The organism is Flavihumibacter profundi (genome assembly GCF_020076305.1).
Classification (GTDB): domain Bacteria; phylum Bacteroidota; class Bacteroidia; order Chitinophagales; family Chitinophagaceae; genus Flavihumibacter; species Flavihumibacter profundi.
On record NZ_JAIQXE010000001.1, the window covers coordinates 2,017,433 to 2,075,103 of the forward strand.

At 44.6% G+C, this 57,671-nt stretch carries 58 protein-coding genes (2 of these 58 running past the window's edge); 27 read left to right on the forward strand and 31 right to left on the reverse strand.

Annotated features, from left to right (window positions below):
• Together LAQ65_RS08670 and LAQ65_RS08675 are read right to left on the reverse strand one after the other, a co-directional pair.
• On the reverse strand, positions 1–226 hold the 5' portion of the coding sequence (locus tag LAQ65_RS08670) for an acyltransferase family protein (protein ID WP_224116558.1). It extends 896 nt beyond the left edge of the window; the window shows 226 of its 1,122 coding nt (coding positions 1–226); its start codon is at positions 224–226; its stop codon lies off the left edge, out of view.
• A gap of 31 nt (positions 227–257) precedes the next feature.
• Positions 258–1,517, reverse strand: a complete 1,260-nt coding sequence (locus LAQ65_RS08675) for a hypothetical protein (protein ID WP_224116559.1) — start codon at positions 1,515–1,517, stop codon at positions 258–260.
• 159 nt (positions 1,518–1,676) lie between these two features.
• Between LAQ65_RS08675 and LAQ65_RS08680 the strand changes: the two genes are divergently transcribed.
• The 4 genes from LAQ65_RS08680 to LAQ65_RS08695 all read left to right on the forward strand — a co-directional run bounded on the left by LAQ65_RS08680 (position 1,677) and on the right by LAQ65_RS08695 (position 4,885).
• Positions 1,677–1,919, forward strand: coding sequence for a hypothetical protein (locus LAQ65_RS08680; protein WP_224116560.1), 243 nt, complete (start codon positions 1,677–1,679; stop codon positions 1,917–1,919).
• A 429-nt stretch (positions 1,920–2,348) separates the two neighbouring features.
• A complete protein-coding gene (locus LAQ65_RS08685) occupies positions 2,349–2,516 on the forward strand; it encodes a hypothetical protein (protein ID WP_224116561.1) in 168 nt (55 codons plus the stop codon).
• 308 nt (positions 2,517–2,824) lie between these two features.
• Entirely contained in the window at positions 2,825–4,099 is a 1,275-nt protein-coding gene (locus LAQ65_RS08690) for an NfeD family protein (RefSeq protein WP_224116562.1), read from the forward strand.
• Positions 4,100–4,114: 15 nt separating this feature from the next.
• A complete protein-coding gene (locus tag LAQ65_RS08695) occupies positions 4,115–4,885 on the forward strand; it encodes a slipin family protein (protein ID WP_224116563.1) in 771 nt (256 codons plus the stop codon).
• A gap of 926 nt (positions 4,886–5,811) precedes the next feature.
• On the opposite strand, the gene LAQ65_RS08700 is transcribed toward LAQ65_RS08695, so the two are convergent.
• The 12 genes from LAQ65_RS08700 to LAQ65_RS08755 form a co-directional block, all read right to left on the reverse strand.
• On the reverse strand, positions 5,812–6,066 hold the full coding sequence (locus LAQ65_RS08700) for a hypothetical protein (RefSeq protein WP_224116564.1): 255 nt from the start codon (positions 6,064–6,066) through the stop codon (positions 5,812–5,814).
• Positions 6,067–6,604: 538 nt separating this feature from the next.
• Positions 6,605–7,147, reverse strand: a complete 543-nt coding sequence (locus tag LAQ65_RS08705) for a hypothetical protein (RefSeq protein ID WP_224116565.1) — start codon at positions 7,145–7,147, stop codon at positions 6,605–6,607.
• 571 nt (positions 7,148–7,718) lie between these two features.
• The gene (locus tag LAQ65_RS08710; RefSeq protein ID WP_224116566.1) at positions 7,719–8,744 is read right to left on the reverse strand and encodes a sugar phosphate isomerase/epimerase family protein; all 1,026 of its coding nucleotides are present in this window, start codon (positions 8,742–8,744) and stop codon (positions 7,719–7,721) included.
• Between the two features lie 67 nt (positions 8,745–8,811).
• Positions 8,812–9,207, reverse strand: a complete 396-nt coding sequence (locus tag LAQ65_RS08715) for a DUF423 domain-containing protein (RefSeq protein ID WP_224116567.1) — start codon at positions 9,205–9,207, stop codon at positions 8,812–8,814.
• Complete coding sequence (locus LAQ65_RS08720) at positions 9,200–9,706, reverse strand: shikimate kinase (RefSeq protein ID WP_224116568.1); 507 nt, start codon at positions 9,704–9,706, stop codon at positions 9,200–9,202. Before LAQ65_RS08720 ends, LAQ65_RS08715 begins: the two co-directional genes overlap by 8 nt.
• A gap of 1 nt (position 9,707) precedes the next feature.
• Positions 9,708–10,886 carry an acyl-CoA dehydrogenase family protein gene (locus tag LAQ65_RS08725; protein ID WP_224116569.1) on the reverse strand — a complete coding sequence of 393 codons (1,179 nt, stop codon included), beginning with the start codon at positions 10,884–10,886 and terminating at the stop codon, positions 9,708–9,710.
• A gap of 63 nt (positions 10,887–10,949) precedes the next feature.
• A complete protein-coding gene (pyrF, locus tag LAQ65_RS08730; protein WP_224116570.1) occupies positions 10,950–11,756 on the reverse strand; it encodes an orotidine-5'-phosphate decarboxylase in 807 nt (268 codons plus the stop codon).
• Positions 11,753–13,027 (reverse strand): kynureninase, encoded by a 1,275-nt coding sequence (kynU, locus tag LAQ65_RS08735; protein ID WP_224116571.1) that lies wholly within the window; start codon positions 13,025–13,027, stop codon positions 11,753–11,755. The genes pyrF and kynU overlap by 4 nt, the downstream gene beginning before the upstream one ends.
• A 9-nt stretch (positions 13,028–13,036) precedes the next feature.
• The gene (locus tag LAQ65_RS08740; RefSeq protein WP_224116572.1) at positions 13,037–13,822 is read right to left on the reverse strand and encodes an SDR family oxidoreductase; all 786 of its coding nucleotides are present in this window, start codon (positions 13,820–13,822) and stop codon (positions 13,037–13,039) included.
• An 8-nt stretch (positions 13,823–13,830) separates the two neighbouring features.
• Positions 13,831–14,739, reverse strand: a complete 909-nt coding sequence (locus tag LAQ65_RS08745; protein ID WP_224116573.1) for a glycerophosphodiester phosphodiesterase — start codon at positions 14,737–14,739, stop codon at positions 13,831–13,833.
• Positions 14,740–14,755: 16 nt separating this feature from the next.
• Positions 14,756–15,391: an FMN-binding negative transcriptional regulator gene (locus LAQ65_RS08750; RefSeq protein ID WP_224116574.1), complete on the reverse strand. Its 636-nt coding sequence runs from the start codon at positions 15,389–15,391 to the stop codon at positions 14,756–14,758.
• A 17-nt stretch (positions 15,392–15,408) separates the two neighbouring features.
• Positions 15,409–16,500, reverse strand: a complete 1,092-nt coding sequence (locus LAQ65_RS08755; RefSeq protein ID WP_224116575.1) for an Mrp/NBP35 family ATP-binding protein — start codon at positions 16,498–16,500, stop codon at positions 15,409–15,411.
• A 96-nt stretch (positions 16,501–16,596) separates the two neighbouring features.
• Here LAQ65_RS08755 and LAQ65_RS08760 point away from each other — a divergent pair, with 96 nt between their 5' ends.
• The 5 genes from LAQ65_RS08760 (at position 16,597) to LAQ65_RS08780 (ending at position 22,510) form a co-directional block, all read left to right on the forward strand.
• Entirely contained in the window at positions 16,597–17,238 is a 642-nt protein-coding gene (locus tag LAQ65_RS08760; RefSeq protein WP_224116576.1) for a carboxypeptidase-like regulatory domain-containing protein, read from the forward strand.
• A gap of 29 nt (positions 17,239–17,267) precedes the next feature.
• The gene (locus LAQ65_RS08765; RefSeq protein ID WP_224116577.1) at positions 17,268–18,161 is read left to right on the forward strand and encodes a 3-hydroxyacyl-CoA dehydrogenase family protein; all 894 of its coding nucleotides are present in this window, start codon (positions 17,268–17,270) and stop codon (positions 18,159–18,161) included.
• 140 nt (positions 18,162–18,301) lie between these two features.
• Positions 18,302–18,724: a globin domain-containing protein gene (locus LAQ65_RS08770; RefSeq protein WP_224116578.1), complete on the forward strand. Its 423-nt coding sequence runs from the start codon at positions 18,302–18,304 to the stop codon at positions 18,722–18,724.
• Between the two features lie 28 nt (positions 18,725–18,752).
• Positions 18,753–21,779 carry a ligand-binding sensor domain-containing protein gene (locus LAQ65_RS08775; RefSeq protein WP_224116579.1) on the forward strand — a complete coding sequence of 1,009 codons (3,027 nt, stop codon included), beginning with the start codon at positions 18,753–18,755 and terminating at the stop codon, positions 21,777–21,779.
• Complete coding sequence (locus LAQ65_RS08780) at positions 21,776–22,510, forward strand: LytR/AlgR family response regulator transcription factor (protein ID WP_224116580.1); 735 nt, start codon at positions 21,776–21,778, stop codon at positions 22,508–22,510. Before LAQ65_RS08775 ends, LAQ65_RS08780 begins: the two co-directional genes overlap by 4 nt.
• 11 nt (positions 22,511–22,521) lie before the next feature.
• On the opposite strand, the gene LAQ65_RS08785 is transcribed toward LAQ65_RS08780, so the two are convergent.
• A complete protein-coding gene (locus LAQ65_RS08785; RefSeq protein ID WP_224116581.1) occupies positions 22,522–23,298 on the reverse strand; it encodes an RNA polymerase sigma factor in 777 nt (258 codons plus the stop codon).
• Positions 23,299–23,369: 71 nt separating this feature from the next.
• On the opposite strand from LAQ65_RS08785, the gene LAQ65_RS08790 reads away from it, so the two are divergent.
• Entirely contained in the window at positions 23,370–24,113 is a 744-nt protein-coding gene (locus LAQ65_RS08790; RefSeq protein ID WP_224116582.1) for a YdcF family protein, read from the forward strand.
• On the opposite strand, the gene LAQ65_RS08795 is transcribed toward LAQ65_RS08790, so the two are convergent.
• From LAQ65_RS08795 to ribD, 3 genes are read right to left on the reverse strand one after another with little or no spacing between them, the layout of a single operon-like run.
• The gene (locus LAQ65_RS08795) at positions 24,100–24,714 is read right to left on the reverse strand and encodes an IMPACT family protein (protein ID WP_224116583.1); all 615 of its coding nucleotides are present in this window, start codon (positions 24,712–24,714) and stop codon (positions 24,100–24,102) included. The two genes, LAQ65_RS08790 and LAQ65_RS08795, sit on opposite strands and share 14 nt — an antisense overlap.
• 1 nt (position 24,715) lies before the next feature.
• The gene (locus LAQ65_RS08800) at positions 24,716–25,591 is read right to left on the reverse strand and encodes an EamA family transporter (protein ID WP_224116584.1); all 876 of its coding nucleotides are present in this window, start codon (positions 25,589–25,591) and stop codon (positions 24,716–24,718) included.
• Positions 25,592–25,594: 3 nt separating this feature from the next.
• Complete coding sequence (gene ribD, locus LAQ65_RS08805; protein ID WP_224116585.1) at positions 25,595–26,638, reverse strand: bifunctional diaminohydroxyphosphoribosylaminopyrimidine deaminase/5-amino-6-(5-phosphoribosylamino)uracil reductase RibD; 1,044 nt, start codon at positions 26,636–26,638, stop codon at positions 25,595–25,597.
• A gap of 74 nt (positions 26,639–26,712) precedes the next feature.
• Between ribD and LAQ65_RS08810 the strand changes: the two genes are divergently transcribed.
• Both LAQ65_RS08810 and LAQ65_RS08815 read left to right on the forward strand, forming a co-directional pair.
• Positions 26,713–28,062 carry an AGE family epimerase/isomerase gene (locus LAQ65_RS08810; protein ID WP_224116586.1) on the forward strand — a complete coding sequence of 450 codons (1,350 nt, stop codon included), beginning with the start codon at positions 26,713–26,715 and terminating at the stop codon, positions 28,060–28,062.
• Between the two features lie 40 nt (positions 28,063–28,102).
• Complete coding sequence (locus LAQ65_RS08815; protein ID WP_224116587.1) at positions 28,103–28,936, forward strand: sugar phosphate isomerase/epimerase family protein; 834 nt, start codon at positions 28,103–28,105, stop codon at positions 28,934–28,936.
• Here LAQ65_RS08815 and LAQ65_RS08820 read toward each other — a convergent pair.
• Positions 28,933–29,883, reverse strand: coding sequence for a phytanoyl-CoA dioxygenase family protein (locus LAQ65_RS08820; RefSeq protein ID WP_224116588.1), 951 nt, complete (start codon positions 29,881–29,883; stop codon positions 28,933–28,935). The genes LAQ65_RS08815 and LAQ65_RS08820 overlap by 4 nt on opposite strands.
• 161 nt (positions 29,884–30,044) lie before the next feature.
• On the opposite strand from LAQ65_RS08820, the gene LAQ65_RS08825 reads away from it, so the two are divergent.
• A complete protein-coding gene (locus LAQ65_RS08825) occupies positions 30,045–32,243 on the forward strand; it encodes a B12-binding domain-containing radical SAM protein (protein ID WP_224116589.1) in 2,199 nt (732 codons plus the stop codon).
• A gap of 3 nt (positions 32,244–32,246) precedes the next feature.
• Here LAQ65_RS08825 and LAQ65_RS08830 read toward each other — a convergent pair whose 3' ends face one another.
• From LAQ65_RS08830 to LAQ65_RS08840, 3 genes are all read right to left on the reverse strand, one after another.
• Positions 32,247–33,002 carry a Bax inhibitor-1/YccA family protein gene (locus LAQ65_RS08830; protein WP_224116590.1) on the reverse strand — a complete coding sequence of 252 codons (756 nt, stop codon included), beginning with the start codon at positions 33,000–33,002 and terminating at the stop codon, positions 32,247–32,249.
• A gap of 76 nt (positions 33,003–33,078) precedes the next feature.
• Positions 33,079–33,861 (reverse strand): RMD1 family protein, encoded by a 783-nt coding sequence (locus LAQ65_RS08835; protein ID WP_224116591.1) that lies wholly within the window; start codon positions 33,859–33,861, stop codon positions 33,079–33,081.
• 68 nt (positions 33,862–33,929) lie between these two features.
• Positions 33,930–34,379, reverse strand: a complete 450-nt coding sequence (locus LAQ65_RS08840; protein WP_224116592.1) for a hypothetical protein — start codon at positions 34,377–34,379, stop codon at positions 33,930–33,932.
• 330 nt (positions 34,380–34,709) lie between these two features.
• Between LAQ65_RS08840 and LAQ65_RS08845 the strand changes: the two genes are divergently transcribed.
• The 3 genes from LAQ65_RS08845 to LAQ65_RS08855 are packed head-to-tail and all read left to right on the forward strand — an operon-like array spanning position 34,710 to position 37,719.
• The gene (locus LAQ65_RS08845; RefSeq protein ID WP_224116593.1) at positions 34,710–35,900 is read left to right on the forward strand and encodes a DegT/DnrJ/EryC1/StrS family aminotransferase; all 1,191 of its coding nucleotides are present in this window, start codon (positions 34,710–34,712) and stop codon (positions 35,898–35,900) included.
• The gene (kdsB, locus tag LAQ65_RS08850) at positions 35,897–36,646 is read left to right on the forward strand and encodes a 3-deoxy-manno-octulosonate cytidylyltransferase (protein ID WP_224116594.1); all 750 of its coding nucleotides are present in this window, start codon (positions 35,897–35,899) and stop codon (positions 36,644–36,646) included. The genes LAQ65_RS08845 and kdsB overlap by 4 nt, the downstream gene beginning before the upstream one ends.
• Entirely contained in the window at positions 36,643–37,719 is a 1,077-nt protein-coding gene (locus tag LAQ65_RS08855) for an iron-containing alcohol dehydrogenase family protein (protein ID WP_224116595.1), read from the forward strand. The genes kdsB and LAQ65_RS08855 overlap by 4 nt, the downstream gene beginning before the upstream one ends.
• A 14-nt stretch (positions 37,720–37,733) precedes the next feature.
• Here the strand turns inward: LAQ65_RS08855 and LAQ65_RS08860 are convergent, their stop codons facing one another.
• Complete coding sequence (locus LAQ65_RS08860; RefSeq protein ID WP_224116596.1) at positions 37,734–39,695, reverse strand: tetratricopeptide repeat-containing sensor histidine kinase; 1,962 nt, start codon at positions 39,693–39,695, stop codon at positions 37,734–37,736.
• A 259-nt stretch (positions 39,696–39,954) separates the two neighbouring features.
• Here LAQ65_RS08860 and LAQ65_RS08865 point away from each other — a divergent pair, with 259 nt between their 5' ends.
• Genes LAQ65_RS08865 through LAQ65_RS08875 form a run of 3 tightly spaced genes read left to right on the forward strand, consistent with a single transcriptional unit; the run spans position 39,955 to position 42,628 of the window.
• A complete protein-coding gene (locus LAQ65_RS08865; RefSeq protein WP_224116597.1) occupies positions 39,955–41,268 on the forward strand; it encodes an ethylbenzene dehydrogenase-related protein in 1,314 nt (437 codons plus the stop codon).
• Positions 41,269–41,310: 42 nt separating this feature from the next.
• Positions 41,311–41,703, forward strand: a complete 393-nt coding sequence (locus tag LAQ65_RS08870) for a hypothetical protein (protein ID WP_224116598.1) — start codon at positions 41,311–41,313, stop codon at positions 41,701–41,703.
• Positions 41,704–41,713: 10 nt separating this feature from the next.
• Positions 41,714–42,628: a DUF5777 family beta-barrel protein gene (locus LAQ65_RS08875; RefSeq protein ID WP_224116599.1), complete on the forward strand. Its 915-nt coding sequence runs from the start codon at positions 41,714–41,716 to the stop codon at positions 42,626–42,628.
• Positions 42,629–42,650: 22 nt separating this feature from the next.
• Here the strand turns inward: LAQ65_RS08875 and LAQ65_RS08880 are convergent, their stop codons facing one another.
• Entirely contained in the window at positions 42,651–43,211 is a 561-nt protein-coding gene (locus LAQ65_RS08880; RefSeq protein ID WP_224116600.1) for a pyridoxamine 5'-phosphate oxidase family protein, read from the reverse strand.
• A gap of 29 nt (positions 43,212–43,240) precedes the next feature.
• Entirely contained in the window at positions 43,241–44,065 is an 825-nt protein-coding gene (locus LAQ65_RS08885; protein WP_224116601.1) for a GNAT family N-acetyltransferase, read from the reverse strand.
• A 115-nt stretch (positions 44,066–44,180) separates the two neighbouring features.
• Here LAQ65_RS08885 and prmC point away from each other — a divergent pair, with 115 nt between their 5' ends.
• Positions 44,181–45,026 carry a peptide chain release factor N(5)-glutamine methyltransferase gene (prmC, locus tag LAQ65_RS08890; protein ID WP_224116602.1) on the forward strand — a complete coding sequence of 282 codons (846 nt, stop codon included), beginning with the start codon at positions 44,181–44,183 and terminating at the stop codon, positions 45,024–45,026.
• Positions 45,027–45,033: 7 nt separating this feature from the next.
• On the opposite strand, the gene LAQ65_RS08895 is transcribed toward prmC, so the two are convergent.
• The 4 genes from LAQ65_RS08895 to pepT all read right to left on the reverse strand — a co-directional run bounded on the left by LAQ65_RS08895 (position 45,034) and on the right by pepT (position 48,461).
• Positions 45,034–45,435, reverse strand: a complete 402-nt coding sequence (locus LAQ65_RS08895; protein WP_224116603.1) for an ExbD/TolR family protein — start codon at positions 45,433–45,435, stop codon at positions 45,034–45,036.
• A 24-nt stretch (positions 45,436–45,459) separates the two neighbouring features.
• Positions 45,460–46,164 carry a MotA/TolQ/ExbB proton channel family protein gene (locus tag LAQ65_RS08900; RefSeq protein ID WP_224116604.1) on the reverse strand — a complete coding sequence of 235 codons (705 nt, stop codon included), beginning with the start codon at positions 46,162–46,164 and terminating at the stop codon, positions 45,460–45,462.
• A gap of 75 nt (positions 46,165–46,239) precedes the next feature.
• Positions 46,240–47,175: an SPFH domain-containing protein gene (locus LAQ65_RS08905; RefSeq protein ID WP_224116605.1), complete on the reverse strand. Its 936-nt coding sequence runs from the start codon at positions 47,173–47,175 to the stop codon at positions 46,240–46,242.
• Positions 47,176–47,213: 38 nt separating this feature from the next.
• Positions 47,214–48,461, reverse strand: coding sequence for a peptidase T (gene pepT / locus LAQ65_RS08910; RefSeq protein WP_224116606.1), 1,248 nt, complete (start codon positions 48,459–48,461; stop codon positions 47,214–47,216).
• A 33-nt stretch (positions 48,462–48,494) separates the two neighbouring features.
• Between pepT and LAQ65_RS08915 the strand changes: the two genes are divergently transcribed.
• Positions 48,495–49,346, forward strand: coding sequence for a CPBP family intramembrane glutamic endopeptidase (locus LAQ65_RS08915; protein WP_224116607.1), 852 nt, complete (start codon positions 48,495–48,497; stop codon positions 49,344–49,346).
• A gap of 60 nt (positions 49,347–49,406) precedes the next feature.
• Here LAQ65_RS08915 and LAQ65_RS08920 read toward each other — a convergent pair whose 3' ends face one another.
• Positions 49,407–49,862 carry an FKBP-type peptidyl-prolyl cis-trans isomerase gene (locus LAQ65_RS08920; RefSeq protein WP_262901407.1) on the reverse strand — a complete coding sequence of 152 codons (456 nt, stop codon included), beginning with the start codon at positions 49,860–49,862 and terminating at the stop codon, positions 49,407–49,409.
• 54 nt (positions 49,863–49,916) lie between these two features.
• Between LAQ65_RS08920 and LAQ65_RS08925 the strand changes: the two genes are divergently transcribed.
• Genes LAQ65_RS08925 through LAQ65_RS08940 form a run of 4 tightly spaced genes read left to right on the forward strand, consistent with a single transcriptional unit; the run spans position 49,917 to position 53,806 of the window.
• Positions 49,917–51,131 carry an exo-beta-N-acetylmuramidase NamZ family protein gene (locus LAQ65_RS08925; protein WP_224116608.1) on the forward strand — a complete coding sequence of 405 codons (1,215 nt, stop codon included), beginning with the start codon at positions 49,917–49,919 and terminating at the stop codon, positions 51,129–51,131.
• Between the two features lie 35 nt (positions 51,132–51,166).
• The gene (fmt, locus tag LAQ65_RS08930) at positions 51,167–52,120 is read left to right on the forward strand and encodes a methionyl-tRNA formyltransferase (protein ID WP_224116609.1); all 954 of its coding nucleotides are present in this window, start codon (positions 51,167–51,169) and stop codon (positions 52,118–52,120) included.
• Positions 52,120–52,392, forward strand: coding sequence for a hypothetical protein (locus LAQ65_RS08935; protein WP_224116610.1), 273 nt, complete (start codon positions 52,120–52,122; stop codon positions 52,390–52,392). The genes fmt and LAQ65_RS08935 overlap by 1 nt, the downstream gene beginning before the upstream one ends.
• Positions 52,385–53,806 (forward strand): DUF4403 family protein, encoded by a 1,422-nt coding sequence (locus LAQ65_RS08940; RefSeq protein ID WP_224116611.1) that lies wholly within the window; start codon positions 52,385–52,387, stop codon positions 53,804–53,806. The genes LAQ65_RS08935 and LAQ65_RS08940 overlap by 8 nt, the downstream gene beginning before the upstream one ends.
• Here the strand turns inward: LAQ65_RS08940 and LAQ65_RS08945 are convergent.
• Complete coding sequence (locus LAQ65_RS08945; RefSeq protein ID WP_224116612.1) at positions 53,803–54,186, reverse strand: SET domain-containing protein; 384 nt, start codon at positions 54,184–54,186, stop codon at positions 53,803–53,805. The genes LAQ65_RS08940 and LAQ65_RS08945 overlap by 4 nt on opposite strands.
• A gap of 37 nt (positions 54,187–54,223) precedes the next feature.
• Between LAQ65_RS08945 and mgtE the strand changes: the two genes are divergently transcribed.
• Positions 54,224–55,618, forward strand: a complete 1,395-nt coding sequence (gene mgtE / locus LAQ65_RS08950; RefSeq protein ID WP_224116613.1) for a magnesium transporter — start codon at positions 54,224–54,226, stop codon at positions 55,616–55,618.
• Positions 55,619–55,646: 28 nt separating this feature from the next.
• Positions 55,647–57,671, forward strand: partial view of a S9 family peptidase gene (locus LAQ65_RS08955; RefSeq protein ID WP_224116614.1) — the 5' portion only. 330 nt of this gene lie beyond the right edge of the window; only the first 2,025 of its 2,355 coding nucleotides appear in the window; it begins with the start codon at positions 55,647–55,649; the stop codon falls past the right edge of the window.

A 57,671-nucleotide genomic window follows, 5' to 3' on the forward strand; every position in this document is an offset into this window, starting at 1 on the left:
CCGCAATAAAAAGGAAAAGCGGAAAAATAAAATCATAGAAAGTAAAACCATTCCATGCTGTATGGTGAAACTGTGCGGCAATAGCATCCACCCAGGGCATAGCAGTCTTCCCTTCCAGCGATTCAATAAATGCGCCAAGGCCACAGATCATCAGCATATCGAAACCACGAAGTGCATCAATGGATACAAGTCTTTGCGATTGATTGGTGGATGTAGTTGATTGCATGTAAAATTTCTATTTTGACATTTGGTTGTCCTCAGGAAAAGCGCTTTTGCATCCCCGGTAGACTGCCATGGGAATGGATGGCAATCACTGCCAAAACTGCGAGGATAACAAGCAGGATAAACAACAACCCAACCCAGTTTCCGGGCTGGAGTCCTTTCCCGGTAAATGCAGCTTTAACTTTAGGCAGGAAAAATAGCAAAACAGCCAGGTTAAGCAGGTACAGCCATTGTTCCAGGCTTAGTCCATTTGTTAAAACATCCGAATTCAGGAAATGAAAAATGGTATATAGACCCAGGCTCGCGATGAAGAAAACAAAAACATTGTTGAAACCATATGCCGCTGATGAACGCTTTTCATCGTAAAATTTCTTAATAAAGAACCCGGAAAATAAAAATACCCCGCCAAGTGCAACCCATTGTTTAATGCTGGCGAAACCAATACTGGTTTCAGGTTGCCGTCCGTTGAAAGATTTGTCCCAGAGAATAAACGGGATGATCAGTGTAATAAAAACAACAGGCAAGAATCCCTGCTGTTTTGCACTAACCGGGGCAGGCTGTTCCCAATCAGCTGAGAAAGTGCCGTAAGCCATACCGCAGCCACCAAAAAACCCGATGGAATACTCCATTACATTCCAGAGATTGACAGAATGGAGCCCGGCAGAATCGCCCATCACCTGCAGGAAATTGCCGAAGGCAAAACCAAATCCGGCACCGAGGGCGGAGAAAACCGCCACGCGGATAGGTGCATGGTGTTTGTTCCGGAACAGGTACCAGGTAAGTGCGAAGGACATCCCCAGGCAGGCAGCCCATTCTTCGCCCCTCGGCGGTGTCATCAGCCATTCGAATTCGCTGATCAGGAAATAGTAAAAAAGCAAACCACCACAGATCATTTCCACGATCAGCGTATGCCATTGCACTTTGTTGCCCGGGCGGTCAGATAAAGCCAGTCCGAATAAACCGCCGCCGATCCAGCCGAAGAGTCCGCCGATGACCAGCAACATAGCCAGGCCGTAAAATACATTCCCGAAATAATTGCCACGGCCATAGCCCACGACCATGCCATAACTGATAATACCGCCTATGCCCCATCCTGCCGCGGCTGCCATGGTTGCCGCTAAAAACCGGTTGTACCAGTCTGCGCGCTTTGCCACCAGGATAACGCCCAGGGCCCCGATACCACCAGCCCATGCAGCGCCATATTCATGCCCGAATGACCCCCGGATTGCCCAGGCGGTTCCCAATGCCATGCCGGCTAATAATACGGCAGGAAGATTATTTTTTAGTGTATTCATCTCCGTGAAATATAGGTCAATATTAAGGGAAAATAGCGCATAACAGGCCTGGTTATACTATTAAAAGAGCCATCCGGAAATACGGTAATTCCGCCTTCCGCCTTTCCGGATTTGCCCGATTTCATCATCAATTTTCCAAACCTATGAAAACCATGCAGAATGGCCAGAACAATCAAGAACGGTTTTACAAGGAAATTTAGATTGGTTTTTACCATCTGGATTAGTTTTCATGTCAGGAATTGGCTTAAAAAATCGGCAACCGGGAATCCGGGAAAAGCGGAAATAAAGCGACCATTTGATGACAAAAAACTTGTCGTTGGCGCAGGTATAGTGTTGCAGTTGGCGCAGTTTTGCCTTGGTTTTTTAGCACTTTTCAGGCACTTTCTACTAGGTTTTGCGTAGGTCTGCAGGCTTATTGCGGCGCTTTGTTATCAGTTTTTAGGCAAATTCCAGGCACTATCCCGGCACTATCCCGGCACTATCCCGGCTCTTACCCAATGGTTACCTATCTGAATGGATCGTTCCCTATTTGCGGTGTTGAAGAATACCTCATATTAATTCTGTGCTGCGTGCTTTTTTCATTAAATAGTACATAGTCGTTTTTCATTAAAAATTTTGCATAACTATACCTCCCCGAAAATTAGCCACCAAGTTTTTTTAACAATCTGGCAAAAGATGGTAATAATCTGCATTGATCATGTAATAATCTGCATTTCACTATCCCCAAAAAACAAAGCGGCTTAAAAAAAAGCCGCTGCATCAAAAAGAAAAAGCGCCTGGATTTTCCGATTTCGCTCCCGTTTTTTCTCTTTTGGAAATTTTGTATCCATCATGCACCGCCTCAATCAATGGCGATTAAATTTTCTGGTTGTTGGCAATATCCTCACCATCCGCGCCAGGGATGATTTCCGCGTGGTCAATGAACTGGTTGAGACCTATGCCGCAGACGGCAACCTGCCTCGTTTAAGATTTAAATTTACTGAGCCGCAATACTTCTGACTTTGCCAAAATAAGCGATCAATATTATTAACCCCTGGGATCAATAAGTTTACTTCAGGATATTCGATTTTATATTGATGATCTGTTTAAGACAACAGTTGAGTGTCATAAATATTTAATCTGGGTTTTTCGTAAGATTTAATGAATTCGGAAAATAAAACCGGGAAAATATTGAATCAATTTATTCTTCATAACAATCCAGCATTACCGGGTTAACCAAATATAGGTTCTTCAAAAAAGGAATTGTAACTTACAGCAGGCATTTATTGGCAAACAAACAAGTGCTTCATTTTACCAATCGGTATACCGTGAAGCGTATTCTACTATATTGTATCTTTTTCATTCCATTTGCACTTCCTGCGCAAACAGTCATCTCTATAAACATTAACGGCTCCATCAATCCCGTAACCGCTGATTATATTCATGAAGGCATCCGGAAGGCATATTATGATAAGGCTGAATGCCTGGTTATTCACCTAAATACACCTGGTGGTTTACTTCAATCAACGCGAATTATAGTCAGCAGTATGCTGGAGGCTCCTGTGCCTGTAATCGTGTATGTATCACCAGGTGGCGCACATGCAGGTTCAGCGGGGGTCTTCCTCACCATGGCCGCCAATATCGCCGTGATGGCTCCTGGAACAAATATTGGTGCAGCCCATCCTGTCAGTTTGTACCAGGCAACCGATTCAATTATGAATGAAAAAGGAACAAATGACGCAGCAGCATTTATACGGACAATCGCAGAAAAGCGAAACCGGAATATGCAGTGGGCTGAAGATGCTGTTCGACAAAGTGTTTCCATCACAGAAAAAGAAGCAGTGAAAAATAATGTTATAGACCTTATTGCTGTTAATGAACAAGACCTGTTAAACCAGGTTGATGGCAAACAGGTTGAGCTTGGTGCTTCATCCGTGACCCTTCATACAAAAAATGCAAGGGTAACACTGTACGAAATGAGTTTTACAGAAAAGTTGCTGAACATCCTCAGTGACCCCAATATCACCTACATTATACTGATGCTGGGGCTTTTTGGACTCCTGTTTGAATTATACAATCCCGGTGCCATCCTGCCCGGCATTATTGGAGTTATAGCCATCATTATCGCTTTTTATTCGATGCAGACCCTGCCCATCAATTATGCAGGTATAGCCCTGATCATTTTTGCGCTTGTCCTTTTTTTGCTTGAGCTCAAAATAGTAAGTCACGGATTACTGGCCATTGGCGCGGTTATTTCACTACTGTTGGGATCCATGATGTTAATCAAAAGCAATTCATCATTAGAGTTTGTAAAAATTTCGATGGGCGTTATCATTTCGTCCACTATAATTACGTCCCTGTTTTTTTTGTATGTGATTGGGATGGGGTTAAACGCACAAAGAAGGAAAGCTGTAACTGGAATCGAAGCAATGATTGGCGCAACCGGGGTGTCGCTGGATACACTTGACCCTGCGGGCACAATAATGTTACGGGGAGAAGTCTGGAATGCTGAAGCCATAGCAGGAAACATCAGCAAAGGAGAAAAAGTTCTCGTGAAGGATATGAGAAACCTGAAATTATATGTTGAAAAAACAGCCAATTAACCCTAAATATAAAATATGCAACAGTTTCCGGTTTTCGCCATCGTTTTCATCTTTTTTGCGATCATGATTCTTTCAAGTGCTATCCGTATTCTTCGTGAATATGAACGGGCCGTGGTTTTCCGCCTGGGACGTTTAGTGGGAAATAATGGGGTAAGAGGGCCCGGACTGATCTTTCTTATCCCGGTCATTGATAAGATGGTAAGAGTGAGTTTGCGCACAGTAGTAATGGACGTGCCAACACAGGATGTTATTACCCAGGATAATGTTTCCATTAAAGTTAATGCTGTAGTATATTTCCGCGTAATTGAGCCTCAAAAAGCAATTATCGGGGTTGAAAATTTCCTGGTGGCTACATCACAGCTTTCCCAAACAACCTTGCGAAGTGTTTTGGGGCAATCTGAGCTGGATGACCTCCTCTCCCAACGTGAAAAAATTAACCACAAGCTGCAGCAAATAATAGATTCCAATACTGAGCCATGGGGTGTAAAAGTTTCCAATGTGGAAGTGAAACAGATCGATCTGCCCCAGGAAATGCAAAGGGCCATGGCCAAACAGGCAGAGGCGGAAAGGGAACGCAGAAGTAAAGTGATTGCAGCCGAAGGAGAGTTCCAGGCCTCACAACGCCTGGCAGATGCTGCCAAGATATTGGCAGACCAACCCAGTGCACTGACATTACGCTACCTGCAGACTTTAAGGGAGATCGCTACTGAAAATAATTCGACAACCATATTTCCAGTTCCCATTGACCTGTTGAAACCTTTTTTGCACAATAGCGACAAAGGGTAATGTTGCAGTGGTTTGCGTATGCATCGGCCACTTATCAATCAGGCAGGCCCAAAGCAAGTTGTTGCAATAAAGAAAAAGATACGCTTTACTGAATATCAACCGGACCCTCAAGGGTTTAGCGGTTATTTTAGAACGCCTGGCCCCGGTTATGAAAGACGACCTTTTTTCCAAACGAGCCACTCAGGTTACGAGTGATCAGGTTATCATTTGCTTTAGACATTTTGTCAGTTTTTACGTTTTACAAAAATTGGATTTACTGATTTTTGCGGGTAGCGGGAGTGCTTTTGGGGGAATTTTCACATGGTCTTCATGTGGTCCTTAACTGGTCCTTAAGTGGTCCTTAAAAACACTCATCAAACTACCGCAATTTGCCAGGAAAACAGCCAGGCCATTAGCCGTCAATCTGGCATAACCGGAATCATTAAGCGCTGGTTACAGAGGCATTTCCACCCGGTAAGCCGGGCGGGCAGGCGCTTAGGGTATGAACCGGTTAAGGATTTCCAGGGATTTTAAAATCACCCAGGTGAACAATACCATCCCTATAAAAACTGATGTGCGCAATAGAAAAGAGGCAGGATCGGTGAATGCGCACAAACATGCGGGGGGGGGTAATTTTGCCGACTTGGGATCAATATTTTAAGTCTGCAGGATTCTGTTTAAAATTCCAGAACAATAAAACCTCTACCTGGTTTTTGTGCGGTTTGAAATGGTAGATCAGTTGAGTGTGTTTGTTGAGGATCGCGATGCGAACATTTTTCCTTTTGCCCGACGGACGGCACATTTCCGGATAACGTTTCAACTTTGCTAAAACAGCGTAGTGGTCGCTATAAATTGCTCCACCTCTTTTGATGACCATTCCTTTTGCAGATACACAAGGATTTGGTTAAAACTATGGGCGGCCCTCGGCGTCCAGACAATTTCCCGGACTATTTCTTCAACCATTTCCGGTATTTTTTCATCACCTCGTCGTGCGGTATGAGTTTTCCAGCTTTCATTTCTGCCAGCGATGCATCTATGGCATCCTGCTGCTCTTTACTGATTTCATCCCACCAGTCCTGCTGCTCGGCTGCAAAAGTCTTTACCACACCCAAAACTGCCTGCTTTTGCTTAGCATTTAGGTGCTGCAGATATTGGGTGATTTCTTCATCAATCAGTTTTACGGCGCCCATAATAACTTCCATTTGGTTCAAATTTAGTTTTTTAAAAATGTCTATCCAAATGAGTAGTATTTATGCACAGCGGCGGCCAGGGTCTCCACTTCACGGTGCCGGTACCGCTTTGTAGCCGAAGGGTATTTATGCGCCGCAAAAACCTGTACCACAGAGAGGTCTTGGCCCGTTTTTAAAAGGTTGGCGATGACGCAGTAGAAACCGGATTGCTGGCTATAGCACACAATTTGAGAAAGAAAGTTGCCTGAGTCAAGGCCTTTTTTGCCGACAAATGCGCCAAAACCTTCTTACAGCAAACCTACAGTGGCATCGGTAAAAAAATATTACGCCAGTAATGTCTGATAAAGTCAAACATGTTTTGCTGAGTAGATGAACGCATGGTAATAATTTTCCAGCAAAATTATTGGAAGGGTAATTTAAGACCTAGGTGTTGTTGGCCGAATGCTTACTGTAAAATTGATAATCTGTTTAAGACGTCTAACTAATAAAACATTGGTGTTAGAAGTGAGAACTTTAATTGAAAATGCCGCTGGCTGACTTGGCAGATTAATCAGATATGCTTTTTTCTGACTAAAATAAAATAAGCTACTATAAGAAATATTATTATCGAAAAAATTAGTAGATAGTTTCTTGTTATTTCCATTGCATAGGTTGGTGCATTTTTAACATCTATCCATTTGATCTTTTCGCTATTCAAAAAAGCGCTTTTCTCTAATACTGCAATTTTTATATCTTGTTTAGAATGAGCATTATTTTTGGAACACTCAATATAAAAAAAGTTCCCTAAGGAATCATTTACCAATGCTACTAACTTTTGTTTATTGAAGCCATATTTTATTATTTCATTTACTTCAATGCCTGAACTCCAGTACTTATTCCCACGTGCAATTAGAGTCATTTCATCTTCATCCATTAATGCAAATCCTGAATTTCCTTTACCGTAACCTAAATAATTTGGTGTTATTTTTAAAGGTAATTTTTCATGAATGTTCCAGGCATTTTTACCATAGTAGTACAATTTACTGTCAATAGCAATAGCAGTTACTAAAGCTATCGCAATTAAAGCAACCATAACTAATATCAATTTTTTCATAATTGCTGAGGTTTGTATCCTGGATTGATGAAATTAAATTTAATAATAGAAGGATTATATCTGTATGGTGTTCCTCCTAATCTTTCTAAATTGGGGCCTAATTCATCAGGTTGATACTTTTTAAGTTTTTGTATTATACCTTGACAACTACTACTGTCCGGAAGAATTGATTGAAGCCATTGTCAAATTTGTAAATTATTACAATCACAAGCGCTATTATGAATCGCTCAACAAACTTATCCCGGCTGACTTTTATTTTGGAAGACAAGAACAAATTCTGCGGCGGCGTAAAAGAATAAAGACCCAGTACATGAGGATGAGATGGGCCTTGTAGGCTACTGAAAAACTAAAAAAATCTATTACCCTAAACAAGAGATATACTCACTAGCAAAAAGTCCACTTTCTTCTGACGACATACACCCCTCTGCCGAATACAGATCCTTGCTGGAATCCGGACCGGCCGCCCCAAAAAGAAACCGGCACGCACATTAAAATAGACGTGCCGGACCTGCCCGGTAACCGGACAATCCTGGAATCAACACTGTAAATGCCTCAAATGAAAGATTGGTATTTATGCGCCCAATGCTTTCTTTGCATATTCCAGGCATTTATGTGTTTCCTTCACAGCATCAGAGCCTGCAGGGATATCATACTCCAGTTCAATGGTGGCAGGAATTGCGTATTTTTTGGCCTTCAGTAAATTGAGGATTTCTTTAATGGGCGTATCACCCTGGCCCCAGGGCATATTGTCACCACCATGGCTTTCTGTCCTGCGATCCTTGATATGCATGGAGGTAATGCGATCATGTTTTGCTGTAATTAATGCCAACAGGGTCTCTTTTGTATTATTACCGCCGGCGGCAATATAGTGGCCGCAGTCGAGGTTCATCGAATTGTACGGCGACTGGCCTAAAGCCACATCCCAAGCAGTATCGGTGGCTTGTGTATGCGCATGGTAACCAATGTAGACCTTGTGTTTTGCCGCAAGGTTCCCGAGGCGTTTGGAATGTGCAGGGTCCTCGGGTAATTCAACGGTAACGGATTTAGCGCCTAATGTCTTTGCTACTTTCAGCGCATATTCAATTTCCGCATCCGTATTATTATCCCGCAATGCATTGGGTTTAAATGCATAAATACTAACGCCTGCATTGTTATACATCTTCTTTATTTCTGCAAACTTATCCATTGAAACGGTGGCACGCCAGTCTGCCACCTGTTTTTCATAAGCAGCCAGCTGCGCCTTCTGCTCATCTGTTAATTGCTGATCCTGGCCTGGTACCCTTGGCGGCAATTTAACCGTATTAACAGGTTTGCCTGCGTATTCTTCCACAGCATCGCCCATCAGTTCAATGGCACTAATGCCGCTTTCTGTAACATATTTCAGGATCTGTTGCACATTACCAGGCATACTCCGGAACGAATAGGTTATCACACCGATTTGCACCCCGAAAAACTTAGAATCCGGTTTTCCCTGGAAGAAAAATGGGGTTGCCCATGCAGAGGAACCGGCCATCAATAAGCCAACGGAAGCTAATGATCCTTTTACTAAAAATTCACGGCGCGATTGATTACTGTCCTTCTTGATGTTTACTGGCATATGGCTGTTTTTCAAAAATGAATTTATGCTTGTAATATAATTAAATAAAGAGAAACTTATCGGCTTGCTATTGCTGGTTTGCTTTTCGAATGCCCCAGAACAACAACAACCATCCGGCAATCAGGAACAAGCCACCAATTGGTGTGATAATCCCAATGCCACCTAGTCCAACCGAATCCGTAGTTTTCAAATAGGTCATCAGGTATAGTGATCCGCTGAACAATAAAATGCCGACAAAAAAACATTGCGCGGCACGACGGAACAAGGGACTGTTAAGGTGCATGGAAATCAACCCTGTGGCCAGTAAAGCAAAGACATGCAAAAAATGATAGCGCACCCCGGTTTCGAAAACAGCGACTGTTTCCGGTGGTACTATCTGTTTGAGGCCATGCGCGCCGAATGCGCCTAAAGCCACTGCCAGTGCACCTAATAAAGCGGCGGAAGCCAATATTGATTTACCCATTTTCTATAGCTGATTGTAATTGTTCCAATGTTAGTGTTTCCTCCGGTAGTGACAAATGTGCCTGCTCGTAATATAATTTACGGTCATATAATCTCTTTATGATGACCGCTTTCAATTCTGCATCGGGAATATCACGCAACAGGGGGCGGTGACTTTTTTCTTTCATCAACCGGGCCACCAGTGTATCGATTGAGGTATTCAACCAGATCACTTTACCGTGCTCTTTCATGTAATCAATATTGCCGAAGAAACAGGGCGTACCACCACCGCATGACAAAATCATATCGGGATGCGTTTCTGTTAACCGCTCCAACACTTCTTTTTCCATCCTGCGGAATTCTTCCTCGCCCAGTTCAGTGAATATTTCTGTAATTGCCTTTCCTTCCTGTTGTACGATCACATCATCCAGGTCAAAAAAAGGATAGGTCATCCGTTCCGATAACAAATGGCCCCAGTGCGACTTTCCACTGCCCATGAATCCTATGAGGTATATGCGCATTTTATTTAAAAGCATTAAAGCCGGTCACGTCCATACCGGTGATCAGTAAGTGAATATCGTGGGTGCCTTCATAAGTGATCACACTTTCTATATTCATCATATGCCGCATCACCGGGTACTCGCCGGTAATGCCCATGCCGCCCAACATCTGGCGCGCATCGCGACAAATATTCTGTGCTACTTCACAGCCATTTCTTTTGGCCATGCTCACCTGCGCCGGTGTTGCCTTGCCCTGGTTCATTAATACCGCCACACGCCAGTTCAGCAATTGCGCCTTGGTGATTTCTGTAACCATTTCCGCCAGCTTTTTCTGCTGCAACTGGAAGCCACCAATGGGCCGGCCAAACTGCACCCTTTCTTTTGAATAACGAAGGGCCACATCATAGCAATCCATTGCCGCACCGATCGTACCCCAGGCTATACCAAAACGCGCCTTGGTCAAACAACCTAAAGGACCTTTCAATCCTTTCACTTTGGGGAATATATTTTCTTTGGGGACTTTTACATTATCGAATACCAGCTCACCAGTCGCTGATGCCCTTAAGCTCCATTTACCATGCGTGGTGGGTGTGGTAAATCCTTCCATGCCCCGCTCTACAATTAATCCGCGCACATCACCGGCTTCATCTTTTGCCCATACCACAGCGACCTGCGCATATGGTGCGTTGCTGATCCACATTTTTGCACCGTTCAGAATCACGTGGTCACCCGCATCCTTAATATTGGTGAGCATGCTGGATGGATCACTGCCATGATTGGGTTCAGTTAATCCAAAACAGCCCAGCCACTCCCCGCTCGCCAGTTTCGGCAGGAATTTGCGGCGTTGCTCTTCGCTGCCATATTCATAGATGGGAAACATCACCAGTGAACCTTGCACTGATGCTGTTGAACGCACACCACTATCGCCCCTTTCGAGTTCCTGCATCATGAGTCCATAGGAGATATAATCCAGTCCGCCGCCGCCATATTCAGTCGGGACAGTCGGGCCAAAACAACCCAGGTCGCCGAGTTGCTTAACGATCTGCTGCGGGAATTCTGCGCGCTGCGCATAGTCTTCGATGATAGGGGAAATTTCCTGCTTCACATAATTGCGGACTGCATCGCGAACCATCAGGTGTTCTTCAGTCAGCAACTCGTCGAGGTTCACATAATCGGGCGATTGAAATTGGTCCCTGGCCATGGCAAACGGTATTTAATATTAGGCAACAAAGCTAATCTACTCTGCAGATATGGAATAGATAAATTACTGCGGCAGGTATTGCGCCATTTCATGCTGGTACTGCGCTGCAATGGCGCCGGCTGCGGTGGCAAAATCCCCGTTTCCGGAAGCATAGATAACCGCACGGCTGGCATTTACCAAAATGCCGCAATCGGCATTCATTGCTTTTTGTGAAATCTCCTGCAGGCTGCCCCCCTGTGCACCCACTCCGGGTACCAGGAAAAAATGATCGGGTAAAATCTGCCGGATATTCAAAAACGCATCGGCCTGGGTAGCCCCCACCACAAACATCAGGTTAGATGGATTACCCCATGATGCAACGGTGCGCAATACTTTTTCGTATAGGTATTCATCCCCCATTTTCTGGCGCTCAAAATCAGCCGCGCCTTTGTTGGATGTAAGTCCCAGTACGATGGTCCACTTGTCGGTATATTCCAAAAATGGCTGCACGCTATCAGATCCCATATATGGCGCCACGGTGATGGCATCAAATGGCATCGCTTCAAAAAATGCTTTAGCATATTGGGTGCTGGTATTGCCGATATCGCCCCTTTTGGCGTCGGCAATCCGAAGGTGGGTAGAAGGAATATAGTGAACGGTTTCTTCCATGGCCTCCCAGCCCTTGCGGCCCATGGCTTCATAAAATGCGGTATTGATCTTATAACTCACGCAGTGCTCCAGTGTAGCGTCAATAATGGCCTTATTGAAAGCAACTATTGCATCGGGCCTTGATTGCAGGTGGACGGGAATTTTGGACAGGTCGGTATCTAAACCAACACAGAGATAGGACTTCTTGCGGCGGATCTCTTCTACAAGCTGTTGACGATTCATACCGCGAAGATAATTCGTCGCACACTGTCCGCAAAACGCCAAACTTCCTCAAAGCGGTTGTAGAGCGGGACAGCAGCCACCCGGATAACATTGGGCTCGCGCCAGTCGGCGAAGATGCCAGCCTTCCCGAGTGCTTCAAATACCTCGCGGCCTTTCTGGTGCATCAGCATGGAAACCTGGCAACCCCGCGATTCATCGCCACGCGGTGTGATGATCTCAATAATAGGAGTTGAAGCCCGCGCATTGATCTCATCCAGCAAATACAACAGGTAGGCACTTAATAAGCGGCCCTTCTGCCTGAGACGGTCAAATCCAGCTTCAGCAAATATTTCGAGTGATGCCCGGTGCGCAGCATACAAAATAGGCGAAGGCGTACTTAATTGCCAGCCTTCTGCGCTGGCAATGGGCTTAAACCCTTTCTGCATGGCAAAGCGGGTTGCCTTATCATAGCCCCACCAGCCTGCAAATCTCCGGATGTTTGGATCGGTATGGTAACGTTCATGGATATAGGCAGCGCCGATGGCACCCGGACCAGCATTCAAATATTTATAACTGCACCAGCAGGCGAAGTCAACGTTCCAGTTGTGCAGGTGCAGGGCAATATTTCCAGCAGCATGGGCCAGGTCGAATCCGCATTTCGCGCCAACAGCATGTGCAGCATGTGTTATCGCGGACATATCAAAAACCTGCCCGGTATAATAATTCAATCCGCCCCATAACACCAGGGCCAGTTCATCGCCCGTACTGCTGATCGTATGGATGATATCATCCAGGCGGATATTGTGTTCTCCGGGGCGCGGGGCGACCTCAATCAATACTTCACCAGGATCAAGGCCAAGGAATTTAAGATGCGTTTCAAACATGTACTGGTCGCTGGGAAAAGCTTTCGCTTCACAGATGATCTTACGCCTTTTACCGGCGGGGTGATAAAAGCTAACCATCATCAGGTGAAGGTTTACGGTGAGCTGGTTCATCACCACCACTTCTTCTGGTTTCGCACCAACAATATTGGCAAGAGGTTTCACCAGGTGGTCGTGGTAGTGCATCCATGGATCATCACCCAGGAAAAAACTTTCAACGCCATAGGTCGCCCATTGCTGTAAAACCTGGTCAATATAGCGCGCCGTCCTTTTAGGTTGCAGGCCCAGGGAATTACCCAGGAAATAGATTTGTTCCTGCCCGTTATGAACGGGAATGATGAACTCCTGCCGGAATTGCTGCAAGGGATCTTCGCGATCTAACTGTTGCGCATAGGCTAAGCTGTTTTGCATAACATGAGTTTAAATCGAACCGGTCCTGCCACCATCAACAGGGATACTTGTGCCATTCACATAGGAAGCTGCAGGGCTGGCGAGGAAAGCCGCGACAGCAGCAATTTCAGCAGGAGTTCCAAACCTTTTTGCCGGGATTTCTGCTGCCATAGCTGCGCTTTGCTCCTGCAGGGAAATACCTTTTTTCGCAGCGATTGCCGCAGCAAGGGATTCCAGCCGGGCGGTACTGGTAAAACCGGGCAATATATTATTTACGGTGATACCAAATCCTGCCAGTTCATTAGACAAGGTCTTGGCCCAGGAGGCAACAGCCCCGCGGATGGTATTGGATACGCCAAGGTTTTGCAAAGGGATTTTAACCGAAGTGGAAATGATATTAATGACCCGGCCGTAGCCTGCTGCCTTCATTCCAGGCACAAGGGTTTGTACGAGCAGGTGGTTCACCACGAGGTGCTGCCGGAATGCCGCTTCAAAATCTGCTGCACCAGCAGCAAAAACAGGCCCGGCTGCCGGCCCGCCGGTATTATTCACGAGGATATGTACACGCTTTTCAGCAGCAATCCCTTCCACTGCTTTATGCACCTGCATTGGTTCACTGAAATCAGCAACCGCATAACTATGCGTTTGCCCGTCCGTTGCAGGCAATCCTTTTACCACCGCCTGCAATTGCGTTTCACTTCTTGCCAGCAATATGCATTCTGCCCCGAGCAAAGCCAGCTCTGTTGCAATGGCTTTCCCGATGCCTTGTGTGCTGCCGCAAACCAATGCTGATTTGCCTTTAAGGGATATGTCCATAAAATAAATTAAGGCTTGTTAATTAACAGGTTTGGGTAATCGGAAATTATGCCATCAACACCCAAAGATTTTAACCTGGCAATTGTTGCCGTATCATTGGCTGTCCATGGTATGACTTTCATTTTTTTGGCGTGGCAATCATCAACCAGCTGCTGGTTCACCAAACCTGTGTACGGACTATATATATCGGGTACAAAACCAAGGTTATCGAGTTCATGCTGCAGGGAATGCAGGGGCCCGCCGCCCACCAGTGCAGCAGTGCGGATACCTGGGTATTTTTCGTGAACGATTTTCAGGGTGCGGAAATCAAAGGACTGGATGATCACCCGGTCCTTGATCATTTTGTTGTTGATAACGTCCATCAATAGCTGCACAAACTCCTCCGGCCCCGGGTGCAAGATACCATCCGTGGATGGTTGTGTTTTCGTTTCAATATTGTAAAAAGGCAATGGCCTGCCCTTCAATTTCGCATAGGCATCAGCGCTGTCAATTACGTCAGAGAGCAATGGTTTTGTGGCAGGCAGGTTGCTTTGTTGCGGAAACCCCGGGTGTTTGCGTTTACCCACATCATATTGCTGGGTCTGCGCATAGGTCATCTGGAAAATACTGAGGCTTTTTTCATCAGCTGAAGTAACAAAAGTCCCGTTCGGCGCGGTGCTGATATCATGGTTAAAATAAGGGTCATGTGACAGGATCACTTTCCGGTCTGCGGTAATTGCCGCATCCATTTCGAGGGTGGTAACGCCAATGTCCAGCGCTTTGATCATCGCCGGGATGGTATTCTCCGGCATCAGGCCACGGCAGCCCCGATGGCCCTCTATGTCGAAAGCAGCTACAGCCCTGGGGGCTTTCATATGTGATGAAGCAGCGCAGGCCATGATCATTGATAAACTAAAGCACCAGTATTTTCCACGCATGGTTTACAATTTACGGTTACCCGCGCCCAAATAATTTATCGCCCCGGTTTTGCATAATATCAGCGACAGTCCTGCTTTCCGCGTCCCCCTGCTGTAATTCCGCTACAACATTGTGGTAACTCTCCTCATTACGGTTCTGGCTGAGTTTGAAAATATGCGACAACTCAGTTACTTCCACTTCAAAAGCCACGATGGCCTTCATGGTGTTTTGCATATACTCATCGCTCATTTTGCTTACAAGGGAAGGGGAATCATCCCTGCCTTCAAAGTGGCGGGTCAGGCGGGTGAGTAAATCGTATAAACCATTGTCATCCAGGAACCTTAGCTGACCCCGGGCATGAACAGCCTGGTAGTTCCAGGTGCTGGCCATTTTCGGGTCGGTGTACCAGCTGGCGCTCACGTAGCTGTGGGCGCCGGAAAAAATCACCAGCACATCGGGATGGGTTTCAAAAGCCCGGGTATGCTCCTGCTTTCTCATCACATGTCCCAGCAGGATTAATTTCCCTGCCCTTTCTTCCAGCAGGATGGGTATATGGGTAGCAACGGGCAAGCCCGACTCGTTAGTCCCGCAAATAATTACAAACGGATGCGCGTACATAAAGCGCAGCACTTCACCTTCATCAACTGCTTTAAAATGTTTTACATCATACATATTGTGAAGGTATTAGGCTATACAACCTCTACCACTTTTGTAGGGGCCATATTGGCATTGCGCATAGCGATACTCCTTGCAGCCAGGCCGGCGAAGCCTTCAAAAGCCTTCCTTGACACCAGGTCATCGCTGACCATAATCGGCGACCCTTTATCACCGCCTTCGCGGATAGATTGCACCAGGGGAATTTGTCCGAGGAAGGGGATATCATATTCTTCAGCAAGCCGCTTCCCACCGTCTTTCCCGAAGATGTAGTATTTGTTATCGGGTAATTCAGCCGGAGTGAAATAGCTCATATTTTCCACGATACCGATAATAGGCACTTTTATTTGCGCCTGTCCAAACATTGCAATGCCTTTCTTCGCATCAGCAAGCGCTACATCCTGCGGCGTGGTAACTACCACTACCCCGGTTACCGGTACCGTTTGCATAATGGTGAGGTGGATATCACCTGTCCCTGGTGGCATATCAATAACCAGGTAGTCCAGTTCACCCCAGAACACATCGGTAATAAACTGGCGGATAGCGCTGCTGGCCATTGGCCCGCGCCAAACGACGGCATTTTTCTCATCCACCAGCAAGCCGATACTCATCAGTTTGATACCATATTTTTCAATCGGCACGATCAGTCCCTTTTCACCTGAATTCAGCATTTTAGGCCTTTCGCCACGAACCCCAAACATAATGGGCACACTTGGACCGTAGATATCAGCATCCATCAGTCCAACTGATGCGCCACCCTGTGCAAGGGCAAGGGCCAGGTTCGCAGCAACGGTACTTTTTCCCACACCACCCTTTCCACTCACCACTGCGATAATATTTTTAACATTGGGTAATACAGCACCATTATCCTTCCTTACGGAACTTGTATTCGCTGTAAAATTCACGGTCACTGCTGCTTCCTTGTTCACCAATAACTTAATGGCGTTGATAGAGGCATTCTTCATCAGGTCTTTCATGGGACAGGCTGGTGTGGTCAACACGATAGTGAAACTCACCGCATTGCCATCAATGGCAAGGTCTTTAACCATTTTAAGGGTTACGATATCACTACCCAGATCTGGTTCCTGGACATTGCTAAGTGCCTGTAATATTTGGTCTTGCGTCATTATATTTGTTGTTGGTAGGTAATTTTAGTGCAAAATTAACCAATGGAGCCGGTAAAATGTTGAAGCAGATTTATAAGAGTGTATATATTTGAGCCAATGAAGCGAATTCTACCTTTATTCATAATAAGTTTTTTTGTTATTTGTCAGCGTGCCCATGCGCAATTTGAGCAAATCAAAGATTCTGTCGTGCAACTTTATGGTGTTGTGCTGACTGCTGACAGCCTTGAAGCAATTCCATCGGTGAGTGTTTCAATTAAAGGTGGAAGGAGGGGTACCATCACCAATGAGCAGGGTGTATTTTCCATTGTTGTGCTGAAAGGTGATGTTATAGAATTTACCAGTGTCGGCTATAAACCTAAACTTGCGGAGATCCCGAGGAACCTGCAGGGTAACCAGTTCAGCCTTGTGCAACTGATGGTTGTAGACACCCAATACCTTCCTGTTACAATCATCCGGCCAAGGCCCACAAGGGAGCAGTTTGACCGCGATTTCGCGACTATGCAGATACCGGATGACAACTATGAGCTTGCCAGGAAAAATACCGACGAACAAACCCGAAGGGCCCTGATGACCATCATTCCTGCCGATGGTAAAGAAGCCGCTAACTATACTTTACGCAAACAAGCCTACAAATACACTTACGCAGGCCAGATCCCACCAATGAATATTATGAACCCCATCGCCTGGGCAGATTTTATCAAAGCATGGAAAAGAGGGGACTTCAAAAGCAAGAAGTAGCCTGTATTTTTGTGCCCTAAACAATTGCTATGTTCCAGAAGATTGCTGTTATCGGAGCCGGTACCATGGGTAACGGTATAGCCCATGTTTTTGCTGTACAAGGCTACGAGGTGCACCTTATAGATGTGAACACCGGGCAACTGGTGAAAGCATTGCAGACCATCAACAAAAACCTGGAACGGCAGGTGGTGAAAGGCACTATTTCCGCAGACGACCATATTGCTGCATATGCCCGCATAAATACGTTCAGCTCCATAGAAGAAGGCGTGCAGGAAGTGCAATTAGTGGTGGAAGCAGCAACGGAAAACATCGACCTGAAACTGAATATCTTTAAAGAGCTCGACAAATACGCACCGGAAGGCGCTATCCTCGCTTCCAATACTTCTTCCATTTCCATTACCCGCATAGCCGGCGTTACAAAAAGGCCCGGTACCGTTATTGGCATGCATTTCATGAACCCGGTACCTGTTATGAAACTGGTTGAAGTGATCAATGGATATGGAACTGCTGAAACTGTTACTGAATCCATTGTTGAGCTTACCAGGAAAATAGGTAAGATACCCTGCGTGGTGAATGATTACCCGGGCTTCATTGCCAACCGCATCCTGATGCCAATGATCAACGAAGCAATTTACAGCCTGTATGAAGGGGTAGCCGGTGTTGCATCTATTGACAACATTATGAAACTGGGTATGGCGCATCCGATGGGACCATTGCAATTGGCCGATTTCATCGGGCTGGATACCTGCCACAGTATTTTACAGGTGATGCAGGATGGATTTGGTAACCCAAAATACGCACCCTGTCCCCTGCTGACCAATATGGTAAATGCCGGGAAACTGGGCGTTAAAACAGGAGAAGGCTTCTACACCTATACCGCCGGCAGCAAAGACCTGAAAGTGAGCGAACGTTTTTCAAAATAGTCATTTCATTTCATGCTCCATTTTGCCCGGTTCAACCCGAAAATCAGCCGGCTGGTTAACTAATAATTTTTATTGGCTGCAATGGTGCAGATTTTTGTTTTGGTGAAAGGCTCCATTAACCATTAACACTTATCCAAATCATGCAGCTTTCTGCGCATCAGGTCCAGAGTATCCGGGACACCTGGAAATACTTCAGGAATATTGATGCATTAATCCTCGGAGATGCCTTCTACACCAAATTGTTTACAGACTATCCATTCCTGAAAAATGCTTTCAGGGGGGATATGTCTGTTCATTACCGGAACCTACACGAAATGCTGAACCTTGTAGTAGGCCGGATAGACTCAAAAGAAGGTATAAATACAGCCATTACAGCAGTCGCCAACCAGAAAAAACATTATGAAATTAACGAGAGCCATTTTAGGTGTTTCGAGGAGACCTTAATCTGGACACTTGGTAAAGGCATGGGCCCCGAATGGACCCCATCAGCTGAGTATGCCTGGAGAAGGTATTTCAAACTACTGACAGGAAATACCATGAAAACAGCTGCAACTGTTAAATGAATACCGCTTCATTCGTATTTTGCCGGTAATGGCGCAATTCAAGTACTACCTGCTTTTTTTTATTTGTCAATTCACCTGGTGGCTTGCATCCGCGCAATACCCCGAACTGAACGTCCACCATTTTTCCACTTCGGAAGGATTGAGTGATGGTGTTGTTCGTGCAATCGGGGAAGACCGGTATGGTTATATCTGGATTGGTACAGTAAGCGGGCTCAACCGCTTCGACGGCAGCAGGGTTAAAAAATTCCAGAGTGAACCAGGCCAGCCCGGCACTCCCCCATCCAGTGTTCCCCGTTACATTTATGGTGATTCAAAAGGAATTTTGTGGATCGGGTTTAACGAAGGATTTTATCATTTCGATTATGCAACGGAAAAATTCATTGTAGTAAAGGGTACAGAAAATTTAAGCATCGTTAGTATAAAAGAAGATACCGCCAAAAACACCCTTTACCTGCTCACCAATAAAGGCATTGCATACTTTTCCCCGGCATCCGGCAAGTTGGGCTTTCTGATTAAACAATTAACCCAATTCCCACCCGCCATTGCAAACAGCACATTGAATGGCATGGACATAAAGCGTTCAGTTTTATACACCTTTAGTGATTCTTGTCTCTGGGCCATAGATTTGAAAAAAAATGAAGCCATTCAATTTCCCGAAAAACTGATTCCCGAAAAATCATTAGCTGATATTGCAGTAGGCCATGATGGAACGATTTGGTTGTCAACAAAAATTTCAAGCAATAAGGTTTTCGGCATATCACCGGATTGGAAGAAATCAAAATCCTTACCTGTTTTTCATAACGTCCCAAATGAAACCAGCAATAATTTTATCCTGAAATTATTCATTGACAACCAAAGCAGGCTATGGATAACTACCCGGTCTAAATGGCTGTATTGTTATATTCCGGAAAGGGATTCGGTCATGTGGTACCAGTCAAAAACAGGCCGTGAAAACAGTATATCTTTTTACATTAATTCCTTACAATTCCAGAGCAAAAACAATTACCTGTGGGCAGCTACAGAAGGAGCCGGTATAGATTATTTCCACCCCGATGATAACCCATTCCAGGTAATTACACCCTCGGATAATTCAAATCCTATCAGAGGCACAACCTGGGCAAGGACAGCAGCAGAAGATGATTCAGGAAATATATGGACGGGCTGGCTTGCCGGTGTTGTAAAATATGAGCCCAAAAATAACAGGTATTCCTATTGGGATAATATACCCGGACAGAAAAAAGAGCTCTACAGTAGTTCTGTCCGCTCTATACTCTTCGATAAAACCGGGGAACTCTGGATCGGCACTGCAGGTGGCATGAACAGGTATTCACCATCGGCAAAAAAAATGTATTTTCTCACTGCCCGGGATTCTTTGCCCATAGACTTTTATTGGTCCGTTTATGAAGACCAGGAAAAAAATATCTGGTTCGGAAGCGGGCAATCCCTGTATTACAGGAATGCTACTAACCAAAAGATATATAGTTACCGCAGCCACCCGGTACTTGCCCAGGCAATAGATACCGGTGTAAGGGCGATATACCAGGACAGGCAAAAAAGGATCTGGTTCGGGATGGATGGCACTGGCCTTACTATGTATGATCCGGTACGGCAAAGGTTCCGGAAATGGAAAAGGACCGTAGGAAATGACAGCACTTTATTAGGTAATACCATCACCGCAATTACGGAAGACCAAAAAGGCATTATCTGGATCAGCTCTTTTAACGGGCTTGTAGGTTATGACCCTAAAGAAGACCGCTTTACACAATTTACTTCGGCAAAAGGATTACCGTCCATAAAATGTTCCGGACTATTGGCTGATGATTATAACAGGCTCTGGATTGGCACTACATCCGGACTAACGGTACTGGATACTGCGCGTAAAAATTTTATCACTTTCGATGTTGAAGACGGATTGCCATCTATTGAATTTTCTGACATGCCGGCTACCCGTTTCCGAAATGGGGATTTCCTGTTTCCCACGATGAAGGGTTATCTCCGGTTTGATCCGCTGGCCATAAAACCAGGAATAGACACGCTGAATGTTTACTTATCCGCGGTACATATATTTGATCAACCATTCCCTGCAACCATTAATTCAGAGGAACTGAATACGCTTGAACTAAAAGCCAACCAGAACTTTTTCACTTTCGACCTGGTAGCACTGAACTTTAATAATCCGCAACAAACCTGGTTCACTTACAAACTCGATGGTTTTGATAAAGAGTGGATCACTACACAATCAGGCATCGCCAATTATACCAATGTACCCGGCGGGAATTACATTTTCAGGTACAAGGCAGGAACCAGTAAAATCCCTGGAAACAACCAGGGAAAATATTTAACCGTAAATATTGACACCATCTATTATAAGAGTACCTGGTTTTGGTTGTTGCTGGCTTTGTTAGCAGGACTACTATTATATACCTGGTACAGGTCGCGACTGGCTGGTCAGAGAAGGCTTTTCGACCTGCAGAGCAAGGCGCAGAACCTGGAAAAAGAAAAGGCGCTCGTAATGTTTGAAGGCTTAAAACAACAGCTGAACCCGCATTTCCTTTTTAACTCATTGTCCTCTCTCAGCAGCCTGATCCGTACCAACCAGTCTTTAGCGGTTTCCTTCCTGGACAACCTGAGTAAAATTTACAGGTATATACTCCAAAGCCAGGACAATGACCTGACCACCCTTCGTAAAGAATTGGACTTTGCGGCATCCTACATCCAGCTGCTTGAAACCCGCTTCCAAAAAGGATTGCAAATCAGGATCAATGTAAAACCCGATGACCTGGAATTAAAAATTGTACCGGTAACCTTACAGAACCTGATTGATAATGCCATCAAGCACAATACTGTTGATGAGGAATACCCGCTCATTATTGAAATATATTCCGAGCCTTCCTACCTGGTTATCAGCAATAACCTGCAGAAAAAAACTGCGGTTGAAACAAGCAATAAGCATGGTCTGCTAAACCTTCGGTCGCTGTACCATTACTTTACAGACCTGCCTGTTATTATCGAAGAAACAAAAACCTCATTTACCATAAAAATCCCACTTATATGACGGCTGTCATTATAGAAGACGAGCCCCTGTTAGCAAGGGAACTGAAATATAAAATCGAACAGGTTGACAAGGATATAACTATACTGGAATCCTTACCCAGCCTTAAGACAGCCAGGAAATGGTTAATGCAGCATGCAGAGCCCGACCTGTTTTTTATGGATATCCAATTGGGAGATGGCGTAAGCTTTGATTTATTCAGGGAATTCAACCTTAATTCACCGGTAATATTCACCACAGCTTATGATGAATATGCCATAAAGGCTTTCAGGCTGAATGGCATTGACTACCTGCTTAAACCAGTCAATGAGGAAGAATTAAGCAATGCGATCAGGAAATTCAGGAAATTATCCGCAACGGCAAAAGCAGAAAAAAGCAGAATCCAACCACAGGCTTTCAAAGAAAAATTCATTGTAAGTTTCAGGAACAGCTGGATTCCGGTAAATACATCCGCAATTGCCTGTTTCCTGCGCGACAACCTTAATTACCTGGTCAACCAGGCCGGCGAAAAATACATGGTTGATTATGACAGTCTCGATGAAATTGAATCCCTCCTGGATCCCAAATTGTTTTTCCGGGCAAACCGCCAGTACCTTATTAATATCAATGCCATCCAGCGGATCGCACTCAATGACAACCAAAAGCTTACTGTCTACTTAACTGCGCTTCCAAAAACAGAAATTGATATCAGCCGGGAAAAAGCGCCGGCATTCAGGAAATGGCTTGACCGGTAAATCGCTTGCCCCTATTTGTGGCTTAACGGTGCATTCTTTACAGGAATGTTTGCCGGCCTGAGTATTCCCTTATTATTTAATAAAATGATGGAACTGGCACTTAGCAATATCAACAAAGCCCAACCGATCCATGCACCATTGCCAATCATTTCAGGTGCCGTGGCCCTTACCGGCATAAATTCAGCCCCCTCTTCAGGATACCTGCTTTTAACGTCAATGCTTAATCGCTGCCATAATGCATCTTCCGCTCCTGCAATGGCGGGGAATTTTTCGAGCTTAATGGGCACGGAAGGATCCATGCTTCTGACTTTAAGCAACCGGCAGGCATCATGGTACAGCCTTTGGCTTTCATTTGGGGTAATACCAAAAGTAACTGCAATTTCGGGGTGACTGTAGCCGTCAACTGCATATAAGGAAAAAACAGCCTGCTGAACAGGTGGCAATTGCCTGATCCCGGACAGCAACTGGCCAGAAAGCTTACCAGTCGCAGGCAAACTTTCATCAATACCATTTCCGGGTTTCTCTTTAAGCAGGTCAAGCGCTTTGGAAATGATCCTGTTTTTTACCCAGGTCCTGAAATTCAATTGCCGGGCATCATAAGCCGGCAGACTGTCCAGCACTTCGAAATAACACTGTTCAATGAGTTCATTGGCATCTTCATCATTCCGGGAATAGCGCATAGCCACGGGCAAGGCGAAAGGATAGATCTGGCGGAAGAGTAATTCACGGGCTTTCTGGTTATTGACCCGGCAGCCATCAATGATCATATGAATATTCAAAGTATCCATTGTCAAAGGATATTGGGATTATTTTATCCATCCGAAGATAACACTTTACCGGGCTCCTTATCTTTATAGCTATGCAATTTGTTCTCGCAAAACTCCTGGTGCTTTTGGTAACTCCCGCCAACTGGATAATAGCGGGGTTATTATTAATACTTATTATCCGTTCAAAAACGGGGAAAAAAAAGACCGGGATTGCCTTACTGGTTTTCTCATTACTGGTCACAAACCCCTGGCTGTACCGCATGGCCGTCCTAAGCTGGCAACCAAATCCCGTAAAAATAAAAGGGAATTATCCCGCTGCTATTTTACCAGGCGGACTCAGTGGATATGACCGTGAAGGGAATGGTTATTTCGGCCAGGCTGCAGACCGTTTCATCCAAACAGCAAACCTGTTTCACGAAGGTGTGGTAAATTATATTATTGTTACCGGTGGCAATGGGCACCTGGAGCGCAACTATCCACCGGAAGCAACCTTTTTAAAGGAAGAGCTGATCAGGAATGGTGTACCTGCAAACCGGATCCTGGTTGATGACAAAAGCAGGAATACCCGTGAAAATGCAATCTTTACAAAATTACTGGCAGACAGCATGCAATTTACTTCACCCTGTGTGCTGGTAACCTCGGCCATGCATATGCGCCGGTGCAGCCTTGAATTCAGTAATGCGGGTATCCGGACTATTGGCTTACCCTGCAATTATGAAGTCATCCATGACCGGCCATCGGTTGCAGACCTGCTATGGCCCGACCTTTCGCTGACAGATAAATGGGGCAGGCTCATCAAGGAATGGATAGGCTTTATAGTAGCTAAATACCGGTAACAGGACTAACCGTCACTGTATTTAAATCTTTAAGCCGGTAAAGGACTTCTTCGCGCCGGTTAACCGGGATGCCAATGGTGAAAAAGCAGAATAACTGGATTTCCTGGCTGATGATGCTGCAGTTAAATTGTTTGATGATCATCATTACCTGGTTCATAGTGGTATAGTCAAATTCCAGGCGATATTTCAGTTCAATGGGTTTCTGGATAAACGGCAGGGTCTGTAATACAACAGTAGCGGTTGTTTTATAGGCATTGATCAAACCCGGTACTCCAAGCAATGTCCCGCCAAAATAGCGTACCACAACAATCCCCACATTGGTCAGTTCTTTGCTATCAATTTGTCCGAGTATGGGCTTACCCGCGGTTCCGGAAGGTTCCCCATCATCATTTACCCGGAAATTATTGCCATCGAGCCCGAGGCGATAAGCAAAACAATAGTGACTGGCCTTGGGGTGCTCTTTTTTGATATGCTGTAAAATCTCCTTGAACTCACCGGCTGAATTTAACGGAAAAGCATATCCGATAAACTTGCTGCCGCGTTCCCGGAACTCGGCAGTTCCCTGTTTCTCAAGGGTAGTATAAAAAGTTTTTGTATCCATGTTATCCATAAGCGATCAAGGCAATCGCAGCCATTGACAAAAATATTCCCAGCCAGTTCTTCCGGCTCAGTTTTTCGTGAAACAATACTGCTGCAACCAGGGTACTGAAAGCAACAATGCCCATATTATTTACCGGTATAATTGCTGAACTCTTGCCTGCATTCACTTTTAATACTTTTACCAGGCACCAGATGGAAAAATAATTCGGCACTCCAATAGCAATACCTGCTACTACCGCCTTCCAGTTAAGCCTGGCTTTTCCGCTGGTTATTTGCCATCCGATTATACCAATACCAAAAGTTGCGGCCACGGCGAAAGCACAAATCAGGAAGTCGTTATTATTGGAACCATCCAGGAAACTATTTTCGACAAATTTGATCAGTGTATCCAGCAAACCGCTGCCTATAAATAATACCAGGGGCAGCAAAGGTAAGGCAATGGGCTTCCCTGTAGCACTTCTTTCTCCCCCTTCCCTTTGGCTAACCCATATAACTGCTGGAAAAGCCAGCAAAATACCGGCAATTTTAAGCACAGTGGGCTGCTCACCATATAAGACAATAGAAAAAATAAAAGGGATAACCAGGGAAAGTTTATTGGCCACCGAAGCCACGGAAACCCCGGAGCGCTGGGCTGTATAGCCAATGATATTGAAAAGGGAAATCAATAATGAACCCATCAGGATCGCCCAGGGGAACCAGGGTTGTTGCACGAGGACGGGTTTGAAGATGTTGTGCCCGTTTAATATTGTGCCGGTAACTACACAGGTGATATAATTAAAAACTATGGCATGCAGGTTATTAATGCCATACCGTTCAAGCAATTTAAATGACAAGGTCAGGTAAGACGAGAATACAATACTTCCAATTAAGAAGATCATCAGTTAAGTAGTATTTTGATAAATGGTAACCAGGTTGTCGAGCAACTGTATGGTTTCCACCAGCTCACCGGAATTCAGTGAAGGAGCCGGGTAACCATTTTCCAAAACCAATTGCTGGTTGGTGATAACCCTTGCCTCATCCCAGCAATTAGTTGCAATAAATGACTGCAGCAATTTCGTACCCCCTTCAACCAAAACAGACTGCACCTGCAGTGCGGACAAATGTTCCAATACTTGCGGTAATACTAATTTCGCCGCATCGATTTTTATATAGCGCACATGCCCGGCAACTGCTGATTTCTTTGTATTAAACACGAGCGTAGGTGCATCCCCTGAAAAAACCAGGTGGGTATCCGGCACCTTCAAATCCTTATCCAGCAAAACCCTTAAAGGATTTTTCCCATACCACAAGCGGTTGGTTAAAGAGGGATTATCGACCAGGGCAGTGGTAGTACCTACCATAATTGCTGCCTCTTCGCTGCGCCAGCGGTGAACAAGCCTGTCAGCGATCCCGTTACTAATTTTGATCCTTTCCAGGTTCGGTCCGGCCAAACAGGAATTCGCTGATTGCGCCCATTTTAAAGCGATAAAAGGCCTTTTCTTCTGGTGGAAACAGAAAAACCGTTTATTCAATTCAATACATTCTTTTTCAAGGACTCCCAGGATCACCTTCACCCCAGCAGCACGCAGCTTTTCTATGCCTTTCCCATTCACTTGCGGAAAGGGATCCCGGCAGCCAATAACTACGGTTTTAATCCCATGACGGATAACCATGTCTGCACAGGGCGGGGTTTTTCCAAAATGCGCGCAGGGTTCAAGTGATACATAAAGTATACTATCAGCGATATAGGCCGAATCCTGCCCGGCTACGGAAGCCAGGCAATTCACTTCCGCATGAGGTTGCCCGTATTGCTGGTGGAAGCCTTCACCGATGATCCGGTCGCCATATACCAGTACGGAGCCTACCAATGGATTTGGCGCTACATTACCCGCCCCGAGCCGTGCAAGCTGGATGCACCGTGACATATAATAATGATGGTCTGTCATGCCTGTTTCTGCTGCTTAAGTTAGGAGATATTCCGGAAACACACTTTTAAATCAGTAAATTGTTAGCACAGTTTATGCTAATCACTAATACCATTAAAAGACTTACGATTTGTTGCATCCTGTTGCAACTAAATTTATTTGTTTTTGCACAAGCCGGCAGGTTGACCATTGCTGATGAAATGGAAAAATCCATCAATACAGAATTACTGAATAAATGGTATCCCCGGTCAATTGATTCTTTATATGGTGGTTTTTTGACTACCTACACGTATGATTTTAAACCCACTGGGCCCCAGGATAAGTTTATTGTTACACAAGCCCGGCACACCTGGACTACCGCAAAAGCCGCCATGCATTATCCGGGTAATCTTGTTTACCTGAAATACGCGAAACATGGCTACAAGTTTTTACGTGATGTAATGTGGGACAAAACCTATGGCGGATTCTACCAGATGACAGATCGCAAGGGCCATGTAAAAACTTCAGGGGTTGCGGCTAAAGAAGCTTATGGCAATGCTTTTGCCATTTATGCCCTGGCTGCTTACTATGAAGCATCAAAAGACCCATCGGCACTGGAGCTTGCAAAAAAATCATTTGCCTGGCTGGAAAAAAACAGTCATGACCCGGTTGCAAAAGGCTATTTCCAGCATTTATCGCGCGAAGGAAAACCACTTCGCAGGAATGCTGCAACTCCCGCCCTTTCAGAACTCGGGTACAAAGACCAGAACAGCTCCATTCATTTGCTGGAAGCATTTACCGAACTCTACAGCATCTGGCCTGATCCCCTGCTGAAAGAAAGGCTGTCAGAAATGCTGTTACTCATACGCGATAAAATAACTACGCCTAAGGGATACCTTGTTTTATTTTTCCAGCCAGACTGGACGCCGGTTAGTTACCGCGACGCTTCCCGGGATACCATTTTAAAATACCATAACCTCGACCATGTATCTTTTGGCCATGATATAGAAACTGCTTACCTGATGCTGGAAGCATCCCATGCGCTTGGATGGGTGAATGACACAGCCACACAAAAAGTTGCTAAAAAAATGGTGGACCATGCGCTCGAAAACGGCTGGGATACTGCTGTCGGCGGCTTCTACGATGAGGGTTATTATTTTAAGGATGAAAACAAAATCACCATTATTAAGGATACGAAAAACTGGTGGGCCCAGGCAGAAGGATTGAATACTTTATTGCTGATGGCCGATATTTACCCAAACGACCCGAACCGGTATTACCAGAAATTCACCACCATGTGGACATATATCAATACCTACCTGATTGATCACCAGTATGGCGACTGGTATGATGAAGGTTTGGATAAAAGTCCGGATAGAAAAACTGCCCTCAAAGGCCATATCTGGAAAGCTACCTATCACCATTACAGGTCTATGCACAATTGTATCCAACGATTATGCAGATAAGAACAATTATCGTTTATATATAAAAAATAATACCATAACCATGATAACCAGGAGAAGATTTCTGCAAAATACCGGCACCATCACTTTAGGCACTTTACTGGCACCGCGAATAAATTTCGGCAATGAATACCTGGCCAATCCGGGTGTCCAGTTGTATACCTTCAGGAAAGATATGATAGCCAACCCGGTACAAACCCTCCAGAAAATTTCGGCTTTAGGCATTAAACAACTCGAATCCGCCAGCAGTGAAAAAGGGCATTACTATGGTATGACCCCAAAAGAAATCAGGAATATCAGCAAGGAGCTGGGCATGACCGTTAGAAGCGGGCATGTCAGTCTCGATAAAAACTGGCCGAAGGCCCTTTCAGAAGCAGCCGAAAGCGGGCAGGAATATATAATAGTATCGAGTTTGCCATCGCAGGGACAAACCATTGATAACTACAAAAAAGTGGCCGAACAATTTAATGATGCCGGCGCCGAGGCAAAGAAAATGGGCATCCGCTTTGGTTACCATAACCACGACTTTGAATTTGAAATGGAAAATGACACAGTCTTGTATGATGTGCTGCTTGAAGAAACAGAACCGTCGCTGGTTTGTATGGAAATGGACCTGGGCTGGGTTGTAGCATCAGGGAAAGACCCGCTGGAGTATTTTAAAAAATATCCCGGACGTTTCCCCTTATGGCACCTGAAAGACATGGACCTTAAGAAAAAACAAAGTACTGAATTTGGCAAAGGCGGACTACCCATTAAAAAAATGTTTGACCATGCCAGGCAATCGGGATTGAAATACTTCTTTATCGAGCAGGAAGAATATAGCAGTACGCCATTTGAAAGCATCAAATACAACCTCAATTACCTTAAATCAATTTAACTGTTTTGTTTAAGGAGGGCGGGCCTTTGCGTGATCTCATGATAGCAGATAACGCCCTCCTTAAAATAATGCAGCACCATGCTTTTACGGGTTTTTGATTTATTGAGCTGCGGTTCGCCACCATGGAACAGGTTAGCATGCCAGATCATCATATCCCCTTTTTTGGGCCGCCAGGTTTCTTTTTTCAATCCCAGTTCATGGATTTTCTGTTGCATCATAGCTTCATAGGCCGCATAGGATTTAGAACCCGTCATAAAATAGCTGCCCTCGTTATCATAATCAGCGTTCAGGTAATAAGGCAATAAATGACTTCCGGGATAATAATGCAGCGGTCCGTTTTCATCAGTCACATCTTCCAGGGCAATCCACACGCCCAATAAGCCACCAAGCGGATAGGTCGTCATGTGGAAACTATCAGAATGTGTTGCCAGTTCACTGCCGTACATAAAATTCATGCTTTGGAAAAGCACAGGTTTGCCGCCGATGAGGTGGGATAATAATTCCACCAGGGATCCATCAGACCCGACTGAACTGATGAGTGGCGACTGGTGAAACGCGAACATGATCTTTTTCCCATACAATAGCTTAGCCTTCTTTTCTGCCAATAAGCGATCCACTTCTGCATTGATGGCATCCGCTTTAGCCGAGGGCAGATATTGCTCAATAATCGCATACCCGTTTTTGTTATATGCATCAAGGCTTTGCCGGCTTGTCGCATTGGCCCGTTGGTATAAACCCGATCCTTGTAAGGCAGCCGGATCTATTGCCGGATGGCTTTCAGGTTGATTTTCCAATCCGGCAAAATCCTTGCTGGATATGGGGGAAAAATACTTTTTCTTTAGACCAAGCCTGCGGTATATTTCCACATTATGCTTCAATTCCCCTGGATGGAAAAAATTATACACGGCATAAGACAATTTTAGCCGCCTGATAAATGCTTTAAACATGCCGGTGATTTTAAGGCCGAAGTCCTGGCCTCGAAGTTTTGAAGTTAGGCGGAAAAATCATATATGCAAAGAAGGGTGCCATTGAAACTTCTGCCATGAAAACAATAATAATTGACCATCCGCTGATAGGTCGGTATTTTTGAGTAGTAAAACAAACAAATTTGCCCGTTTCCGTTTACCTCATTACACCCCCATTTACCCAGCTGAATACGCCATACCCGGCAACGGCCTACCTGAAAGGTTTCCTGAACACAAAGGGCATTTCTGCGTTCCAGTCCGACCTGGGAATTGAAGTCACGCTCGCCCTTTTTTCGAAAAGCGGGCTTACCCAATTATTTGATGCTATCCCAAAAGATATTTCTGCACTAACACCAAATGCAAAAAGGATAATCGCCTTAAAGGATGACTATATCCAAAGCATTGATGCCGTAATCAATTTTTTACAAGGCAATAATCCCACCCTTGCCCATTTGATCTGTAAAAGGGACTTCTTACCCGAAGCGGGTCGTTTTGAACAACTGGATGACCTGGTTTGGGCATTCGGCAGTATGGGCACACAGGACAAGGCCAAGCACCTGGCGACGATGTACCTGGAAGATCTTTCCGACCTCATCAAAGAAACAGTAGATGAACACTTCGGTTTTAGCCGCTATGCGGAAAAGCTGGCCCGGTCTGCTAATAGTTTTGACGAGTTATACAATTTATTACAGCAGGAATACACCTATATCGACGAGTTGCTTATTAAAATCCTCAAAGAGAGAATGGAAACTGTGCAGCCGGCCCTGGTGGCATTGTCTGTACCTTTTCCCGGCAACCTGTATACCTCGCTCCGATGCGCACAATGGATCAGGAGGAATTACCCTTCTGTCAAAGTAGCGATGGGTGGTGGATTTGCCAATACAGAACTGCGTTCACTTAGTGATCCAAGGGTCTTCGAATTCTATGACTTCATAACGCTCGATGACGGCGAAGCACCTATCGAACAACTGATCGCCTATATTGATAATCACATACCAGTAACTAACCTGAAACGGACCTTCCTGCTGCAGGATGGCCTGGTCACTTACATCAATAACAAGTCCTGTACCGATTATAAACAAGGGCAGGTTGGCACACCAGATTACAGTGATTTCCTGCTCAATAAATACATTTCTGCTATTGAAATCCTCAACCCCATGCACAGCCTGTGGAGTGATGGCCGCTGGAACAAACTCACCATGGCGCATGGCTGCTATTGGGGCAAATGCACTTTTTGCGATATATCGCTGGATTATATTCGTTTATACGAACCCGTAGCCGCGTCCCTGCTTTGTGACCGTATGGAAGAAATGATTGCCCAAACCGGGCAAAACGGTTTCCATTTTGTTGACGAAGCAGCGCCACCGGCATTAATGCGCGCCCTGGCGATAGAGATATTGAGAAGGAAACTGGTGGTGAGCTGGTGGACCAATATCCGCTTTGAGAAAAGCTTCACCCGCGACCTTTGTCTTTTACTGAAATCATCCGGATGCATTGGGGTTTCCGGCGGACTTGAAGTGGCATCAGACCGATTGCTGGCATTGATCCGGAAAGGCATTACTGTTGCACAGGTTGCCAGGGTCACCAAACATTTTGCAGAAGCGGGTATTATGGTTCATGCTTACCTCATGTATGGTTTCCCGACACAGACTGCCCAGGAAACCATCGACTCGCTCGAAATGGTAAGGCAACTATTTGAAGCAGGTGTGCTGCAGTCTGCATTCTGGCACCAGTTCACTATGACTGCGCATAGCCCGGTTGGACTGGAGCCTGAAAAATACAAAGTAAAAAAACAATCAGCATTGGTGGGCAGCTTTGCCAATAATGATATTGAACATGAAGACCCCACTGGTGCAGACCATGCAAGTTTCAGTTATGGGCTGAAAAAATCATTGCTGAACTATATGCATGGGGCTTGCCTCGACTACCCGCTGCACCGCTGGTTTGATTTCAAAACACCCAAACCATCAGTTGCGCCAGATTTTATCAAAAAGGCACTGGAAGAAGAAGAATTCACAACAGCGAAATCCAACAGCAAAATAATTTTCCTGGGAATTCCCCCTACGATGGAAATGATCACCAAATCCAAAAAAGGACAGCAGTGGGAACTTGCAGAATTAGCCTTTCAAAGCAAAAAAGGGGAACTCAGTATCAGGGTAAGTAATGATGAGGGCAGGTGGTTAAATGACCTGCTGCCAAAACTATCAGTACATGAGGCAAAGACCTGGACCCTCCAGGAAATAAAAGGAGATTATGAAACAGCAGGCCTGCCCGACTTTGAATTATTCTGGCACAATAAACCAGTGAACACTCTGTATAAGGCCGGCCTGCTTGAAATCTGACCATCATTTCCTGCTGCTCAACTTGCTAAGCAGCCGGAGTATCTCTATATACAACCAAACAATGGTAACAATTAGGCCAAATGCGCCATACCATTCCATATATTTTGGGGCGCCCATTGCGACACCTTGTTCGATCCTGTCAAAATCGAGGATCAGGTTCAAGGCAGCAATAGCTACAACAAATACTGAAAAAAGGATACCAATCATACTGCCTTCATGAAGGAAGGCGATGTCGATACTGAATAGCCGCAGTACCATGGCAATCAGGTAAAAAATAGCAATGCCGGCAGTAGCGGTAAATACGATTGACTTAAACCTTTCAGTTGCTTTAATAATCCCAGTGCGGTACAAAACAAACATCGCGATAACAGTCCCGAAAGTGAGTACCACAGCCTGCATTACAATCCCGGGGGCCACTCCGGCGAAAGCGTCATTGTAAATAGCACTGATTCCGCCAACGAAAACACCTTGCATAAGTCCATATGGCGGAGCCAGGTAGGAACCCAGGTGGGGTTTGAAAGACAGTACCAATGCCAGGATAAGTCCACCAATAGCTGCGCCGATCATCCACGGAAAAACATTTACACCCTGGTTAAAAGCGTTCCAGGTGAAGACAGCCGAGGCCATTACCATGAAAAAAAGGAAGAAAAACTTATTGAGTGTACCGCTACTTGTCATCAGTTCTGAGCGGTCACCGGTAAGGGATTGTTCGAATTTAGATTCGCTTAGGGTAGGGTTACCAGATTTGAATAAGGCCATTGTTGCAAATATTTATTCCGGCAAATTAAAAGATTTAGTCAAAACTCCCAATGAAACGGCTGATTATATACGTAAATTATTTGCCAAAAAATTTCTCCACTACCAGGTTAAGCACTTCAACTGCAATGAGAATGATAACAATCCATTCCAGTGCCATGCTTTTGCGGTATTGCAGCAGGTCTTTAAAAAGTTCGAGGTTTTCTTTTACTATGGCGAGCCCTTCTTCGATGGTCCTGAACCGTGATTGCAGGTCAAATGTTTTTTTAAGGCCCAGGTCAAGCTTGCTAAGCCTTTCATCTTCCCAGGTTTCTTCAGGAGAGTCGAAAATATACAGGTTTTCAGCAATCCTGTTTTTCAGGTTCAGGGTTTTGCCGATATATCTTTTCAGGCTGGTGCCCGATAAATCGAGTTTGCCCTTTATTTCCAAAACCTGGGTATGCGAATTTGCTTCTTCGAGTAATTGATTGGTAAGAATTTCAAAATGGTCAAGTGCAACAGACTGTGAGACATGCATCATGATAAGCCGCAACATTTCTGTATCGGGTTCAGTAATACTCACCTTATTAAAACCCAGCTGAAATTTTGAGGCGTCAGTTTCAATTTCAAATTCATCACTGAGTCTTTCTTTGAGCGTGTTACGGCAAAACGGGGAAATAAGTTGCAGAAAACCCGACATCTCCACTTCAGAATGGTCCAGGAAGCAAACCACCCCATATTTAAACACATAAATAAATTTATGTGTACCAACCTGGTAAAACAATTCATCGTTGTCGGAATAATAGATTTCAGCGGTAAATGCTGACTTGAAGCTTTTAATATCAATACTGTCTGCAATCTGGAATGCTAAAACTTTAAACATAGAATGGGCTTTGGGAAACGGGATATTTACCGTTAAAAATCACATCCTGAAAGATAGCCATTTTCGGGTTAGCGAACTGATTCAAGGCCTTTAAATGCAGGCCGTGCAAGGTTCAGTGTCAATGATACAGATGGAATTGCCCTTTTTACAAAATATCCCTCCTGGAGGTGTATAGTATTAGTTTTACCAAATGAAATAGTAGCCCGTCTTTTATTATTTGCCGCACCAATAAAAAATGGGATACTCGTGATCGTTAAACATCCCCCAAAAAGCGCGATAGCACTACCGGTATAATCTGTTGCTTCAGTACCATTGTTTTTTTCATTACTATTTGCCTGGACAAGGACACCAATGGTCGTAATAGCTAATCCACCACCCACAAGAAACCATCCTGCCCGGTGCTGCTTTTTACTTTTGGCCATATATTCTGCCCTTATTTTAGAAAAGCTTGTATCGGCCTGGCTGAATGCCGGAACCCAGATACAAAATGAAAAAAATACCAACAGTAAACCTTTCATATTAACTGCTTTACAAAATCACCACAGGAACATAAATACACCCGATTTTAAATATATAAACCAAAAATAAAAATTTAGTTGATCATACTCATCCTAAATACTGAATATAATCAACTGGAAATGAATCAGAAATACAAAAAGATACGCATTTAAGAAATAAATTATCTGACGCATTAGGATAATAAAAATTATATCCATTAAAAAGGTGTCTATATTTTTGCACCCTAAAGGACAATTTAACAATTGTTAACCGTTTGTTAACACGATTCCTTTCAATTCAAAGGGTAAATAACAACGTAATTTTCAATTTTTTATCGATAAAAACAGAATATGCCGGGATATGAATTTTTTGGTGATGAAGAGAGAAAGGAAGTCCAGGATGTAACTGACTCCGGAATCCTAATGCGATATGGATTTGATAAACAAAGACAGGGCCATTGGAAAGCGAAAGAACTGGAAGAAGCGATCTGCCAAAAGCTAAATGTACAACACACCCAATTAACTTCCAGTGGTACTGCGGCGCTGACCACGGCAATGGCAGCTTTGGGCATTGGTGAGGGAGATGAAATAATCTTACCCTGCTTTACATTCGTAGCAAGTTTTGAAGCCATTTTATCTGTAGGGGCAACCCCTGTTTTCGTAGATATAGACGAATCGCTAACGCTCGACCCCAAAGCCGTTGAAGCGGCAATCAGCCCGCGTACCAAAGCTATTATGCCGGTACACATGTGTGGCTCAATGGCGGATATGAATGCGCTGTTAAATATTTGCAGGGAAAGAAAACTCTTTCTGCTGGAAGATGCCTGCCAGGCTATTGGCGGCACTTATAAAGGCAGGTATCTTGGTACTATTGGCGATGCAGGCACCTTTTCGTTTGATTTTGTAAAAACAATTACTTGTGGTGAAGGCGGTGCTGTTATGACGAATAATAAAGACATCTACACCAAATGCGATGCCTATACTGATCATGGCCATGACCACCTGGGTATAGACCGCGGGGCCGACCTTCACGAATTCATCGGCTATAATTTTCGAATTTCTGAATTGCATGCCGCAGTCGGCCTGGCGCAGATCAGGAAACTGGATCAATTCCTTCAGATTCAAAGGAGCAACAAGGCGTTTTTGAAAACAGCCATTGCTGAAATTCCCGGAATACAATTCAGGAAAGTTCACGATCCTGCCGGAGATAGTGCGACGTTTTTATCTTTTTTTCTTCCAACTGCTGAAATTGCCAGGAAAGTTATTGGCCATCTAAAGGCAGCCGGCCTGGCTGCATTTTATTATTTCGACAATAACTGGCACTATATCAGGAACTGGCAACACTTAAAAAGCGGCAGTACAGTTTACCCTTTAAATCCCGGCCTTAAAAAACAATTGCAAAACCTGGCCCTTCAATCATTTGAGCAATCAGATAACCTGATCAGCCGCTCAATTTCCATTCCAATAAACTTAAGCTGGACAGAAAACGATTTGCTCGTAAAAAAAGACATCCTGCGAAATGCTATCCTAAGTGAATTATGAAAATAGTTGCGATCATTCCAGCCAGGTTTGGATCTACCCGTTTCCCGGGAAAAATGTTAGCACTGCTGCAAAACAAGCCTGTCATTGTACATACTTATGAATCGGTATTCAATACAGGTTTATTTGATGAAGTAATCGTAGCCTGCGATGATGAAGCCATATATAAGGCTATCCAGCTGGCAGGTGGCAAGGTGGTAATGACTAGTCCTACACATTTGTGTGGCACAGACCGGATAGCTGAAGCAGCAGGAAATCTTGATGCTGATATTGTAGTAAACATTCAAGGTGATGAACCCTTCACGCAAAGAGAGCCATTAGAAAAGTTACTGGCTGTTTTCCGGAATGATGTTAAGGCTGAAATAGAAATCGCTTCCTTAATGCAGCCCTTAAAGCTGCAGGAACAGATAGAAGACCCGAATTTTGTAAAAGTAGCTATTGACCTAAATGGATTCGCCCTTTATTTTTCAAGGTCAGTCATACCCTATAATCGCAACAATATCGGGGCCAAATATTATGAACACATTGGTGTTTACGCATTCAGGAAAAGCACATTACTAAAAGTCACGAAACTTGACCCGACTCCGCTTGAAATGGCCGAACAAATTGAATGCCTGCGATGGCTTGAATATCGTATTCCACTGAAAATGGTCATTACAGAATATAACAGAATTGAAATAGACACTCCGGAAGACCTTGCCATGGCAAACAATATGATGAACAGGCCGGTTAAAAATAACCAATTATGAATTTTAGAAATTTCAAATTACCCGGATTTGTTACTTATGGAAAAGGCTCGTTCCAAAAGGTTGATGAAATACTGAGCCACAAAAGGGTAAACAATCTTCCTGTTATATTTTTTGTAGATGATTTTTTTAAAAACAATGCCAACTTTTTAGGTACGATTCCTTTGAGGGGAAATGACCAGGTAATCTTTATTGATGTTACCCACGAACCAAAAACCACCTATGTTGATGAATTAAAAGACAGCCTGACTGCACAATTTGGGGAAGTTTCAGGTATCGTGGGAATCGGAGGTGGATCTGTTTTGGATATAACGAAAGCCGTTTCCCTGATGATGAAAAATCCGGGATCTTCAGCTGATTACCAGGGCTGGGACCTTGTAAAATATGCGGGGGTTTATAAGATGGGCATACCGAGTATTTCTGGTACTGGTGCTGAAGTAAGCAGGACCTGTGTACTTACGGGTCCAACCAGGAAATTGGGCATGAATTCAGACTTTACGCCATTTGACCAGATACTTCTTGACCCCCTGCTACTAAAAACAGTACCAGAACAGCAGCGATTTTATACCGGGATGGATTGTTATATACATTGCATTGAATCCCTTAACGGCACCTACCTGAATGCTTTTAGCCGTATGTACGGGGAAAAGGCCCTTGACCTGTGCGAAGAAATATTCCTGCATAAGGATGAATGGGATGATGATTCTGACGAGAAATTGATGATGGCCTCCTATGCAGGCGGCATGAGTATTGCTTATTCACAGGTCGGGGTTGCCCATGCCGTAAGCTATGGATTGTCCTATTTGTTAGGTACGAAACACGGTATTGGTAATTGTATCGTATTCGACAAATTAGCACATTATTACCCGGATGGGGTCTTGAAATTCAAGGAAATGATCTCGAAAAACAAGATCGAAATACCTAAAAACCTAACCCAATCACTAACTGAAGACCAGTTTAATAAAATGATTTCGATATCGCTGGGCATGGAACCTCTTTGGGAAAATGCAATTGGGAAAAACTGGAAATCAACTATAGACCATAAAACTCTACGTGAGCTGTACGGACAATTTTAGCAATAGGCAATAAATTATACCGGCAATTGAATAATAAATAACGAGCCTTCACCTGGTTCAGATTCAAGCAATATAGCTCCGCCATGGCCTTTAGTAATAATGTCATACGATAAAGACAGGCCTAACCCTGTACCCTGACCGGTTGGCTTTGTGGTAAAAAATGGCTGGAATATTTTTCCGCGCAGTTTTTCAGGAATACCGATACCATTGTCTTTTATCCTGATTTCAACTTTATCACCCAGTTTCCTTGTACTTACGGAAACCGTTGGTATATATTCAACCATTGATGATTTCTTTTTCTCCAGCACCGCATGAAAAGCATTGTTGTAGAGGTTTAGTAAAACCCGGCCGATATCCTGGGGAATAATATTGATTTTTCCCAACCCCTGGTCAAAATCCGTATGCAACGTTGCATTAAATGATTTGTCTTTAGCCCTTAATCCATGATACGCCAGCCGCAGGAATTCATCAGCCAATGCATTGATATCAGTTGGTTCCTTTAGCCCACTGCTGCTGCGACTGTGTTGTAACATGCCTTTTACAATAGCATCTGCCCTTTTACCATGTTGATTTATTCTTTCTGCATTGTCAATCAAGGCATGAGCAATAGATTTTACTTCATTTAAGTTCCCTTTATCAATCTCTTCTTTCATTTCTACGAGCAACTCTTTATTCACTTCTGAAAAATTATTGACGAAGTTTAACGGATTCTGGATTTCATGGGCGATTCCTGCCGTAAGCTCACCAAGAGATGCCATTTTTTCACGCAACACTAATTGCGACTGGGTGGATCTTAGTTCATCCAGCGCATCGTCTGTCTTAGCCTTTTGTTGTTGCAATAAGGTATAGGCTTCCTGCTTTTGTTTGTTATTGCGCCATAGCACAAGGGCGATCCCCAAAAAGATAAATGATGCAGAAATTACCAGGTATAATTTCACTTTATTCCGGTATTCAATCCTTGCAGTTTCAATGGATTGCTGCCTTTGCAGTTCCTGTAATTTCAGGTTTTGGACTTTCTTTACATTTTCAATATTAAACAGGCTATCCTTTGTAGCAATACTTAATTCAAGGTATTTAAACGCACTGTCATATTTCTTCTGGACCTTAAATGCGCCTGCAAGGAACATGCCTGCATCCAATACTGTTTTAAGAAATGGAGCCTCACTGGCCAAAATCAGTGCTTTACGTGCATAATAGGTGGAAGAATCGGTATTGTTGTTTTGGCCAAATATCCTGGCCAGTGCGAGGTAATCTTCTGACAACACCTGGTTATCATTAATATCCCGCGCATAATAAATACTATTGTGATAATAATTTATAGCAACCGGAATGTTTTTCAGGCTCGAATAAATATCGCCATATTTAATTAAAATGGCAGGGACCATATTCTTATCGTCCAGCCGGTTGCAAACCCGGTTTGACAGGTGCAAATAATACAATGCAGAATCAGTCTTTCCCATACGAAGGTAGGCATCGCTTAAACTATACAGGTCGAACATTATCCCTGAACTGTCCCCGGCCTTTTCATCCTCTTTCTTTGTTTTAAAAAGATAGTATAATGCCTGTGTGGTATCTCCCTGGACATTGTAAACATTTGATATATTAAAGTAATAAACGGCAAGATTTTGCCGGATTTTTAACTGCTCTTTCATTTGCAAGGCCTGCAAATACAATTCTAACGCTTTGGCATAATCACCGACATGGAAATTAACACTGCCCAATGCATTTATGCAGATCGCTTCACCATTTGTATCCCCGATTTTCCTGGCAAGTTCTAATCCTTTTAATGCATAATGCAGTGCTGTATCAGGACTGGTTGATAAATATGCATAGCTTAATCCTTCCAGGACCCTTACCTGCGCGTGATCTTCCTTAGCATTGGGTAGTAATTTTTTTAAACTATCCGCTTCCGTATTCTGTGCCTGCAGAGAACAAAAGGCAGCCATTGCAACCAAAAGAAGTTTCAGCATTTTCATTTTACTGATGAATTTTACTTACTGAAATTATTTTTCCAGGCAGAAAAATTTTGATTCTTTCCATGTTACCCCATCGAAGTGCCGAAAGACAGGTTATAATTTGAATTTAGTGAATAGTACGGAAAAACAATAACCCGGCAAAAAAGGCAAAATATGATTTAAATCAGGTTTATTCGAGCCCATTGTCATAAAACTGTCAAATACTCCTGAATAATTTGCACCCGATTTCCTTCAATACTATTTAATAAAATCACGCTGTATGAAACTGTTTAAAAAAAGTTACGCATTAGTAGCCTTAATGTCTGCATCTGTTTTAACGCTAACTTATTGCACAAAGGATAATCAGGTACTCACCACTACCCCAACTACGAATAGTTCAACCGACCTGGTGGCCTTACTAACCACTACACCACCGGCAATTGATGGCACAATCGACGCAATCTGGGAAAACGCCACCAAGTTAACCGGGCAAACTGAAGTACCCAACCCTGGCAACGGCCTGTTCGCAGGATACATTGGTGATAAATACACCTACACCCTACGGGCAATGTATGACGCGCAATACATTTATTTCCTGGCTGAATGGAATGATCCCACACAGGGAACAGCTGTTCAACCCTGGTATTTTGATCCGGCAAAAAAACGCTGGGCACAAGAAGCAAACAGCCGCCAATTTGATGTAAACGGTGTTCTAACCAGGGAAGGTATCGGCCAGGATCAATTGGCCATGCTTTGGGATATAGATAACTCAACTCCAAAATTCACCGGGCAAACCTGCTATGCAAGCTGCCACCTCTTTAATTCTTACAGGAATTATGCTGGTGTTATGGTAGCGAATAAAAGCGGAAACCACTATACCAATGGCGCAAACGAAAAAATTGACATGTGGTGGCTGCATTTGCAAAAAGACTTGCTGACCAATCAAATGGATGACCAATACCAGGATTGGGCTGGTGGTCCAGCTACGACAGATACAGTTGGTGGTGCCGGAAATGGCCGCCATGCTGACGACCTGGTTCCACCTACACCATATTCAACTAGCTACAAAAACAACAATACAGATCCAAGTAATGGTCCCATCAACAACCGCGTTTCCCTGAAACTTGACGGCGATGGCGCAAGCGTAAACGTTCCGGCCTGGATTATTCCGGACGCAACCAATAAAGCCTACTATGATGTAGCAGATACTTTACCAGGAGGCGCTGCCAGAAAAGTAACCGGCGTAAGTAGTGATGGTGTATTAACTTATGATGGCGGCACATTAGACCCCTCAACAGACGGAGAATACCTGCAAAAACCGGGTGTTAACGGTGGTGTCGGAACTAAATGTATTCCCAGTTTCATAGCAGTTCAATATACAGCTGGTCGCGCAGACTTTACTGCGAAAGGCACCCATACAGGATCAGGCTGGGTCGTAGAATTTAAAAGGCTACTGAACACCAATAGCTCATTAAAACAAGATATAAATTTTGAAAGCCTCCAGGATCAGCCTTTCGGAATGGCCATATTTAATAATTCAAACAACCAACACTCTATCAAGCCAAACCTGGTATTGAAATTTAAAAAAGACTGACAGGCCCTGTTACTGAAAACCTAAACGCTAAATGCGAAGATCATGTTACAATATAAAAAAACAATAGGGTTTTTGGCCTGCTTTATCATGCTTCTGCTGATTGGGTGTTACAAGAATGTATCAGTCATTTCTACAACAGGTGAAGAGATTACCAGGCCTGTAAGTTTCACTGCTGATATCATCCCGATATTCAATAGCAGCTGCAGTTTAAGCGGATGCCATACAACAGGCGGAAAATCCCCGGACCTTACAGCAGCCAATGCTTATAATTCCCTTATGAATGGAGGTTACGTCAATACCGCAGATCCTGAATCAAGTGTTATTTATCTGTGGATGACTGGTAAAAAATCAACACCAATGCCACCCAGTGGAATCAATAAAGATTATAACTCTTTAATGCTTGCATGGATCAAACAAGGGGCTAAAAACAACTAAACTTAAGGTTATGAAAAAATACTTCAATAATATTCCTACATTCCTAAAATCCAGGTTCCTGCTGCCGGCCGTATTACTCTGTCTCCAGGCAGGACTTGCCATAGGGCAAGACACCACACTGGCACCTGCACCAAAGAAAGTGAAACCGGTGAAAAACACTTTTGGAAGTAACTATATAATCGATAACCAATCTGTAATGGTGCCAATTAAGGGATCCCTGGAGTTCGCTATCCAACACCGGTTTGGCACATGGGATAATGGCAAAAAAGATTTCTGGGGAATGTTCGCACCTACAAATATCAGGCTGGCAATGAACTATTCACCTATTAACAAACTTTACGTAGGTGCCGGGATAACTAAAGAAAGATACCAGATTGACTTTAATGCAAAATACGCCCTGTTGCAACAGACGACAGATAATTCAATGCCGATCAGTCTTACATATTTCGGAAATATGGTCATCGACGCAAGGGACAAAAGCAATTTCGTTAATAGTGTTGACCGGTTTTCCTATTACAATGAGTTGATTGTTGCACGAAAAATTACTGAAAAATTTTCCGCACAGGTTTCTGCAAACTATTCCTGGTTCAATAATGTAGAAGGTTATGTTGATGAAAAGGGTGAGGTCCAGAATAAAATGTATAATGGACATTTCGCCTTTGCAATTTATGGACGGTATAAAATCACTGAAAAATCTGCCATTATTGCCGGATATAACCAGCCGGTTACTCAACACCCTACCAATAACCCACACCCGAATATCTGTTTCGGATTCGAAACCACAACAAGTGCGCACTCTTTCCAGGTATTTGCAACCAATTATTATGGTATAGTACCACAGAGTAATAATATGTATAATCAAAACGACTACACCAATAATCAATTCCTGATTGGCTTTAATATTACAAGGCTTTGGAATTACTGACTTTTTTAAAAAAGCCGGCCGTTTACTGGCCGGCTTTTAATCCAAGTACAGTTGGCAATCCATCAAGACTAATTAAATTTTTTTCTTCGACATATTTCTTCAATCCATCAGGGCCTTTCTTTTCTGCCCATTCGAAATGGATATCCCTTTCACCGGAATACTCAAAAAGCGGAACACCAAATCCGCAGGAGGTTTGGACGAGATCAATATTCGCCACTATGATTTGCCGTGTGCTCGGGTAAATTTTGAAATGGGGCGCATATACTTCCCACGCCTCAGTGCCTGGCAAAATTGTTTTAGCCTTTCCATATAGGCGCAGGATATTCGGCTTGCCCTCGAAAGAGCAGAACATAAAAGTTATCCTGCCATTTTCCAATGTATGTGCCGAGGTTTCATTGCCACTACTGATAAGGTCCATATAAGCCACCTCGTTTTCAGATAACACTTTAAAAGAATCTAAACCTTTGGGAGAAAGGTTCACCCTCCCCTCTGCACTTAATGGAGCTGTAGCGACGAAAAAAACATGCTGTTTCTCAATGAATTCCCGGTGGGATTGACTTATGCTTTCCAAAAATTTTCCCATATACCAGAATTATTTATACATTAAAACGCCTATCCAAACTCAGGGCCCAAAATCGCAAATTGCTTTCCTGGTATTCCAGGAAAACGATTACTGCCATGGTACATCCGGATAAAAGGACGCTGTTCCGCAAAACCAATTGAATCGAGCCATTTGAACCATTCCTCATCAAAATGTGTTGCATCCAAAATTACAGTTCCCCCGATACATTTCTGCAAGGCAGCTGAAACAAGGTTTTTAGCTATCGCGGTATCCGTTGCAACTACAGGCCCGATTTGTGTAAAATTATGTCCGGGCCTCCCAAAACAGTAACCCATAATTCCAACTTCCCCCTCTGCAATAAATGCATATTGTGGCGCACCTGTAAACAGCCATTCCAATAAAAGATGCCGCCTGGCACCAAATACCTTTTGGTCAAATTCGAACACGGCTGGCAAATCATCCCTGCTGAGAGACCTTGCTGTGGAAACAGGTAATTTTACAGGGTTAACAACCGCACCCATCCGGCTTAACCTATATTCATCAACAAAATTTAATTTCAAATACACTTCGCGGCCCGCGGGGGTAGCATCCAGTTTAACCGTTTCTTCTTCCCCTAAAATATGAAGCGCTTCCTGCAATAAGCGGAGACCAATCCCTTGCCGCCTGTTTGCCGGATCAACCAAAACCATCCCAATCCAACTGAATATGTGCTCATAACTTATAGTGGTAACTGTCCCAATAATTTTACCATCACAAACTGCAACACAAGAACCACGGGGACTGAGTTCCAGGAAAACCTGCCAATCCCGCGCAAGCTGGTTCCATTGGGCTTTACGGCAGAGCTCAAGCCCTGCACCAATATTATCAGGCTCCATATGGCGGTATTCAATCATAGCAGGTTGTACAAATCTACCAGAAACCGCATCATTAATATTATAGAATTCCTGTCATTTTGTAGCGGAAACCAGAGATTCAAAATTACCTTTACGGATGACCATTGCCGAAAAATTCCATTTCCTGCAAGGCAAGCTTGTTGCTGATTACGGTGAACGTGAAGCCTTTATCATTGCCAATATGGTGATGGAAAAAATTACCGGCATGCGAAATAACGAAAGCCTGGGATCCTCCCTCCAGGCGGAACAGGAAATAAGGATCAACCAGTTTCTCAACCAGCTCCTGGACCACCGCCCCGTCCAATATGTACTCAATGAAGCCTGGTTCCAGGGTATGAAATTTTTTGTGGATGAAAGGGTACTCATCCCGCGGCCTGAAACTGAAGAACTTGTTGAATGGATCGTAAAAGAGGAAAAAGGCCATCCGGCAATTACCGTACTGGATATCGGCAGTGGAAGTGGTTGTATTCCTATCAGCCTGGCAAAGAAACTGCCAATGGCAACTATACATAGCTGTGATATCAGCGAAGGGGCATTAGAAGTAGCTGCTTTAAATGCAAAAGCATTAGGTACAAATATCCATTGGCACCATATTGATTTCCTGCAGGAACAGGACCGGGCATCCCTTCCCAGGCCAAATATAATTGTGAGCAACCCGCCATATATTCCGCAAAGTGGCCGTAATGAAATGGACCAGCACGTAGTAAAATATGAACCCGGTATTGCCCTTTTTGTACCTGACGAAAATGCCCTGGTTTTTTATGCGGCTATTGCAAAATTTGCAACAGGATATGCGGCGCCGGGAGCCAGGTTGTATGTAGAAATCCATGAAAACCTGGGTGAGCAAGTGAGGCAGTGTTTTTCGAAGGCAGGATTAACCCGGATCGAAACAAGAAAAGATATGCAGGATAAAGAAAGGATGATCAGGGCGATCAAACCGTAAACAAAATTTACTGCCCGCTTTTATCAACAGCCAAAACTGACTTTGCGCCTAATTCACGGGCCACCCGCATTACGGCAACAACGTCCTCCACCGGGACAGATTTATCGGCGTTAATTACCACAGAAGGCTGGTCGGTTTCCTTCGCTAAAATAGGCTGGAGCTTCGATTTAAGATCAGGCAGCGTTACAGGGGAAGTGCCTACATAAATCTGCTTTTTTGCATCAATTGAAACCACCACAGTTTGTTTCGCCTTGGTATCACTCTTCGCTTTAGGCTGCGACAATTTGATCACATTCGGATTAGCCAGGGTGGACACGATAAGGAAAAACAATAGCAAAATGAACAGGATATCGTTCAGTGCTCCTGTATGTACTTCCGCATTTCCCCTGAGTCTTCTTCTTAAATTCATGGTTTGCATTTTGTCAACCGCAGACTATCGGGTTGGTTCCTGTAACGTATCTATAAAATCGGCACTTGCCACTTCCATCTTGTTCACGGTCTTGTCAACCTGTGCATTTAAAAAACTATGTCCTACATAAGCCAGCAAGCCGATAATCAAACCGGTTGCAGAAGTGATCATCTTCACATAAATACCACTCGCAATAGTACTTAGCGTATACTCACCGGTTGAAGAAATGCCGTAAAACAATTGCACCATACCCACAATGGTTCCCAAAAACCCGAACATCGGGGCGATGCCTGAAACCAGCGACAATACCGACAAATTCCTTTCCATTTTATACATTTCAAGCTTGCCTACATTCTCCATGCTCTTCTCAATGGCATCAATGGGCTTTCCAATGCGCTGGATGCCTTTATCAATCATCCGCGCTACCGGGTTGTTGGTATTCTTTGCCAATGAACGGGCAGCAGATACATTGCCATTGATAATATGGTCCTTAATGATCGCCATAAAATTTTCATCTACCTGGCTGGCTTTCTTTATGGCTATCCATCTTTCAAAGAAAAAATATACGGCAATCACCAGCAACAACAACAATGGGATCATCAGCACCCCGCCTTTGAACAGCAGGTCGAGCAGGTTCAGTTTTGCTGCCCCCCCATCCTGTAATGCGGCATGTGTACTGTCAATTATGCGCTTTGCTGTATCAGTTACCTGTAACAAAAACAAATTCATGTGGCTAGTTTAAATCAAATGTATAGTGCAACGTAAAAATAAAATCATAATTAACAATATCTAAAGATAATGTCATCAGCTTTGCGTACCGCTGTGGCGCACTGACAGGGCCATAATCTGCTTCATGGTTTTTTCCATGCCATCAGGGCTGCCGTCAAGGAAGATCACATTCCCTTTACCATATTCCGCAAAATTCTTTACGGCTTCGGTCCACATGCTAAACAAAATAACATTTGTATCGAGGTTGGCCTGCCGCATCCGGTCCGCGGCTTCGGTCATGCCTTTTGCCACTTCTTCCCGGAACAAAGCCACCCCCTGTCCACGTAAACGGGCAGCCTCACGTTCAGCTTCTGCTGCAATTTTAATGGCATTACCTTCAGCCTCGGCACCCTTTGTCTTGGTAATCAGCAAAGCCTGGCCTTCGTTCTCTGCCGCCGCTTTCAGGTTATTCGAAGCCACTACCCTGCTCATGGAATCCATGATCACCTGGTCAAACGTAATATCATTGATCTGGAGGTCCAGCAAGTGGTAGCCCCATTCTTCCAGTAGCTGGTCTATCTGCTCTTTAACATATTCAACAATTTCTTTACGCAAAGCCAGTATCTCCGCCTGCCGCTTGGTGGCCACAAAAGACCTGATTGTGCCTTCGATTGTTCGGCTCAGTGCCTGCATCAGGTCACGCTCACTTATAAATTTAAACGCGACTTTTTTAATGGTCTCTTCTTCTGAATTCTGCACCGCATACAGCAGCATATTCTTAAAATATACATTAGCCTGGTCGGATGTCACTGCCTGGAATTCCAGCTCAATGCTCCGGTTCTGTACCGATACCCGTTTTGAAATCTGCTCGATAAAGGGGATAATCAGGTTCAGTCCGGGAGGCAATACCCGCCTGTATTTTCCGAACATGGTTACCACGCCAACCGATCCCTGGTTGATGGTTTTTAATCCCATTAACACCACCAGCACCAGGATCAGAATCCACCAGTTTGATAGAATAAATTCCGGCATTTTCAATGATTTAAGTCTACAATATACTCAAGTAATTCTTATTCGCCTTTTTCCCAGAGCTGCACCAGTTCTACCAGTGTATTCACACTCCGCTGCATGTCCTGCACACTTACAAATTCATGCTTACTGTGCAGGGCCATTTCACCGGTAAATAAATTCGGGCAGGGCAACCCCATAAAAGACAATCTTGCACCGTCTGTTCCACCCCTGATAGGCAGCTTCCTAACGGTACCGCCTGCACGACTTATCGCTTCTTCAGCGTATGCCACCAGTTTCGGAAAATGCTGCACCACTTCTTTCATGTTGCGGTATTGTTCCTTCACTTCCCAGGAAAAAGATGAGCCGGGGAATTTTTTCACTATTTCATCCCCCAGGTGCTGCAACATATATTCATATTCACCCAATTTAATGGTGTCAAAATCGCGGATGATAAATTGAAGGGTCGCTTTTTCAGCGCTTCCCTGCAAATTCACCGGATGCACAAACCCTTCCCGGCCTTCAGTAAATTCCGGCGCCAGTTTTTCTTTGGGCAGTGATTCTAAAAATGCTGCGGCAATTTTTATTGCATTCACCATTTTACCCTTGGCAGCCCCGGGATGGGCCGCGACCCCGTGAAAATGAAGGGTCATACCATCCGCTGAAAAGTTCTCCTCCTCCAGGCTGCCTGCTTCACCAGCATCCAGGGTATAGCCAATATCGGCACCAAGCTTTTTCATATCGAGCTTGTTTACGCCACGGCCCACCTCTTCATCCGGCGTAAAGAGGATCCTTATTTTACCATGCTTCAGTTCAGGGTGGGTTACCAGGAAATTTGCCAGGTCCATAATCACTGCCACGCCGGCTTTGTCATCGGCCCCCAGCAATGTTGTGCCCGAAGCCGTAACAATATCTTCACCAATCTTCTCTTTCAGGTAGGGGTGGTCGGCCATAGTGATCACCTGCGAAGGATCATCCGGTAAGACAATATCGCCACCGTCATAATTGCGATGGATTAAAGGCTTTACACCTGTACCGCTTACATCCGGTGAAGTATCCATATGGGAACAAAAGCAGATGGTGGGAATTTCCTTTTCACTGTTGGCAGGAATTGTCGCATATACATACCCGAATTGATCCATTTCTGCGTCTGCAAGCCCGATGGCTTTTAATTCTTCCACCAGCATCAGGCCCAGGTCTTTCTGCTTTTCAGTAGACGGGAAGCTGTCGGAAAAGAAATCACTTTGTGTATCCACCTGCACATACCGTAAAAAGCGATCCTCCACAGTATATTGATACGTATTGATCATGAATGCAATAATTTCGGGCAAATTAATCTTTTGATGGCAAAGGCAAATCTGGCTAAACCGCTTATTCCTTTTGGATGGCTGCGAACAATCCTTTTCCTGCTCGTTTACCTGGCTGCCATTGTTGCAACTGGCTTTCTTAAGCTGGACTTCTACACAATGTACACGCTGATCTGTATAATTAGCGTAACACTGGTCCTTGTTTTCAGTCTGTACATTGACCGGATAAACTGGCGCGACATAGGTATACAATGGTCGGGGTTCCAGCTGCAGGCCGCAACAGGATTCTCCACTGCAATTGCCATCCTCGGTTCGGGCACCTGCATCCTGGTAGCCATTGACCAGCTTAACTGGATGGATTACCAGTTCAATGGCAGTTCCCTGGTATTATCCTTCGGACTGATGTTGATGGTCGCATTTGCAGAAGAAGGGGTTTTTCGGGGCTATGTGCTGAGAAACCTGTTGCAAAGCACTACCCCTGTTCCTGCCCTAATGGTTTCAGCGGCCTTATTCGCCATTTTTCATGGCGCAAACCCCAATGCCAGCTGGCTTGCCCTCGTGAATGTATTTATTGCCGGCATACTGTTGGGCATCAATTATATTTTCACCAAAAACCTGTGGTTCGGTATAGCCCTGCATTTCGCCTGGAATTTCTTCCAGGGCCCGGTTCTGGGGTATGAAGTAAGCGGACTGGACCTGCCTTCAATTCTCACGCAGAGTATTGGTACGAACACGCTGCTTACCGGTGGGGCATTCGGGTTCGAGGGTTCTTTGATCAATACAATCTTATGTACACTGGCTACAGGCATCCTGGGCATAATTTATTGGAAACAATACAGGCCCCGGAATAACCAGCCTGTCACAACAAAAACTGCCACCAGCTTTTAAAGGATGGTGGCAGTTACTTAGCCGGACACTAATATACCGGCACAGATTTTACTGACTTTGTTAAGGCATAATGATCCTGGACTTAGGCGCTTTGATTTCAACCAGCTCAATATCAAATACCAGGTCTTCACCCGCAAGCGGATGGTTGGCATCCAATAAAACTGCTTCATCCAATACTTCGGTAATCACTACCGGTACTACTTGTCCCTCACTGTTGTTCAGGTTCAGGCGCATTCCTACTTCCAATGGCATATCCTCTGGAACCTGGTCACGCGGAAACTCAATTACCATTTCAGGATTCTTAGGACCATAAGCTTCATCTACCGCTATATGAACGGTTCTTTTATCGCCAATGACCATTCCTATCACGCCGTTGTCGAAACCAGCGATCACCATACCACTGCCCACTTCGAACTCTAATGGATCGCGGCCTTCGGAACTGTCAAATGTTGTTCCGTCGGTAAGGCGACCATGGTAATGCACACGAACGGTATCGCCGGATTGTACTTGTTGCATATCAATTTTTTTTATTGAAAAATCGGGTGGAAAGGTAAGAGTTATATTTGGACCATGAAACAGATAATCTGCTGGCTGCTGGCCCTGATGCTTTCACAGCCCCTTCCCGCACAGCGTATACAGCCTGCCGCCGAACGCTTTTCGTCCTACCTGCACCTGCTCAAAGGCAAACGGGTGGCTATTTTCGCCAACCAGACCTCGGTTATTTCCGACCGCATCCACCTTGTAGATACGCTTAGTAAACAGGGCATACATATTATAAAAATATTTGCTCCCGAACATGGTTTCCGGGGCACCGCCGATGCCGGCGAAAAAGTGGACAACTCCATTGATCCGGCAACCGGCATCAGGGTCATTTCCCTGTATGGCAAAAACCGGAAGGCTACCGCTGCTGACCTTGCCGATGTAGATATTCTCGTATTTGACATCCAGGATGTTGGCTGCCGGTTTTATACGTTTATTTCCTCCCTCGAAGAATTTATGGAGTCTGCAATACAAGCCAGGCTTCCCCTGGTGATCCTCGACAGGCCTAACCCGAATGGTTTTTATGTTGATGGTCCCGTACTGGAAAAGCCTTTCCGTTCATTCGTGGGCATGCAACCAGTTCCTGTAGTTTATGGTATGACCATTGGTGAATATGCCAAAATGCTGGCTGGTGAAAAATGGCTGGACAGCAGCCTGCATGGCGCACTCGCTACATTTTCCCTGACAGTGATTCCCTGTGGCAATTATACACATAAAAGCAAATATGTATTACCGGTAAAACCTTCTCCCAACCTGCCCGATATGTCGGCCATTTACTGGTATCCCTCAACCTGTTTTTTTGAAGGAACCGCATTGAGTGAAGGAAGGGGAACCGACCATCCCTTCCAGGTTTTTGGCCATCCCAGCCTGCCAAAAAATTTATTTGCCTTTACCCCGGTTTCCCGCGATGGGGCAAAAGACCCGAAACTCAAAAACCAATTGTGTTATGGATGGGATATTTCCAGCGACCCGCAAAAGGCATTGGCAGCTATTAATAACCGGTTGCAATTGAAGTACCTGTTGCAGGCCTACCAACTGTTTCCTCAAAAAGACAGTTTTTTCCTGGGAAAACCGGGCGCGCCGCCTTCAGGGTATTTTTTTAATAAACTGGCCGGAAATGCCAGCCTGATGGACCAGGTGAAGAACGGTGCATCCGAAGCCACCATTCGTGAATCATGGCAGCCGGCGCTTAACCGGTTCAAAGCCATACGAAAAAAATATTTACTCTATCCTGATTTTGAATAAGCCCGGTTCAGTTAACGCACTGTAATTTTGCGAATATGGATTATCGTCAGTTAAGAATTGTTTTCATGGGTACACCAGAATTTGCCGTTGCTTCCCTGGATGCACTGGTAAAAGGCGGCTGCAGGATTGTTGGTGTAATTACTGCGCCCGATAAGCCGGCAGGGCGGGGTATGCAACTGCAGCAAAGCGCGGTGAAACAATATGCAGTAGCCCATCACCTGAATGTACTACAGCCCGTTAAACTGAAGGATCCCTTATTTGTAGCGCAATTGAAAGCATTGAAAGCCGACTTGCAGGTGGTGGTGGCTTTTCGCATGCTACCCGAAATTGTCTGGAATATGCCACCGCTGGGAACGATCAATGTTCACGGATCGCTCCTGCCCCAATACCGGGGCGCCGCGCCAATCAACTGGGCTATCATTAACGGGGAAACTGAAACCGGTGTTACCACTTTCAAGCTTCGCCAGGAAATTGATACAGGCAATATATTAATGCATGCCAAACTGGATATTGGCGAAAATGAAACCGCAGGTTCCCTTCACGACCGGATGAAATTGCTTGGTGCCGACCTGCTGCTTGAAACGATCAATGAGCTGGCAGCCGGGGAGTTGGAAGAAATCACGCAAAGCATGTTGGAAGTTGACCCTTTGCTGGTTCGGACCGCACCGAAAATCTTCACCGAAACCTGCAGGATCAACTGGGAAGATCCGATCGACAAAATATATAACCTCATCCGCGGGCTATCACCTTATCCGGCAGCCTTCACGGAACTCGATGGAAAAAAACTGAAGATTTTTGCAGCAAGTAAAGAATATACTCAACCAGCAGAAACTCCCGGGGCATATGCAACCGACCATAAATCCTGGTTGAAATTCGCTGGCCCGGATGGTTATCTGTTCGTTACTGATATCCAGCTGGAAGGAAAGAAAAGGATGCCGGTCACCGATTTCCTGCGTGGCTACCGCTTTCCACAAAATGACTTATCCTGATGATAAGCTATAACACGAAGGACTGGCTTACTGTCCTGTTCCGTTTTCACAAAGCAGATACCATCAGGAAACTATTTTCCCTGATACAAAGCTTAATGGGATTTGCCATTTTCATTTATATACTTACGCCGCCCATCGGATATGTATTCGACCTGGGATGCCTGGTGATTCCGGCAGTGGCATTTGTTTTTTATGTTTTAGCCAGCCTGGAACTGATCGCTGAAATTATACGCATCCATATCACTGAAATCCTTATACCCGGTCATGCATAAGCGAAAACTTGCAACGTTTTACGTATTGCTAATTTTAGTAACTGCTTCCTGTTCAACCTCCAAAAAAACAGTCAGCGCGCCACTGCCCGCACCTGTCCGTAAAAGCCTTCCCCCACTGCCGGAATCTGTTGTAAACCTTCCGGTCACCATTGCCATACAGCCATTCCTGCTGGAGGCTGAAAAACTGGCACCAAAAGAGATTACTTCTGCAGGATGGCCAGGTTACCTGAATAGCGGCTGTGATTTTCGCTATAAATACCGTTTTATACGTTCGGGCTTCAGGTTTTCGTGCAGTAATAACCGCATTACGGTTGCGATGAACGGCAACTACCAGATTGCTGGCAGCAAAACAGTTTGTGTCATGAACCAGGCTATCTCCCCATGGGTGAACGGAAGTTGTGGTTTCGGTGATGAACCTATGCGAAAAGTTAATATCAGCCTGGTGTCCGACCTGCATTTCACCCCCGATTATCGCTTGCGAACCAATACCCGGGTCGATAAAATACAGGCCATCGACAAATGCCTGGTTACTTTTTTCAATAACGACGTTACTGCCGAAATCCTCGACAGCATTTCTGCTTCTATAAATGCATTCGGGAAAAACATCGATGCGGCAATAAGCAATTTGCGGTTCGACAATGTGCTGGAACCAATCGGGGAAAAATCCGGCAGGAAAATACCCCTGAGCACATACGGTTACCTCAAACTCAATGCCAGTGAAGTAAACCTGGGTCCCATCAATTTTGCTGGCGGCAACCTCGATTTTATGGCCGGCATTTCCTGTTACCCGGAAATCAGTTCAGATAGCAGTAACGAAAATGTTTCGCGGCACCTGCCACCACTTAAAGGAAATATTGCCGGAAATGGCTTTAACCTTTCGGCTAATGCTATTTATGATTATACGACAATCGACACTTTGCTTACGCGGACATTACGCAACCGGGAGTTCGATGTTAAGGGAGAGAAAATTAAGATCGAAAATGTAATGGTTCGGGGGCTGGACAATTACAAAGTTGAATTCAGGATCAGTTTTACCGGCACCAAAAAAGGCACACTCTACCTGCAAGGCAGTCCGGAGCTGGACCTGGCCACACAAACGATTACTGTGCCCGACCTGGAATATGACCTCAATTCTTCCAGTATCACGCTCCAGATAGGAAAAACATTTTTCAACAGGCAGATTCTGGAACGTTTACGGCAACAGGCGAAAGTAAATGTGTCTGAGTTGTACCAAAAAAACAAAACACGGATTGACAGCCAGTTCAACCGTACTGTTGCAGATGGTATAACCCTGAAAGGCGGCACCAGCCAATTGCGGTTAAACGGCCTCGTTATCAATAAGGATAATGTGCAGGTACAGGCAAATGTTACAGGTAACCTGGCCTTAGCTATCGCCAAACTGCCCGGCAATTAAATTGCATCAAACCAAAGCGGCGTTGCGTCATCCCAGTCGCCGTTGTAATTGATGAACAACTCTTCCCCTGCGGCAATATCGCGCATGGTTTTAATACGTATCAGCCCGTGTTCAAAATCCATTTCGTATTCGCAATTACTGGCATATGAATGATTATATACAGGTACATAACCAAGGGCCATACAGCAGGATTGCCGGTCTTCACCCCACTCGAAAATATAATCGTGCAGGGTGGTCTGGTCGAGCAAAGCCCTTTCTCCGGCGCTCATTACGATAACCGGACTTATTTCTATTACTGTAAAAGCAGCAAGGGCTTCGGTCGTGAAAACACCTCTACCCATCTTATCAGTCGGGGCTACAAGTAAGCAGGGCAAAATCATTGCACAATATAAAGACCTAAGTTGGTAATTTTGGCCAATGTCTGAAGAACTGGAAACACCCCAAACTATCAGCGAACAGTTTGAATCGATCATCCACCTGGAAGATAAACTGCTTATCAGGGAATTCCTGAATAACCAGAATATCAGTGATGTGGCTGAACTGGTAGATGAGTATGATGAATACGCCAGCCAGATAATTGGCAATATGAGTACCCATCGGGCAGCCAGTGTTTTCAAAATACTGGATGTGTCGGTACAGAAGGATATCATCAACCAGCTTCCACCCCTGAAATCTGCTGAGTTGCTCAATGAGCTTCCGGCCGATGACCGCACCGCCTTCCTCGAAGAATTGCCCAGCGAAGTGGTGAAGGAACTAATCAAAACCCTGGAACCTGAAGAACGCAAGATCACCCTCGCCCTGCTTGGTTACCCTGAAGGCAGCGTGGGCAGGTTAATGACACCCGATTATATCGCCGTAAAAGACGACTGGACAATTGCGGAAGTGCTTGAGCATATCCGCAATGTTGGCCGGGATAGTGAAACAATTGATGTGATTTATGTGGTTAATGATAAGGGCGAATTTGTAGATGATATGCGGATCAGGGAAGTCATACTTGCCAGTCCGGACCATATCGTCAGCGAAATCATTGACTATCGTTATATCGCGTTGAAAGTTACAGATGACCAGGAAGAAGCCAACCAGATTTTTAAAATGAATAACCGAGTGGCTTTACCGGTAGTGGATGATAATAATATTTTGCTGGGCATCGTTACGATCGATGACATTTTATGGGTAGCGACAGAAGAATTCAGTGAAGACATCCAGAAAATTGGTGGTACCGAAGCGCTGGAGGAACCCTACCTCGAAATCCCATTATTTAAACTTTTCCAAAAAAGGATAATATGGATGGTCGTGCTGTTTATAGGGGAAATGCTGACTGCCACGGCTATGGGTTATTTTGAAGACGAAATTTCCAAAGCAGTGGTACTTGCCCTTTTCATTCCACTGATCATTTCCAGCGGGGGAAACAGCGGATCCCAGGCTTCCACCCTTATCATACAGGCTATGGCCGTTGGCGAAATTACCATTACAGACTGGTGGCGCGTCTTACGCCGTGAAATCATGTCTGGATTATTATTGGGATCGGTACTTGGATTGATTGGCTTTACCCGCGTAATGATGTGGGCACAATTTTTCCCGCAAATTTACGGGCCGCACTATATTTCGGTTGCCTTTACCGTTGGATTTGCATTGGTTGGTGTTGTGCTTTGGGGAACACTCAGCGGATCGATGCTTCCAATTGTGCTGAAGAAGGCCGGGGCTGACCCTGCAGTATCATCCGCTCCTTTTGTGGCAACCCTTGTTGATGTAACAGGTTTAATTATTTATTTTTCAGTTGCCTATATTTTCCTTCGCGGCATCCTGTTATAATTTTATAAACCGACCATAGTTTCTACTCATGAAATCATTTTTCATCTACATCCTATTGTCCATAACCGTTAGCCTCCATGCGCAACAAAAAACAACAGGGCTTACCATAGAACAAATCATGCGCGATCCCAAATGGATCGGTTCTTCACCTGCTAACCCTTTCTGGTCTGCTGATGGAAAACTCTTTTTTTACTGGAACCCCGATAAATCAGTCAGCGATTCACTCTATTTTTTAATACCGGGGAAAACCGGCATCACAAAAGCGGATATACCAACCCGCCAGTCACTCATCACCCAGGACCAACTGGTTTTCAATACCACCAATTCAGCATATACATATAGCAAGGATGGCGATGTTTTTTATGTTGATATAAAATCAGGCATCAGGAAACGGATAACCCAGACAGCCGAAAATGAATCCGATCCATTCTTCTCATTTGCTGATACTAAAATTGTTTATGAGCGCAACCTGAATTTATTCGCATGGGATATCCGTTCAGGCGAAACTTTACAACTCAGTAATTTCAGGGCAGGCAATCCGCCCGCATCCGGTAAAAATGAGGCAACAACTTTACAGGAAAAATGGCTGGAAGAAGACCAGTTGAAAAATTTCGATGTACTGAAAAGCAGGAAGTACAAAAAAGACCTGGCAGATTCACTGCAAAAAAAAACCAGGCTTCAGGAATTGAAAAAGATATATACGGAAGATAAAATCCTGGATCGGTTGCAACTGAGCAGCGATGGCCGATACATTACTTATTGCCTTACAAAACCAGCCGGTAACGCAAAAAAAACTATAGTCCCGAGTTATGTAACCGAAACGGGATTTACCGAGGAAATTCCCAGTCGCACCAAGGTAGGCGCTCCCGAAGGAGACCAGGAATTATTCCTGTATGACCGAAGGAAAGACACTGTTTACAAAATCAAGACCGATTCACTCCCAGGTATCAGGCACCAGCCCGATTTCGCAAGTCCGGTTCCGGATCCGCCTGTCCGTAAAGTGAATGCCACTGACATAAGCTGGGCACCTTCAGCACCATATGCGGTTGTGGATTTTCGTTCCACCGACAACAAAGACCGCTGGCTAATACTATTGGACGGCAATACAGCCAGGCTAAGCCTGCTTGATCACCAATACGATTCAGCCTGGATAGACGGGCCGGGTATCGGCGGCAGTTGGGGTGGTGGAAATTTTGGCTGGATCAGCAATGAACAGTTCTGGTTCCAATCAGAGAAAAGCGGTTACTCACATCTTTATATATTCTCCGTCAGTAGCCATTCCCTGAAAGCAATAACAGCAGGAAATTTCGAAATCCAGACAGCGAGGCTTTCATCCGATAAGAAATACTTTTATTTTACCAGCAATGAATTGCACCCGGGTGAACAGCATTTTTACCGGCTACCCGTAACCGGTGGAAAACCGGATCAGCTCACAACGCAGACAGGGGCAAACAAGGTATCTGTATCACCCGATGAAAAGAAACTCGCTATCCTGTACTCTTCCAGCAACAAGCCCTGGGAGCTTTACCTGCAAGACAATAAATCCGGCAGTCTGCCGCAGCAAATTACTTTCAAGGCTACCAGCGAAGAATTTTCGGCCTATCCCTGGAGGGTGCCGGAGCTGATCACATTTGTGGCACGCGATGGGGCAACTGTATATGCAAGGCTGTACCAACCAGCGAAATCCCATCCTTCGAAACCCGCTGTAATATTTGTGCATGGCGCCGGTTACCTGCAAAACGCACACAAATGGTGGAGCAGTTATTTCAGGGAATATATGTTTCACAACCTGCTTGCAGATAATGGCTATACAGTTCTTGATATTGATTACCGGGCAAGTTCAGGTTATGGCCGCAACTGGCGCACGGGCATCTATCGTTTTATGGGCGGGAAAGACCTTACCGACAATGTAGATGGGGCAAAACTACTGGTCGAAAAATATGGCGTAAACCCAAAGAATATCGGCATTTATGGAGGATCATATGGTGGCTTCATTACCCTGATGGCAATGTTTACCACACCAGGCGTATTTTCTGCCGGCGCTGCATTACGG

Coding starts and splice junctions, on each gene's coding strand:
- LAQ65_RS08740 (WP_224116572.1), bottom strand. CDS start 13,822: ATGGACATATCCCTTAAAGGCAAATCAGCATTGGTTTGCGGCAGCACA.
- LAQ65_RS08895 (WP_224116603.1), bottom strand. CDS start 45,435: ATGAATTTAAGAAGAAGACTCAGGGGAAATGCGGAAGTACATACAGGA.
- ribD (WP_224116585.1), bottom strand. CDS start 26,638: ATGACAGACCATCATTATTATATGTCACGGTGCATCCAGCTTGCACGG.
- LAQ65_RS08935 (WP_224116610.1), top strand. CDS start 52,120: ATGATAAGCTATAACACGAAGGACTGGCTTACTGTCCTGTTCCGTTTT.
- LAQ65_RS08860 (WP_224116596.1), bottom strand. CDS start 39,695: ATGAAAATGCTGAAACTTCTTTTGGTTGCAATGGCTGCCTTTTGTTCT.
- LAQ65_RS08915 (WP_224116607.1), top strand. CDS start 48,495: ATGGCAAAGGCAAATCTGGCTAAACCGCTTATTCCTTTTGGATGGCTG.
- LAQ65_RS08675 (WP_224116559.1), bottom strand. CDS start 1,517: ATGAATACACTAAAAAATAATCTTCCTGCCGTATTATTAGCCGGCATG.
- LAQ65_RS08710 (WP_224116566.1), bottom strand. CDS start 8,744: ATGCCAGTAAACATCAAGAAGGACAGTAATCAATCGCGCCGTGAATTT.
- LAQ65_RS08725 (WP_224116569.1), bottom strand. CDS start 10,886: ATGGCCAGGGACCAATTTCAATCGCCCGATTATGTGAACCTCGACGAG.
- LAQ65_RS08925 (WP_224116608.1), top strand. CDS start 49,917: ATGAAACAGATAATCTGCTGGCTGCTGGCCCTGATGCTTTCACAGCCC.
- LAQ65_RS08755 (WP_224116575.1), bottom strand. CDS start 16,500: ATGACGCAAGACCAAATATTACAGGCACTTAGCAATGTCCAGGAACCA.
- LAQ65_RS08880 (WP_224116600.1), bottom strand. CDS start 43,211: ATGGGAAAATTTTTGGAAAGCATAAGTCAATCCCACCGGGAATTCATT.
- LAQ65_RS08900 (WP_224116604.1), bottom strand. CDS start 46,164: ATGAATTTGTTTTTGTTACAGGTAACTGATACAGCAAAGCGCATAATT.
- LAQ65_RS08800 (WP_224116584.1), bottom strand. CDS start 25,591: ATGATCTTCTTAATTGGAAGTATTGTATTCTCGTCTTACCTGACCTTG.
- LAQ65_RS08720 (WP_224116568.1), bottom strand. CDS start 9,706: ATGCGCATATACCTCATAGGATTCATGGGCAGTGGAAAGTCGCACTGG.
- LAQ65_RS08840 (WP_224116592.1), bottom strand. CDS start 34,379: ATGAAAGGTTTACTGTTGGTATTTTTTTCATTTTGTATCTGGGTTCCG.
- LAQ65_RS08700 (WP_224116564.1), bottom strand. CDS start 6,066: ATGGAAGTTATTATGGGCGCCGTAAAACTGATTGATGAAGAAATCACC.
- LAQ65_RS08940 (WP_224116611.1), top strand. CDS start 52,385: ATGCATAAGCGAAAACTTGCAACGTTTTACGTATTGCTAATTTTAGTA.
- kynU (WP_224116571.1), bottom strand. CDS start 13,027: ATGCAAAACAGCTTAGCCTATGCGCAACAGTTAGATCGCGAAGATCCC.
- LAQ65_RS08715 (WP_224116567.1), bottom strand. CDS start 9,207: ATGGGTAAATCAATATTGGCTTCCGCCGCTTTATTAGGTGCACTGGCA.
- pepT (WP_224116606.1), bottom strand. CDS start 48,461: ATGATCAATACGTATCAATATACTGTGGAGGATCGCTTTTTACGGTAT.
- LAQ65_RS08855 (WP_224116595.1), top strand. CDS start 36,643: ATGAATTTTAGAAATTTCAAATTACCCGGATTTGTTACTTATGGAAAA.
- LAQ65_RS08835 (WP_224116591.1), bottom strand. CDS start 33,861: ATGTTTAAAGTTTTAGCATTCCAGATTGCAGACAGTATTGATATTAAA.
- LAQ65_RS08830 (WP_224116590.1), bottom strand. CDS start 33,002: ATGGCCTTATTCAAATCTGGTAACCCTACCCTAAGCGAATCTAAATTC.
- prmC (WP_224116602.1), top strand. CDS start 44,181: ATGACCATTGCCGAAAAATTCCATTTCCTGCAAGGCAAGCTTGTTGCT.
- mgtE (WP_224116613.1), top strand. CDS start 54,224: ATGTCTGAAGAACTGGAAACACCCCAAACTATCAGCGAACAGTTTGAA.
- LAQ65_RS08775 (WP_224116579.1), top strand. CDS start 18,753: ATGGCGCAATTCAAGTACTACCTGCTTTTTTTTATTTGTCAATTCACC.
- LAQ65_RS08705 (WP_224116565.1), bottom strand. CDS start 7,147: ATGAAAAAATTGATATTAGTTATGGTTGCTTTAATTGCGATAGCTTTA.
- LAQ65_RS08945 (WP_224116612.1), bottom strand. CDS start 54,186: ATGATTTTGCCCTGCTTACTTGTAGCCCCGACTGATAAGATGGGTAGA.
- LAQ65_RS08885 (WP_224116601.1), bottom strand. CDS start 44,065: ATGGAGCCTGATAATATTGGTGCAGGGCTTGAGCTCTGCCGTAAAGCC.
- LAQ65_RS08845 (WP_224116593.1), top strand. CDS start 34,710: ATGCCGGGATATGAATTTTTTGGTGATGAAGAGAGAAAGGAAGTCCAG.
- LAQ65_RS08795 (WP_224116583.1), bottom strand. CDS start 24,714: ATGGATACAAAAACTTTTTATACTACCCTTGAGAAACAGGGAACTGCC.
- LAQ65_RS08875 (WP_224116599.1), top strand. CDS start 41,714: ATGAAAAAATACTTCAATAATATTCCTACATTCCTAAAATCCAGGTTC.
- LAQ65_RS08745 (WP_224116573.1), bottom strand. CDS start 14,739: ATGCGTGGAAAATACTGGTGCTTTAGTTTATCAATGATCATGGCCTGC.
- LAQ65_RS08870 (WP_224116598.1), top strand. CDS start 41,311: ATGTTACAATATAAAAAAACAATAGGGTTTTTGGCCTGCTTTATCATG.
- LAQ65_RS08820 (WP_224116588.1), bottom strand. CDS start 29,883: ATGTTTAAAGCATTTATCAGGCGGCTAAAATTGTCTTATGCCGTGTAT.
- LAQ65_RS08680 (WP_224116560.1), top strand. CDS start 1,677: ATGGCCAGAACAATCAAGAACGGTTTTACAAGGAAATTTAGATTGGTT.
- LAQ65_RS08815 (WP_224116587.1), top strand. CDS start 28,103: ATGATAACCAGGAGAAGATTTCTGCAAAATACCGGCACCATCACTTTA.
- LAQ65_RS08780 (WP_224116580.1), top strand. CDS start 21,776: ATGACGGCTGTCATTATAGAAGACGAGCCCCTGTTAGCAAGGGAACTG.
- LAQ65_RS08790 (WP_224116582.1), top strand. CDS start 23,370: ATGCAATTTGTTCTCGCAAAACTCCTGGTGCTTTTGGTAACTCCCGCC.
- LAQ65_RS08905 (WP_224116605.1), bottom strand. CDS start 47,175: ATGCCGGAATTTATTCTATCAAACTGGTGGATTCTGATCCTGGTGCTG.
- LAQ65_RS08920 (WP_262901407.1), bottom strand. CDS start 49,862: ATGCAACAAGTACAATCCGGCGATACCGTTCGTGTGCATTACCATGGT.
- LAQ65_RS08810 (WP_224116586.1), top strand. CDS start 26,713: ATGCTAATCACTAATACCATTAAAAGACTTACGATTTGTTGCATCCTG.
- LAQ65_RS08760 (WP_224116576.1), top strand. CDS start 16,597: ATGAAGCGAATTCTACCTTTATTCATAATAAGTTTTTTTGTTATTTGT.
- pyrF (WP_224116570.1), bottom strand. CDS start 11,756: ATGAATCGTCAACAGCTTGTAGAAGAGATCCGCCGCAAGAAGTCCTAT.
- LAQ65_RS08685 (WP_224116561.1), top strand. CDS start 2,349: ATGCACCGCCTCAATCAATGGCGATTAAATTTTCTGGTTGTTGGCAAT.
- LAQ65_RS08765 (WP_224116577.1), top strand. CDS start 17,268: ATGTTCCAGAAGATTGCTGTTATCGGAGCCGGTACCATGGGTAACGGT.
- LAQ65_RS08750 (WP_224116574.1), bottom strand. CDS start 15,391: ATGTATGATGTAAAACATTTTAAAGCAGTTGATGAAGGTGAAGTGCTG.
- LAQ65_RS08770 (WP_224116578.1), top strand. CDS start 18,302: ATGCAGCTTTCTGCGCATCAGGTCCAGAGTATCCGGGACACCTGGAAA.
- fmt (WP_224116609.1), top strand. CDS start 51,167: ATGGATTATCGTCAGTTAAGAATTGTTTTCATGGGTACACCAGAATTT.
- LAQ65_RS08785 (WP_224116581.1), bottom strand. CDS start 23,298: ATGGATACTTTGAATATTCATATGATCATTGATGGCTGCCGGGTCAAT.
- LAQ65_RS08695 (WP_224116563.1), top strand. CDS start 4,115: ATGCAACAGTTTCCGGTTTTCGCCATCGTTTTCATCTTTTTTGCGATC.
- kdsB (WP_224116594.1), top strand. CDS start 35,897: ATGAAAATAGTTGCGATCATTCCAGCCAGGTTTGGATCTACCCGTTTC.
- LAQ65_RS08865 (WP_224116597.1), top strand. CDS start 39,955: ATGAAACTGTTTAAAAAAAGTTACGCATTAGTAGCCTTAATGTCTGCA.